This window comes from Acinetobacter variabilis (genome assembly GCF_000369625.1).
Taxonomy (GTDB): domain Bacteria; phylum Pseudomonadota; class Gammaproteobacteria; order Pseudomonadales; family Moraxellaceae; genus Acinetobacter; species Acinetobacter variabilis.
Window position 1 is genome coordinate 35,194 of record NZ_KB850112.1, and the last position, 57,671, is coordinate 92,864.

Sequence of the window (57,671 nt, forward strand, 5' to 3'; positions counted from 1 at the left end):
ATAATTTGGTTTTGATGAACATCAAATTCAGCACTCAATTCAGCAAGTGTTTTTTCTGCTTTAATCGCAGCAAGTGCTACCTTAGCTTTAAAATCATTTGAATGATTTCTTCTTGGTCTACGTGCCATAAAATACTCCATATATTGATGTTTATAACATCATTTGAGGAGCAGAATATCACTTATAGGAGTTGTTCAAATTTACGGATCCATCTCTCAACATTGTCTGGATGTTCATAAACATCACAAGTTTCAAAAAATTTAGCTAATATTATTTCAGCTACTAATTTATAAGCAATTAAATTTTGTCCACTCATAGATCTACTTCTAATAGAAAGAGGCAAAATTTCGTCTATCATCCATATATATCTTAAATCTGCACACTGTGGATCAGTATCAGGTATTAAATCGAGGCTTCTCTTATAGATTGAGTTAATCTCAATTGCTAAATCTTGCTTTAAATGATCTCCTGTACGTTCAATAAAATCATCTACTTCATAGGCACGATAAGAATTTTGTCTTAGTCGCATAGCAATACCAGGTGATAATTTATTTAAAAGTAATTTATCTTCAAAATTAGGTACTTCAAAAAATGAACTAGAGCAATCTAAATAATTGGTATGTACTCTTTCAATTAAATTATTAACTAATTCAGATAACATTCCATAATCTATATCTTCTGGTAAGTCACCTAAAGGACAAGTGTTAAGGATTTCTTCTTGAATATCTTCATTTAACTTTAAAAATGCATCTAGTAAATGCCTACTAGCAAATGGCTCACAGTTTGTTAATTTTTTTTCCTTTTTAAAATTAAATAGTTTATTTTGGACAAGTGCTGAAACACCTTCAAACCTATCATTAATCACAAAATAATATTTTTCTACCGTTCCCCATTTTTGTTCTAATTTATCAAAATCTGTAAAAGCCTTTTCCACTTCACTTACAGGGTTAGAATTAGTAGTGGGTTTAGGACCATATACTTGAAAATAACATTTTTCCGCTTCCACCCAACCATCATTCCCACCATCGCCCCAACGTCCAGCTGGAGTTACAGCTTGAAATCCTTGAACTGAATGGTGCATAACATTAGAAAAAAGCTTTTGAAAACTTTCTCCGCTTGATTCATATACTTTTAATTTAAACATCAATAGACTTCCTTCATAAATCATTTTTCAACCAATTTAATTGTTTATCTTTCACCCAATCTAAATTGTATATGCCAGCAAGTAAATTAAACCGCAGGTTTAATCGTTTACGACGATTTCTATATACACAAGATAAAATCTTAAAACATTTCATCCTTCCAAATACATGCTCTACTTGAATTCGTCTACGACCAATCTCTTTATTTAACTTTTTTAATTCAGAATCTAGTTGTTCAGTTTTCTTTGCTTTAGATGGCATGAGGCATCCAAAACCCAATTTCTTTATCCCTAAATACCCCTTATCAACGATAAAAAAGGGCTTAAATTTTAATTTCCTCATGCTTTTTTTGAATATTTTAAAATCATGCATGCTTCCATGACTTCCACATACACTCAGTATTTCACCTGTTGTATAGTGCATAGATAGCTGAAATTTAAAGGTATGTCGCTTTTTTTTACCGCTATACCATTTCTTCTGTTTTTTTTGGACGTTGAACTAATATTTCAGTTGCATCAATCACAACAACTTCCCAATCCACTTCATCTCGATTAGGAAGTTGTTTTGGCAAGTTAAATTTTCCAGAACGGATTAAGGTATCTTCAATAACACGTGTGATACGAATTGCACTCGTTTCAGATACACCGTAACTCATACCAAGATGAAAAAATGTTCGATATTCTCTCCAATATTCTATACATAAGAGCAAACGATCTTCCAACGGTAATTTATGCGGTCGTCCTTTACCAATATGACAAGGTAAATGCTTATTTAGCTCGGCCAACATGAGGTTAAATGTAGCCCAGCTAACACCGGTAAGCCTACGAAATTTAACGTCTGATAATTTTTGAATATCTTTGAATTTCATCCAAGAATTATCCCTTGAATTAAATAATTTTGCTGATTAATTTAAGATCAAATAAATTGTACGTTTTTTGATTTATGACGGAAGTCTAATCTATAAAAGAATTTTTTAGACATATTAACCAATTTTTTATTATCGATAACTTGCGATATTTTTATAGTTAATAAGATCCTTTGTAAAGTTATAAAAGCTTATAACTTTTTAATTATTAAATTATATTACTGCTAATTAAATAGAGAGAAAAATCTAAAAATCATGAAACCATTTCAATTTTTACCATTACTATCAATTTTATTTCCCACAATAACTCAAGCTGAAAACTTATCAGTTATACCTTATTTCCAAGGATATGGAACATATGAGTTTGGGGTTATTGTGAAAAAGCTAATGCCTAAAGAACAGCATGTATGGTGGGATTACTTATCAAATGAAAAAAATATTAAATGGTTAACAAGTGGATCTAAAGAAATTATTAACTATGACGGCTCTATAGAATCTTCTAGACAAGGTTTGGTCCGTATTAATGTTTTAGGTAGTACCCCAACAATTCTCAAAGATCGTAAGTATGAACTCCCTTGGACAATAACCTATAAGGGGGGACAGGCAAGATTTGGAGTTACGAAAGTATTGTTAGAACCTGGAGATATAACTAATGGCTGTTTTGGTTATCCAACAAGTAATTGTTCATTTGAACATATTCCATCTTTAAAAAAGCAGGGGATTATTACTAAAAAGATTTGTTTAGATAAAACAAAAAATTCACTTGTATATGAAGCTTATCAACTATCTGCTGCTGGAAAAAAAACCACTTATCTTTACAAGGTAAACAGTATTGGATCTGGTGGAGATTCTACAAGTTTTGAACTTTACTACTCATCAAATGCACAAGAATTTTGTTCTCAAATTGATGTTTTTTAATTAAAGGGCTTATTTTTATAACTTATTGATGTAACTTTTTGCCAATTTTACCTTATAAAAAAAATACTTGACTATTTCCTTCATGGGGTTGTTTCCTTAAATAGCTAAAACAACCCTATTTTTAAAAAAAATTAACCATAAGTTATTGTTTTATATTAGAAATATTTTAAAAAAGAATCAAAATTATTTTTTTTGGTAGCTTATGCTAATAAATAAAGTAGTTTTACCTCACTCAACTAAATCTCTTTGAGTTTTGTTCTTTAATTTAACGAGTGTTGTAAAAAGATTCAGGACATTGCCCTTTTATAGAATGTAAATTTTTATTATTTAGACTAAGTATTAAAAGACCCACTGAAGTGGGTCTTATTTTAATTTCTTTTTTAACCTAAGCCTATTACGACTTGAGCTCCCTGAAAAGTATTACCTGAAAAACTTGATCCACCAATACTAAGGCTTTCTTGATTTCCAGTAATATTTAAGCCAATTGGCCTTAGATCCAATTTGGAAATAACTGCAGAATCACTCCCTGTCTTTTTAATTCTCAAAATTTTTGTAGTTCCAATAAAAATCTCAATTACCCCTTCTTCAGGTTTAGTGACCTCAACACCTTTTACAGTTGGAACATTTCTATCAACTAACAATATTAATTCTTTCGTTGATGAATTTTGCACAGCTTGAAGCCAAATTACAGGACCTGGGCCATTTCCGACTAGCAATGGTAATTCACTACCTAAAGAAAATGGAAAACCACCACCTAAAACCTTATTGCTACATAAATTAAGCGTTTGGAATGCTTTGTAGTCTGTTGGAAGATTATGAAGACTATACATTACTTATCCTTCGCCTTAACAGTTGATCGTGATGGAGGGTTACTTTTGAAATGTTCATCTATACGCTTTAGAAGTTCTTTTTTAGGATTTGGAACTATATAAAGACCAATAAAATAACCAATACATGCAATACCTACTGCCACAAAACCTGTAACCACCTCATATGGTTCTAACTTTGTTGCATAACCAAGTTGTTGAGCTATAAATCTTCCCACACTTGTAAGAAGTAATCCAAAACCTATAAAGAACACACTGCTTGAATGAACCGTACCGGGTTTGTCGGAGAGTCAATATTCTGAGAGACTACCCCGATGACAAAATTAAAATATACCCCTGAAATCAGAGAAAGAGCGGTTCAATTATTGATTGAATCTGAAAAAGATTATCCTTCTACTTGGGCTGCAATCACAGCAATTGCGCCTAAGATTGGTTGTACTCCTGAAACACTTCGTGCCTGGCATCAAAAGCATTTAGATCAGCAAAATCCTATTAAAGTACAACAGATATCTGATCAAGAAAAAATGAAGCAAATGGAACGTGAAATTAAAGAATTAAAGCGTGCCAATGAAATTCTACGTAAAGCAGCCGCTTTTTTCGCCCAGGCGGAGCTCGACCGCCCACACAAATAATGGTGGATTTCATCCATAACAATAAAGATCGATATGGTGTTGATGCGATTTGTAGGATTTTACCGATCGCAGCTTCAACCTATTACCGAACTTTAGATCTCGCGGACAATCCAGAACATCGAGCGAAACGAGATCTACATGATGAGCATCATGCTGAACAAATTCAACGAATTTGGAAAGAAAGTTCAGGTCGATATGGTGTGCGTAAGGTCTGGCAACAATTGAAACGTGAAGGTTATGTTATCGCACGTTGTACAGTTGCTCGATTGATGCAGAAGCTAGGTATACAAGGTGTTTGGCGTGGTAAGAATAAACAAACCACCCGTAGCCGAGATGATCAAAAAAGAGCAGATGATTTAGTGAAACGTAATTTTAATGCTGATCATCCTGACCAACTGTGGGTGAGTGACTTTACGTATATTCAAACTCATTCAGGCTGGGTCTATACCGCCTTTATTATTGATGTGTTCTCACGAGCAATTGTTGGTTGGAAAGTATCGACACGGATGAATACAGATATGGTGCTCGATGCATTAGAGCAAGCCTTGCACGATCGAGGCATGCCAAAGAATGTGATTCATCATTCCGATAGAGGTGTTCAATATCTTTCTATTCGCTATACCAATCGTTTAGAAGCTGCAAATTTACGAGCATCAGTCGGTACAACTGGTGATTCATACGATAATGCTCTGGCTGAAACGGTGAATGGCTTATACAAAACAGAGGTGATTGAATATTTAAAAGCAGATTGGCAAGGTTTAGCAGATGTACAACTTGCGACACTAAACTGGGTAGATTGGTTCAATAAAAAGCGTGTACACAGTGCACTGGGTTATGTATCGCCTTTTGAGTTTGAAGCAATGTACTATGATAAGATTAACCCGTTAGGTCAGGTGGCCTAACTTAAATAAAAAAGTCTCCGACAAACCCGGTACGGTTCATGAAAGCAAGTCAAATCGTCTTTGAGGGCTTTTAAGGTGATAAAAATCCACAATAGTGAGTGGGTAATCCATGTGAGAGGTTAAGCTAAATCCTGCTTCCATAACAGCATCTTCAACTTGAAGTGTTACCTCTACTGTTTGATTTTCTAATCCTTTATTTTGCACATCTGATTCACACAAATATGAGTTAATCCGATTATATGTATATTTATTAATTAATAAACTAGATATGTCTCATATTGCATTCACCTAGCCAGTTAATTTTTTAGCTTACGTTTACCTATTTCTTAAATCTCTTAAATTTTCACAGAAGATCTATTTTTCATGGGTAATATGGGTAACAGCCTTTCTATACAAGCATTTCACCCTGTTACCTTTATTTATTTATTTAGGTAACATGGGTAACGATTGAAGGCGGAATATAGACCTGTTACCTCTGTTGCCTGTTCCTACTTTCAATAGGTAATGCTTGAAAGTCTTTATTCATGCGGTTGTTACCTATGTTACCCATATTACCTTCATTTTATGCTTCCCAGCTAAAAATAGCCTCTTTGACGGCGTAAACCTTCACTGAATTTTTCCGTGATGGCAAACGAACAGTTTTTTGGCTTTTATTAGAATCATGATCTAGAAGGTTATAGGCTAGTAATACTCTTGCTACTTTTTTGCTGTCATATCCCTTACTAATTTCATTTTTGAACTGTTCAGGCAATACATAAAACAACTTTTCGCTATTCTCTATCTTCCAGTAGCCAACACGATTGTGAATGCGCTCGATATGGTTAGGGTCGGGTGTAATGGCCTCAAATCGACTTGATTCGTTCGCTTCAAAGAATGCCTTAACATGAGCCATGATTTCTCGATTCTCATAATCTCCGACCTGCTCAAAACTGCCCAGCCATTGATTAAAGACCTTTTGTACGGCGTTAAATGCTGTGCCTCTTTTCCAACCTGTAATATTGGCCTTAGTTGCAAGTTCTCCAGCTGTTGCCACCAATGCAAAGTAATTAGCTACCCGGACAATATGGCCTTGTGATTGGTTCATGGTTAAAGCTTGGCGATACTGCTCTAAAAGCTCTCTAGCTTCGTCCATGTGCTCACCTTTATTGCTGGTCAGGTACTCAAGCCATGCAATGCCAGCTACGCCGTAGCAGTCTGCCATGCGCTTACTAAGTTCAATAGCTTGTTTCGCTCCACTCTTTGCAAAGTCGATACAGTCAAAAATACCGTACTCTGACTGATCTATATCAATATCAGCTAGGCGTATTTCCTGTCCTAGCTTAATTTTTTGGCCTTGTTCGATCATAATATCTTTAAGGCTTTTTTCACCACTAGATAGGAAAATAACCTTCCATTGATGCGTAGTTCTTGCTGTTATTTGTTTAGTCATTCGTGACTTACCTGAACCATTAGCAAGCATGTAGATAATATTGCCTAGCTCTTTTGGATTTACTATCTCTCCAATTTCATCCAGCACCAAAAAGCCATCATTGTGCATATAAGCTGTATGTTCTAAGGCGTTCCCTGTGGCTTTCCATGTCCTATAGAATTGCTTTGGGTTACCCCATACAGAACTAGCAAGGTTTAACGCTGTGCTTTTCCCTTTAGAAGTGCCACCCTTAATATGAAAGCCTCCGCCTTGCTGGTTAAGAGGGTCCAATAACTGCCCAGCAAAGGCCGTACACAATGAAAAAACTAATAAGCTATGATTCTCTACCAATTGCGCTATATTGCTTTTCCATTGCTCTAATGTGCCTTTACTTTGGTAGCGATTATCTAGAGTATTATTTGATTGATAGACGATTAAATCGCCGTTACTACTCTGTCCGATCTGCTTATGAGGTAATACAAATACGTCATCATGCCAACCAACCCGATCCACACATAAGGCATATCGATCTGCCTGATAGCTCATTAGATAGCATTGAAGAAGATTTCTTGCTCGCTGGTCTGGTGCAATGGTTACACCTTGATAGGCTAGGGCTTTGCGTAGGTCTGCACCATCAGTCTGGAATAACTCCATAGATAGAGCCTGGATATGCTCTACCTCGTTATCATCTTTCCAATTAAGCAATACACCCCAGTTATTACTAGAATTATCTCTAGTCTTTGCAATGACCAATACAGGACTTGAAATAAAACGCTTTTGACTTATGCCGTTCTTATCTTCATCAACGAAGAACAGCCCATTCTCTGTGATGTGGAAATGTCCATTTTCCCATTTCATCGGTTTAGCCAAGTGGCCTTTAGGCAAAATACTTTTCGATGGTAAAGCCTCGATAGCTTCATCAATAAACGCCAGCACCTCACTTAAACTTTCATCTTGAGTAAATTCGATCTGAAATTCGCTTACACCAATTTTTAAATACTGGCATAGCAATCTAACAGCCGTATTTTTTTCCAGCTTTTGAAATGACTCAAGGCACATTTGTTCAATTCTGACAGGTAAATAAAGCTGCTTATAGCCTGCCTGTGAGAGCTGATTAATCACAAATTGGATTTGTTCAAAATCAAATGGCTTGAGTTCTGTTTGGTATTTGTTGCATAGGGTCGGCAATATAACCAATACAACGGCGTACCCAGTTTGGGCAATCTTAAAGAATGATTCTAGGCTATAAGTGATAATAACAGGTTGGTCATAATTAAAATGACCATATTTTGCAAAGCCTTTAGCAAGCCCATCTGGTATAACAGCTACACGCTGTTCATCTTGCATAACAGCACATTGTATAAGCTCCATGTACCCATTATAGATAGGCATAATTAAAGGTTGTTTATAATTAACACTATTTATATTTACATTGCTTTGGTCAACGTAGATTGGCTGTTCAGGACTGCCAAAACGTTTAATAAGGGAATACTTTTTATAACTTTCATCTTGAGAGTGCAGTATTGCGCAAGATTCTAATATCATCTTTGGATGATTAAGTTCAATAGTATTGAACATTTGGGATGATACTTTTTCCATACCCTAAATAACTCTGTAACCATCTAAGGATATTAGTTTTCATACCTATCGAAAGTACTATTAATATCCTTAAATAACTGATTAGAAAAAAATAACATGAGGATTCATGTCGAAATAATTTGTCTATTCCATTTAATTTTTACTAATACGCTCAAGAATCCATTTTTCTATATCTGATTCAATCCAAGCGACACGACGTGTAGAGAGTGTTATAGGTTTTGGAAATTCATCTTTTTTCATTAATGCATAAATTGAAGAAGCCCCTAAACCTGTTTTTTGCTGGACTTCTTTACGACGAATTAAGCGAATAGAAGAGATAATAGGTTGTTGATCTTTCATTGACATATCTAAATGAACTCACATAAGCATTCAGACACAAAATAAAGTACAGTAATAAAGTCTTATTTTAGAAAACAAAAGCCTAGGAACTTCCTTTAGTTTAAGAAAAGGAAATTCTCTTTTAAGCCGGATTAAAACCATTGCAAAAAAGGTGGTCTAAGCTATATTTATGTGAAAACACATTTGTGTTTTACTAATTTTTGACTGTTTACATTCTGTATTTCCAGTTTGTGCTTGTGATTGCAGTTAAAAATACTGGTAATGACTGGTAATCATTACCACCTGAATAGGGCTTCTTAGGTACTGGTAATACCTTTGTTAGCCCTTTTCTTTTGAAGTTAAATGAACTCCTTGGATAACACTGTATCAAATATCAAAGCTCTCGCAACTTTTCTTAAAGCATCTCCTTATGTAAGAATAATCAATTGATTTATATAAAAATATTAATTTATTTATATTTTTATATACCTCATTTATATCCATTTATATTTTCATGGGAATAAATTAAAAATTCGATGAAAATTGCTTTTTTTAGCTTGGAAATATAAATTCCATTTATATTTCATTGAATTAATTTGTTACATTTAGCCTATAGATGACTTTCTAGCTTGATTAAAAAAGATCAGATTGTCTTTAAAGATCAAGGAAAAAATAAAGTCACTCCACTTCTGCATCATCTTGATACGCTCATCAGCATATTCAGCTTTGTTATACACAGCACGCACACCAAATGATGAGTGATTTAGGCATTTTTCAATAGCATCCCGATTAAAGCCTTGTTCATTTAAATGCGTACTAGCTGTTCTACGTAAATCATGAATGGTGAAATCTGGAATATCTGTTAATGCTAATGCCGATTTTTGTGCGGTATTAAAAGCATTGTGGCTGATATGAGTTCCTGGTTTACGTCCTACAAAAACATATGGCTCATCACCAGCTATAGTTTTAAGTTCCTTAAGAATATCGATAATTTGATCAGACATATACACAATCATTTCCCGGCTATTACCAGTCTTACTATCTGCTTTTGTTTCTGGGATAAGCCAAACGCGCTTATCAAAATCTATATGTGACCATTGAGCTCTCAATAACTCAGACTTTCTTAATAGGGTGAGTAAAGATAGCAACAAGCCTAGCTTTCGAGGCTTATATATACGTGATGCCAAAAGAGTCGTATAAAACTTTTTGATTTCATCTGCACTTAGATATCTATTTCGTGGCCGACTTTTAAATACGTGTCGTGATGGAATAGATAACACTGGATTGAACTGTACCAATCGAAGCGTCATTGCATAATCAAACATGCGTTTGAGTAGACCTCGAACCTGATTAGCTGCTGCATCATAGCCTTGTTCTTTCTTACGCCATATCACACGATGTATATCATCTATAGAAATGTCTTTTAGAGGGATATGACCTATAAATGGATAGATATCATTCTTCAGACAGAGAATCATATTGTATGGATTCTTTCTATCTTTTCTGATGACTTCATTTAAATAGCGTTCGCCGTAGTCTTTCAACAGGATACTATTGGCTCTACCAGCCTTCTTATTATCTTTTTCCTGCTTTGGAGAAATTCCCTTTGCTGCCATAGAAGCAGATTCATCCCTAATTTGTCTGGCTTCCTTCAGAGATAGATCCGGATAGCGACCAATCACTAGTCTTTCCTGCTTACCCTCGAATGTATAACGATAGTGCCAGGACTTAATCCCCGATTCCTTTACCTCAATAAATAAACCGTTATTCAGCTTATCCTTCACTGAGTACCGTTTTTCTTGTGGCTTCAGATTTTGAATTTCCCTATCAGTAGAAAAAACCAATCCAGTAGTCTTTGGCATATCTTTAGTCACCCCCAGAAAAAATACATTTTTAAAGTCACACAACTAATAAGTGACTAAAAAAATCATAGCACTAGATGAATCCATAGAACATATTGGAATAATAAAAAGAAGTAAAAATAGCACTAAGTTGTTAAAACTTAATGCTATTTAGTTTAAATTAAATTTAATTAGAATTTCTTAGAATATAAATAGAATTTTAAATTACTTTCCAATACAGAATGATCCAAAGATCTTACCCAGCAAATCATCCGCACTAAAGTCACCCGTAATCTCACCCAGTGCATTCTGTGCCAAACGTAAAGACTCTGCGACCAGTTCACCTGCATTATAAACAACAAGTTGCTCACGAGCTTCAGCCAAATACATTTGAGTGCGCTTCATTGCGTCTAAATGACGGGTACGGGCAATAAAGGTATCTTCTTCTGGCTGGAAGCCTACATGCGCTGTAATCGCATCTATGAGCGATTGAACGCCAGTTTCCTGCTTGGCTGAGACAGTAATATGACGGAAGCCGCTAAAATCTCCCATGACAGCATCGGCACCGGTCAAATCCGCTTTGTTCCCGATCAGGACCAGACGTTTCGGCTCGAGATGTTCGGCAAAATATTCTTGAGCGAGTTGTAATGGGTCATCACCTTGGCTCAGGTCATAAACCAGCAACAGCAGATCGGCCTGTTCAATTTCTTTAATCGCGCGGCGAATGCCTTCTTTTTCCACGATATCGCCGGTTTCACGCAGACCAGCAGTATCGGTCAGGGTAATCGGCAGGCCATTCAATGTGATCTTTTCATGTAATACATCACGGGTGGTTCCGGCAATATCGGTCACAATCGCACGTTCATTACCTGCTAAGGCATTGAGCAGGGAAGATTTGCCTGCATTGGGTTTACCGGCAATCACCACTTGCAGACCTTCACGCAGTAACTGACCCTGACGTGCAGATTGCTGAACCTGAGTGACGGCATTCGCCACGCCATCCAGCAGATTTAAAATCTTGCCATCAGCCAGAAAGTCAATTTCCTCTTCCGGGAAATCGATCGCCGCTTCGACATGCAAACGCAAATGAATCAGCTGTTCCAATACCGTATTGACCTTGGTCGAGAATGCCCCTTGCAGCGAACGCACGGCAGACCGGGCAGCAGCTTGGGAGGTCGCATCAATCAGATCGGCAATCGCTTCTGCCTGCACCAGATCCAGCTTGCCATTTTCAAAGGCACGCATGGAGAATTCACCGGCTTTGGCTGCAGTGGCACCCAGTTCCAGCAAACGGCCCAACAGTGCATTCTGGATCACCGGGCCACCATGGCCTTGCAGTTCCACTACATCTTCACCGGTAAAGGAATTCGGATTCGGGAAGCAAATCACCAGACCTTCGTCCATTACTTCACCGGCTGCATCATAGAACTGGCGAAACCCAGCAAAACGCGCTTTGGGCAAATCTTTTTGGCTCAAAGCCTGGGCAATTTCATAAGACTGGGGACCCGACAGGCGAATGACACCTACACCGCCACGTCCTGGGGGAGTTGCAATCGCAGCAATCGTAGTTCGGTCGAGCATAACATTCACCTAGAAAAACTTAAAAGTACAGCAAAAAAAAATCCGCTCAAGATTACCATCTTAAGCGGATTTATTCAGCCCATCAGTACAACTTAGTTGACTGGTGTTGCCTCATCGCGTTTAGCACGGTCTTTGGCAACCGACTTGTTGATCAGTGTTTGCTGCAAGATCGTGATCAAGTTGTTCACAATCCAGTACAACACCAGACCTGCCGGGAAGAACAGCAAGAATACTGTAAAGATCACTGGCATAATCTTGAACACTTTCGCCTGCATTGGATCAGTTGGTTGCGGATTCAGCATCTGCTGAATATACATGGTCGCACCCATGATCAATGGCAGGATGAACCAAGGATCCATTGAAGATAAATCCTGGATCCAGAACATCCATGGTGCATGGCGCAGTTCTACAGATTCCATCAGTACCCAGTACAGTGCCAGGAAGATTGGCATTTGCAGTAACAATGGTAAACAACCGGCAAGTGGATTCACCTGCTCGCGTTTGTACAGTGCCATCATTTCCTGAGAGAAGCGCATACGGTCTTCACCGAACTCTTCTTTCATGCGTTGCATTTCAGGTGCAATCACACGCATTTTCGCCATAGAGCGGTAGCTCTTCGACGACAATGGCCACAGAATCAGTTTAACCAGTACAGTTAACAGAATGATCGCCCAGCCCCAGTTACCCACTAGACCGTGGAAGAACTCAAGACCAACAAACAGCAGTTTGGCAATTGGCCATAACCAGCCATAGTCTACAGTCTGGTTCAGACCAGTCGCCAGATCTTTCAGCTCTGATTGAACTTTTGGACCAGAGTAGAAGGTCGCATCGATTTCAGCTACGGTACCTGCAGGCACATTGAAAGTTGGAGAAGTAAAACCAATGATATTCATGTTATCAGTTGATTTACGTGATTCCAGCTTCGCGCTGTAAGCTTCACCATTAGCTTGAGTCAGCTTCAGGTTACCCGGCACCCAGGCACTCACAAAGTAGTGCTGAACCATCGCAACCCAGCCACCTTTGGCTTCGGTATTCAGTTTTTCTTCAACAAAGTTGTCAAATTTTAACTTGTTGTAGTTTTCATCCGGTGTACCCCAAGCGCCGCCCAGGAACGTTCCCAGTGTGAAGATTCCCTGATCAGATTTACCCGGGTCTTCAGAGTTGTCACGTTTGATCTGACCGAACATCTGACCTTGCCAGGTCTGGCCGCTGCGGTTGACCACTTTGTGATTCACAACTACCGGATATTCACCTTCAGTAAAGTTGAAGGTTTTAATGACTTCTACACCATCAGCCGTTTTAAAGACCATAGGTACAGAAAGTACTTTGACAGTTTCGCCATCTTTATTTTTAGCGGCTTTGGCATCTGCCAGTGTATAAGCCGTTTTTTCCAGCTCATAGGTTGGACGGCCATTACGGCTACTGTCCGGTCCATTCAGACCGATCAGGCCCGACTGAGCGACATACGTCCGTTTCGCATCGCTTTCCAGCATGACGAATGGTTCATCGCTGTCTTTATTCTTGTCATGATTGAGTAATTCAACACGAACAATATCACCACCTTTAGGATTGATCCAAAGATGATAAAGGTCAGTTTGTACTGAAATAAGCTGCTGACTTACAGGTGCGGTGGCATCCGTTGCTTGCTGCGCTGGCATATTTGCTTGTGGCAGATCAGAGGCGGTCGTCGCCGTCTGAGCATTTGGCAAATCTGCAGATACTTCATGTGAAACAACCGCAGCTTCTTGCTGTGGTTTGGTTTCAGCATTGCCATAATCTTTTTGCCACGCCAAAATGAGCAAATATGCGACAACAAACATGGCTCCGAGAATTGCAATCCTGGCCCATTGTTGCATATGTATTACCCCAAGTGGTTAGAGTGATTTTGGTTCAATAAACGATCACGAAAGGGTACAGCAACGTGAAGCGTTTGAGAATCTATTTGCTGAAATGAAATAAAACGAATCGCTTTCGGGGGAACCGGATCATATCCAGAGCCACCCCACGGATGACAACGGCAAATACGCTTAGTAGCCAGCCACACACCACGTACAGCTCCATGTGTATGGACTGCTTCCAAGGAATATTGAGAACATGTTGGAATATAACGACAGCGTGGTCCCAATAAAGGACTAATCGCAATCTGATAGAAACGTATTAACCAATGCAGTAAACGTACCATTGGCCATCTCTACTTTTGTGGGGAGGATGATGCTATTTTGGAATGCTTTTTGGCAAGACGGTTGAGTTTCTGCCAGGCAAATTGTAATTGCTGATACAACTCTGCGTTCGGTACCGCTTCTATACCTACTTTAGGCATAACCACAATATCCAAATCATCTAGTTGCTGTTGATGCAGGCGAAAACTTTCGCGAGCAAGTCGTTTTACTCGATTTCGTTCGTGCGCACGGCGCACTTTTTTCTTGGCAACAACTAAACCCAAACGGCTGTTTGGCAGTTCGGAATGTTTTGCAAGAAAAAGGAAATGGGGTTGATGCACTTTAAAAAGCGCACCATCAAAGACTCCTTTATAATCTGCAGCACAGCGTAAACGAAGCTCTGTACCAAAACTATAAAGTGTAGTCATAACACCCAAAATCGGCAAAGCCTAACTGATTAAACAGTTAAGCTGTGACGACCTTTTGCACGACGGCGAGCTAGAACTTGACGACCAGCTTTAGTAGCCATACGAGCACGGAAACCATGAACGCGTTTACGCTTTAATTCAGATGGTTGGAATGTACGTTTCATATTGAAACTCCAAAAATGATCTTTCTATAAAGGTCCGCGATTTTAGTGCTCATTGCTTGAGCTGTCAATGCAAAAGCCATTTTCTTTTCAAATAAGACTGGAATCAAAATGTAAATAGGGATTAAAAAAATTGTATTCAAATACCTATATATAAGTTAACCACAATATAACCATTTGTTTTAAAATCAAATATAAGTTATTAACACTTATATCAACATAGTTATCCACAACTTATGTGAAATCTAAATTTAACTCTTGAGTTTTGAATTTAAATTTAAACTTTTCTCAGTTATCCACAAAAGAACGAAATCTTATAAATAAATTCAAATTTATAAATTTAAATTTATTATTATTAGGGTGGACTTTTTCTGTGGAAAAGGTAATTTTGTATTAAATAAACAAAAACTTAGTTTGTGGATAAAACTGTTTTTATTAATTTTATACTTTGTGGATAACTTTGTGCTATATTTTATCCACAGCTTGCGGATAAACTTATCCACACCAGCTTTTTAAATTTAAATTTATCCACCATGACTACTTTTTGCGCAAAATCTGTGGAAATTGCCATGACAGATGTGGATAACTTGGTTAGAATGGCGACCCGCTTTGGTCGCGGTCAGCCTTTTTTGATTAACAATGGAATGAATAGGGGATTCACATGCTTTGGACAGACTGCTTAAATCGCTTGCGACAAGAGCTCTCTGGAAATGTCTTTACAATGTGGATTCGCCCATTGGTTGCAGAAGAGCTGGACGATACCCTGCGTCTTTATGCACCTAATCCGTATTGGACGCGCTACATTCAAGAGCATCATCTGGAACTGATTTCGATTTTGGCCGAACAGCTATCTGAAGGTCGCGTACGTAAAGTTGAAATTCTGGTGGATTCCCGCCCAGGTGCAATTTTATCTGCCAGTGAACAGCCAGCGACGACAACAGCGGCTTTGGAATCTGCACCTGTGGTTGCGCCAGCACCGCGTCCTAAGAAAGAAAAAGAAGATTCAGGCAAAAATAGCCGTAAACGTCAGCTGAATCCTTTATTTACCTTCTCGTTATTTGTTGAAGGCCGTTCTAACCAGATGGCGGCTGAAACCTGTCGTAAGGTGTTAACTCAACTCGGTGCTTCGCAGCATAACCCGCTATTTTTATATGGCCCGACTGGTCTGGGTAAAACCCACTTGATGCAGGCAGTCGGGAATGCATTATTACAGGCAAAACCCAATGCCCGCGTGATGTATATGACTGCAGAAAGCTTTGTACAGGATTTTGTCAGTTCCTTACAACAGGGCAAGGTTGAAGAGTTTAAGAAAAACTGCCGTTCACTGGATCTTTTGCTGGTCGATGATATTCATTTGCTCGCAGGTAAAGAAGCCAGTCTGGTGGAGTTCTTCTATACCTTTAACGCGCTATTGGATGAATCGAAGCAAATTATCCTCACCTCGGATCGTTACCCTAAAGAATTGACCGAACTGGATCCACGTCTGGTTTCACGTTTTTCCTGGGGACTTTCTGTAGGTGTGGAACCACCTGATATCGAAACCCGAATTGAAATCTTGCTGAAAAAAGCCGAAAACACCGGTGTAGATTTACCACGTAACTGTGCGCTATTTATCGCCCAACAAGTGGTGGCGAACGTCCGTGAACTTGAAGGTGCGCTAAACAAAGTGGTGGCGATCTCACGTTTTAAAGGAACGCCGATTGATCTGGATGTAGTACGTGAGTCTTTGAAAGATGTCCTCGCAATTCGTGCCCGGACCATCAGTACTGAAAATATCCAGCGTGTCGTGAGTGAATATTTTCGCATTCCGCTTAAAGAGCTGGTAGGTCCAAAACGTACCCGTATTTATGCTCGTCCACGTCAGCTTGCAATGGGTCTGGCACGTGAACTGACCGGAGATAGTTTCCCGGAAATTGGTATGGCTTTTGGTGGTCGAGATCACAGTACAGTCATGCATGCCTGCGAAAAAGTACAGAGCTTGCGTGAAGAAGATCCGATCTTCAATGAGGACTATAAAAACCTGCAACGCCTGTTGCAGAGTTGACCTAAAACGCTCAAATTCTGTTCTTGCTATGCGGCCTGTTTTGCCGCATAGTTAACTGCTAAAAATTCAACTTTTATCTTATTAATCTTCAGCTTTAGAGGAATGTACCGTGCGTTTAAAAATCGCGAAAGAAAGCTTACTGAATGTTCTCTCACATGTCGTAGGAGCGGTTGAACGTCGCCATACCTTAAATATTCTTTCAAACCTGAAAATCCAGGTGACTGCTGAAGCTTTGACCGTCACTGGTTCGGATCTTGAAGTAGAACTGGTGGCCAGCACACAGTTGGCTGAAGGTGCATGCTTGCAAGCGGGTGAAACCACTGTTCCAGCACGTAAGCTGATTGATATCTGTAAATCTCTGCCATCAGCAGCCCTGATTGATCTGCAAATTACCGATGACCAGCGTTGTATCCTGAAATCTGGAAATAGTCGTTTTGTGCTCGGTACTTTGCCTGCGGATGACTATCCATTATTGAATACTGAAAATACTCAAGGCACACAAGTCACTGTGACTCAGCGCGAATTAAAACGTCTGTTTGAAAAAACGGCTTTCGCCATGGCAGTGCAGGACGTACGTTTTTACCTGACTGGTACTTTACTTGAAATTGACGCTAATCAGCTTCGTGCGGTAACGACAGATGGTCATCGTCTGGCATTGTGTGAAACAGCAGCCCAATCGACAGCAACTCAACCGATTCAAGCCATTGTTCCACGTAAGGCAGTCGCTGAACTGCAACGTTTATTAAGCGTTGAAGATGAACAACTCTTGTTGTTGATTGGTCGTGAATTATTGAATGTAACCATTCGTATGGCCAGCCGTGATAAAGAACAGGCTGATATCACAGTTCGTTTCACCACGAAACTGATTGATGGTAAATTCCCGGACTACCGCCGTGTAATTCCACGTGGCGGCGACAAGAATGTGATTATTGCGCATGACGTGTTTAAGCAATCCTTACAACGTGTGGCTATTCTAAGTAATGAAAAACTGCGTGGCGTATTCCTGAACTTTAATGCCGGTTCATTACAACTTCGTGCCAATAACCCAGAACAGGATGAGGCGATTGAAGATCTGGCGATCCAGTATGCAGATGCACCACTGGAAATGTCATTCAATGCGCAATACCTGATTGAAGTGCTAGGTGTACTGGACGGTGAAGATGTATCCATGACCATGACTGAAGCGAATCAGTCTGTGCTGGTTCAGGATCCATCTCATACCGATCAGACCTATGTCGTGATGCCAATGCGTGTCTAAGCGACAGCTAAGCTAAGCCAACGCCATGCATATTACGCGTCTTCATATTGAACGTGTACGAAACTTAAAAACGGTTGCACTCCAGGGATTGCAACCGTTTAATGTTTTTTATGGCCAAAATGGTTCGGGCAAGACTTCAGTACTGGAAGCTATTCATTTACTGGCCACAGGACGTTCCTTTCGTACCCATATCCCGAAAAATTACATTCAGCATGGCGCCTCGGATGCGATTGTGTTCGCCCAATCGGAAACTGAAAAAGTCGGCATGCAAAAAATGGCCAGCGGGGAACAGCTGATCAAGGTCAATGGCGATGCGATTGCAACCCAAGGTCAGCTTGCCAAGATGTTACCCTTACAAATGCTTGATCCGCAGAGTACCGATATTATCGATCATGGTGCCAAACCACGTCGTCAGCTTTTGGACTGGTTAATGTTCCACGTGGAACCAGGGTTTTATCATGCCTGGCAATATTATTCACGAGCCCTAAAACAGCGGAACAGTCTGCTTAAATCCAAACGTTTTCTAAGTTTGTCTGATCTGGAAGCGTGGAACCAGATGCTGAGCGAATATGGTGAGATTTTGCACTCCCAACGTGTCGGCATCATGGAACAGTGGAAGCCATTTTTTGAGGATGAACTCAAACATCTATTACCGGATCTGGAGATTTCTCTGGAATACAGTCCCGGCTTTCACAGTGAACATGGCCTGCTAAATGACCTATCCAATCATCATGACAAAGATGTAGAACGGCGCTATACCGAATATGGTCCACATCGCGCAGATTTGCGTCTCAAGACCCCTTTGGGGGATGCCGATGTGATCTTATCTCGCGGACAAAAAAAGCTTTTAATGATGGCACTTAAACTGTCGCAAATCGCAATGCTGCATTCTTGTAATAAGGAAACTGTGGTATTATTAGATGATGTGACAGCAGAATTAGATTTAACCGCACAACAACGTTTAATTGAGCGATTGAGCCAGCTTGGTAGTCAAGTTTTTATTACCACTTTAGACCATGAATCAGTACAAAAGCACCTACATGATCTGTCTATCTCATATCAGTTATTCAATGTTGAAAACGGTACAGTTCAAGTTGTTGTGCAATAGTTTTTAAATTTTTACCTATCTTTGGATAAACCTATCTTTCACTAGGGAGAAACCATGAGTTCAGAAGATCAAGCTGCTTCTCAAACAGAACAAACCACTGAAAAAGCTTATGATTCCTCTAGCATCAAGGTATTACGTGGTTTAGACGCAGTACGTAAGCGTCCAGGCATGTACATTGGTGATACAGACGATGGTACCGGCTTACACCATATGGTCTTCGAGGTCGTAGATAACTCGATTGATGAGGCGCTGGCAGGTCACTGTGATGAAATTTTAGTGACTATTCATGAAGATGAATCAGTTTCAGTATCAGATAATGGCCGTGGTATTCCGACTGACATTCACCCTGAAGAAGGCGTGTCTGCTGCAGAAGTGATTTTAACCATTCTGCATGCGGGCGGTAAGTTTGATGATAACAGCTATAAAGTCTCTGGTGGTCTGCACGGTGTAGGTGTATCCGTAGTAAATGCGTTATCAGAAAAATTGGAACTAACCATTCATCGCGCCGGTAAAATCCATGAACAGGAATATCGTCATGGTGATCCACAATTCCCTTTAAAAATGGTGGGCGAGACCGATAAGACCGGTACTCGCGTGCGTTTCTGGCCAAGTGCTGAAACCTTTAGTCAGACCATTTTTAATGTCGACATCCTGGCCCGTCGTTTACGTGAACTGTCCTTCCTGAATGCAGGTGTACGAATCGTATTACGTGACGAACGTATCAATGCCGAATACATTTTTGATTATGAAGGCGGTTTGGCTGAGTTTGTTAAGTACATTAACCAAGGTAAAACCCACCTGAATGATATTTTTCATTTCACCACTCAGGCAGAAAATGGCATTGGTGTAGAAGTTGCACTGCAATGGAATGATTCTTATCAGGAAAATGTACGCTGCTTTACCAACAACATCCCGCAAAAGGATGGCGGTACTCACTTAGCCGGTTTCCGTGCAGCACTGACCCGTGGTTTAAATAACTACATGGACAGTGAAAATATCCTGAAAAAAGAAAAAGTTGTGGTTTCAGGGGATGATGCGCGTGAGGGTTTGACTGCCATTGTGTCAGTAAAAGTACCTGATCCGAAATTCTCTTCACAAACCAAAGAAAAACTGGTGTCCAGTGAAGTGAAATCTGCCGTTGAGCAGTCCATGAACAAGGCATTCTCTGAATATCTGTTAGAGAATCCACAAGCGGCTAAATCAATTGCTGGCAAGATCATTGATGCAGCGCGTGCCCGTGATGCAGCGCGTAAAGCACGTGAAATGACCCGTCGTAAGAGCGCACTCGATATCGCCGGCCTTCCAGGTAAACTGGCGGATTGCCAAGAGAAAGATCCAGCTTTATCTGAACTGTACCTGGTCGAAGGTGACTCTGCGGGCGGTTCTGCAAAACAGGGCCGTAACCGTAAGATGCAGGCAATTCTGCCGCTAAAAGGTAAGATCCTGAACGTGGAACGTGCCCGTTTTGACCGTATGATTTCTTCTGCAGAAGTGGGTACGCTGATTACGGCACTCGGCTGTGGTATTGGTCGTGAAGAATATAACCCGGACAAGCTGCGTTATCACAAAATCATCATCATGACCGATGCTGACGTGGATGGTTCACACATTCGTACATTGCTGCTGACTTTCTTCTTCCGTCAAATGCCGGAACTAGTGGAACGCGGTCATATTTATATTGCACAGCCGCCGCTGTACAAGCTGAAAAAAGGCAAACAGGAACAGTACATCAAGGACAATGATGCGCTGGAAACTTACCTGATTTCGAATGCGATTGATGAGCTGGAACTGCATATCAGTGCCGATGCCCCTGCGATTCGTGGGGAAGCTCTGGCCAATGTGATTACCGATTATCAAACTTCACAAAAGAGTTTGGCACGTTTAACTGTACGTTATCCTGCAAGCTTGCTGGATGCCTTGATTTCACTGGAAGCATTCAAGCTAGATCAGCTGGAAGATAAAGCTTATGTAGAAACTTGGGGTGAAGACCTGCGTGCTGCGATTGAAAAAATCCAGCCAAGTTTACGCCCTGAACTAAGTCTAGAACGTTTTGAAAAAGACGTTGATGGCCAGATCGTAGAAAGCTGGTTGCCACGGATTACGATTTATGTGCATAACCTGCCGCATCACTATCTGCTAGATGCCAGCCTGCTCAGCTCAAGTGAATATGCGCGTTTATTGAAAAACTCGAAAAGCTGGTTCACGTTGCTTGAAGAGGGTGCTTATTTACAGAAAGGTGAGCGCAAGATTCAGGTCAGCAGTTTCCATCAGGTTTGGCAGCACATTCTGCAAGACTCTCGCCGCGGCATGATGATCCAGCGTTATAAAGGTCTGGGTGAGATGAACGCAGACCAGCTGTGGGAAACCACGATGGATCCGGAAAACCGTAACATGCTACAAGTGACGGTGCAGGATGCAATTGAAGCAGACCGCATGTTCTCTTGTTTGATGGGAGATGATGTGGAACCACGTCGTGCCTTCATTGAAGAAAATGCCTTGAATGCCGATATTGATACCTGATCTATCGGAATAAATCGAAACGAAAAAGCGCCTTTTAAGGCGCTTTTTTTACGTAAATTTTCTATTAATATCAGATGAACTGTTTAGAATAATTTTAATCTAAGCAGTTTTTAGACCAATGATCCGCTGATATTAGGTTTCAAACAAGCCTGGTTCAGGAGAATCAAGTCTTATTTATAAAGAGGTTTATCCATGGATAGCCAGCTTGAAGAAATACGTGAGATCTGGGCAAATGCATTCTACAGTGGCGACTATGATCTGCTGCGCCACTATGAACATCAGGACTTTCAGGTGATTTTTGAACAGGAAGGCCGTGTAGAAGGAAGTTATCTGCGTTATGACCGGATTGCTCATGCGGTACAAAACGGCGTATGGAAACCGCTGAAGCCAGAAATAGAATATGAAGAATACGAGTACAATGAAGACCAGACCGAATGCCGGATCTTGATTGGACTGGAAAATAATAAACAGCGTCTTCAGGAGATCTGGAAGCTAGAGGATGAATGGAAAATTCTAGAACTTAGATTTTTGAAATCCTAAACTTTCGATGATTTATCAAGTTAATTCGAAATTTTTTAAAAATACTTGAATAGTGTTATTTTAAATCTTGCTTAAACCCTGATCAATTGTGTGGATAACTACAAAGTTATCCATATTTTTTATGTGAATAAGATAGTATTTATCCACAAGTCATATTGTGTTTCTTGTCTTTCATTTTTTAAATTCAAATTTACTTTCTATATCTTGTGGATAAGTATTTTTAAATTTAAAATAGGGTTTTGAATTTAAAAGACTAGCTGGAGCCATATCTTCTCTGTTTTTGAAATTGACCAGTTCAGGTGATTTTTTATCTGTTTTTAATGGAAAAATTATATAAATAACTTAAAAATTAATAGCTTATATTAGTGTTGTAGATTTAATTAACAATCAGCGTGGAACATATTTTAATTATAAAAATCTTCACTGTAGTTAAACTACATAATTAATTTAATAATCAAGTGAAATTTCATTTTTTTCAATGAATCATAGGGTTATAGATTTTTCTAACTTTTACTCCTATGGTTTAATGCTTTTTTAAGTTTAGTCATCACATGACCTAGAGCCAGTTTATTTAATAACCAGGCAATAGATCTGAACTTTTAAAACTAAAAATAGAAAAAATACGATTTATGAAATAAGTGTAAAAATAAAAAAAAGCGCCTAACGGCGCTTTCTATTTTTTTAATCATTCTATTTATGGGGTCAGAATAATCTTGCGGCAGTCTTCTTCACGTTTATCAAAAATACGGTAGCCTTCAGCAGCTTCTTCCAGTTTCATGCGATGGGTGATAATCACTTCTGGAGACAGCTGGCCATTTTCTACATATTCAAGTAATTGTGGCAGGAATTTATGCACATGGGTCTGCCCCATTTTAAAGGTCAGTCCTTTATCGAAGGCATCACCAAACAGGAAGCCATGAATTGGGCCAGCATATACACCTGGCACACTCACCACGCCACCACGGCGTACTGCCGCAATACATTGACGTAGGGCAAAGCCGCTCGAACCTTCAATTTTTAGATTCGTCATCACCGTTTCAAGTAAACTGCCTTTGGCCTCGAAACCAATCGCATCAATGACGGCATCAACACCACGATGACCGGCAGTATTCTGAATAATATATTCAGCTGCATCGACTTCATCAAAATTCACTGGAATTGCACCATAAGTCTGATGGGCGAAACGCAGGCGGTAAGAGTGGTGATCGACTATAAAGATTTGCTCTGCGCCCAGCATACGTGCGCAGGCAGCCGACAGTAAACCAACCGGGCCAGCACCATATATCGCAACACTGGAACCGCGAGTGACCTGGGCATTGGTTACAGCCTGCCATGCAGTAGGCAAGATATCGGTAAGGAACAGGACTTTTTCATCCGGTAATGACCCCGGTACTTTAAATGGGCCTACATTACCTTTGGGTACACGGACATATTCCGCCTGTCCACCTGGTACACCGCCATATAAATGGCTATAACCAAATAGAGCTGCACCTGGTGGAATCTGTTTTTTATTGATAATTGCACCACGGCCAGTATTGGTATTCTCACAGGCAGCCATCAGTTCATGTTCACAGAAAAAGCAGTGACCACATGCAATCACGAAAGGAATAATTACCCGGTCACCTTTTTTCACTTCTGTGACTTCAGGACCAACTTCTTCTACAATTCCCATAAATTCATGGCCAAAAATATCGCCATCTTCAGTGGCCGGAATTTTACCCCGGTATAGATGCAGATCTGAGCCACAGATGGCAGTCGCTGTCACCCTTAAAATGACGTCATCTGGTTCCTGAATCACTGGATCTGGAACGGATTCAACTCGTACATCCCGAGCACCATGATAGGTAAGAGCACGCATACGGATTTCCTCTCTCTAGTTCAACATTAAACAGACTCGTATCAAGGCTGCCAAAAATAAAAACACTTTTATTAGAGCCTTATGCACTAAGAAATCGCTGTAAATTAATGTATGAAATAAGACATCCGAGTGTTTAAAAAATAAACTTATATAGGATTTGCGTAATTCACTACAAAATATGTCAAAAATGGTTTCGATGAAGAAATCAGGGAAAAGATGGAGAGAGCAATATATAAAAAGTATAAAAAAAGAGATTAGCTCCAGTTGTAGCTAATCTCCAAGATTTGAATCAAGGTTTAAAACTTAACCTTCCTGAAAAGATTGCTCCAAACTTTCCAGCTCCATCATCAGTTCTAGCATTTGCTCTTCGGCAGTTTCCAGTTTCTGTTTCAGTTCAGTCTGCTCGTTCATGAGTTTCAGCAAGTCATCTTTACGTGCAGCTTCATATAAAGCGCTATCTGCCAGCAATTCTTCAATTTCTGCCAGACGTGGCTGTAGTTTGTCGATTTGAGCTTCACATTTTTCAATATTCTTGCGAATCGGACGAGTCTGCTCACGACGCTGGGCGGCCAGTTTACGCTGTGCTTCCTTATCTACTTTGGCTACAACTACAGGTTTAGTTTCTGTTTCTACTACCTGTCCTTTGGCTAAGGCATTCTGCGCATTAATCTGCTGTTGACGTGCTTCACGTAACCATTTGGCATAGTCCTGTAGATCTCCTTCAAATTCGGTACAACGTCCGGCATGCACTAACAGCAATTCATCACATACTGTCGCAATCAATTGACGTTCATGCGAAACCAGTACCACCGCACCTTCAAAATCCTGCAAAGCCATAGTCAGGGCATGGCGCATATCCAGGTCCAGATGGTTAGTCGGTTCATCGAGAATCAGTACATTTGGACGCTGCCAAACAATTAAAGCCAAAGCCAAACGTGCACGTTCCCCCCCAGAGAAACTCTCACATGGGGTATCCATGCGCTCACCGCTAAAACCGAAACTGCCGAGGAAAGAACGTAAAGAAGCTTCACTGATTTTTGGATCGGCGATGCGCGCCAGTTGTAGCGTTGGGCTGGCATTAGCGTCCAAAGCATCCATCTGGTGCTGAGCAAAATAGCCAATATTGAGTAATTCTGAGGCCTTGCGTTGACCATTTAATAACGGCAAATCTCCGACTAAGGTTTTGATCAGGGTTGATTTACCCGCACCATTCATCCCCAATAAACCGATGCGTGAATTTGGAGTGATTTGCAGATTAATTTTGCTGGCAATCGATTTATCGCCATAACCAATTTCCGCCTGTTCCAAGGCCAGAAGTGGTGAACTCATTTTGGTCGGTTCACGGAAACTGAAGGTAAAAGGTGTATCGACATGAGCAGGGGCGAGATCCTGCATGCGCTCCAGCATTTTAATCCGACTTTGGGCCTGACGTGCTTTGGTCGCTTTGGCTTTGAAACGGTCAATAAATTTTTGTAGATGTGCCCGGGCTTCCTGCTGTTTCTCAAAGGCCTGTTGCTGTTGCGCCAGACGTTCACTACGGGTCACTTCAAAAGTTGAATAATTGCCGGTATAGAGGGTGAGTTCCTGATTTTCGATATGCAGAATATGATCCGTCACGGCATCCAGAAAATCACGGTCATGCGAAATTAGCACTAAAGTGCCTTCATACGCCTTTAACCAATCTTCGAGCCACAAGATCGCATCCAGATCCAAGTGGTTGGTTGGCTCATCGAGTAATAGCAGGTCGGAACGGCTCATCAGGGTACGGGCCAAATTCAGTCGCATCCGCCAACCGCCTGAAAAACTGGAAACATCCAGGCGGATCTGATGATCCATAAAGCCCAGACCGGCCATTAACTGAGCTGCTTTTGATGGTGCAGAATAGCCATGAATCTCGTCGAAACGACCATGTAGCTGTGCCAGTTCTGCATCGGACAGCTGTTCTGGATGCGCAAGTTTGGCCTGTATATCCCAATACTCTTCATCGCCTGACAGAACAAAATCAATGGCCGGCATATCTAGTGCTTTAATTTCCTGAGCCATATGCGCTACGGTCCACACGGATGGACGGGTTAGTGAACCTTCATCTGCACTGAGCTCATCTAAAAGAGCCGCAAACAGGGTTGATTTTCCTGCGCCATTCACGCCGGTTAAACCAATTTTCCAGCCGGGATGAAGCTGCATGGAGGCTTTTTGAAATAACACTCGCCCACCACGGCGTAACGAAAGTTGGTCTAACTGAATCATTGAACTTACTAACAAGAGCAAAAGAGAATGCCGCTATTCTAATGGAAAGCCGGAAGAAAACAAAAAATCTTCGTTGCAGCTTATCCTGTTCAGGCTTTAAAAATTTATAGATTCATATATGATGAATTATATTTTGAGTAAATACTCTATTTTGTTTAAAAACCGAAAGATAGAGCCATCAAGGTTCATAATAATATTGAGTAGAATAAAAATGAAAAATAGATTTTTAATTTTATCCGCACTGGGCCTATGGGCTTCAAGTGCACATGCTGCCCCAGTCAATGTCTGTGTATTTGATTTACTGGGAAAATCGGGTGAATCCTTCAAGCTGCTGGAAGAGTGGGCATTGGCCAGCAAGCAGTGGGGGGCTACGGTTCAATTGATTGCTTATCAGGATGAAGCTAAAGTCGATCAGGATGCCAAAGCCGGAAAATGCGATGGCTTCTATATAACGTCCATGCGTGCGCGAGCTTATAACAAATTTGCCGGCTCCATTGATGCGATTGGCGGCGTTCCTAATAATGACATTGCCATGAAAGCGGTGAGTTATGTGCTGGATAAACGTAATACCAAGCGCATGACCACCCAGATTGGCAAGGAAAAATTTGAAGTAGCCGGTATTGGCCAGATTGGTCCTGCTTATATCTTTGTCCGTGATCGTAATATGGATAAGTTAGAACATATTAAAGGCAAGAAGTTTGCGGTTCTACATTATGACTATGCCCAAACGATTATGGTGAACCGGGTAGAAGCCGTACCGGTGAATTCGGAAATTTCCAATTTCATCCGTAAATTTAATCAGGGTGAAGTGGATATTGTGGCAGCGCCCGCTTATGCCTTTAAACCTCTTGAAGTAACTAAAGGGCTGGGGCAGAAAGGAGCCATGATCAACTTTCCGGTGGTAAATGTCACGGCAGATCTGATTATTCGACCGGATAAATTTCCGGAACAATTTGCAGCCAATTCCCGACAATGGTTTGTTAAGCAGTTACCCCGCAGCTTCGCGATGGTAAAACGGATGGAAGCAGAAATCCCACGTAAATATATTCTGAACCTGAGTCGTGAGGAACAGGTCAGTTATCAGAAAATTCTGCGTGAAGGACGCATGGATTTAACCAAACAGGGCATTTATGACGCTGGCATGATGACAGTATTAAAACGGGCACGTTGTACTGTGGAAAGAACTAATTTCGAATGCTCAATCAGTGGTGAATAGTTTTAAAATCATGTATATCTTTGTAACTACAGCGAATGAAATGTAATTCAAAGTAGCCAAGTTTAAATATTAAGAGACTGATATATTTATAAAAAAATCGGATAAAGGAAATTAAGAAAAGCTGATTTATCTTTATAGGCCAAAAAACGGCTTTTATCTGGAGTAAATGCTCTATTTTTTTGAAATAAATTTGCTTAATATTTGACGCGTGTACGGACACTCAGCTAACAACAAGATTTCAAAGGATAACTAAAATGAAAAAAACACTCTTATCATTGGCTGCATTTTCTGCATTTGGTTTTGCAGGTGTGGCACATGCAGAAAAGGTCGATATCTGTGTGTTTGACCTACTTGGTAAATCTGGCGAGTCTTTCCAGATGGCTCAGGAATGGGCGCTGGCAGCAAAAGGCTGGGGCGCAGATATCAATCTGATCGCCCGTCAGGATGAAGCCGTCGCTGACAATGACTTTAAGGCTGGCAAATGTGATGGTGTATTCATGACCGCCATGCGTGCCCGTCAATACAACAAGTTTGCCGGTTCAATCGATGCCTTAGGTGGTGCTCCAAGTAATGCCATTGCACAGCGTGCGATTAGCTTCGCTTTGGATAAGCGTAATGCCGCTAAAATGGTCACGACCATGGGCGGTAAAAAATATGAGGTGGCCGGGATTGCACCACTGGGTTCAGCTTTTATCTTTGTGCGTGACAAAAACATCAACTCCATTGAAAAAGCGGCAGGCAAGAAGTTTGCTGTTCTTGGCTATGATGATGCGCAAAAAATCATGGTTCAACGTGTAGGTGCTCAGGCTGTAGTGTCTGATGTATCTAACTTCGTAGCCAAGTTTAATAATGGTCAGGTCGATATGGTGGGTGCACCGGCATATGCGTACAAGCCACTCGAAATCTATAAAGGTTTGGGCAATAGCGGTGCGATGTTTAATTTCCCGGTACTGCATGTCACTTCTGACTTTGTGATTCGTCCGGAAAAATTCCCGGCTGGTTTCGGCCAGAAGTCTCGTGACTGGTTCATTAAAAACCTGCCTAAGAGCATGGCGATGATCAACCGTCTGGAAGCCGGTATTCCAGCGAAATATAAGCTGAATCTGAGTGCAGAAGATAAAACCAAGTACCAGAAGTTATTACGTGAAGGGCGTATGGATATGACCAAGCGTGGAATCTATGATGCCAGCATGATGTCGGTACTGAAACGTGCGCGTTGCTCTGTCGATAAAGCCAACTTTGAATGTTCACTTTCTGGCGAATAATTTGATTTTTAAGGAAAAAAGCTTAGATTTATCTAAGCTTTTTTTATATTAAACAAAGTCAGATCTGCCATTGCAGATCATAGCAAAGCAGTTAAGCTGATTAAAAATAATGCTTTCATGTTTGGTATAAAAAACAATAACATGTAGCACTTAAAGCAGATAACAAAAACAAGGCAATCAAGGAAAGCAAAATGATGCAGAGAGGATGGAAAGCCCTGGCTGTAGGTGCAGCACTCGCGGCAGTCTCAGGCCTGGCTCAGGCTAAACAGGTAGTATGTGTATTCGATCTGGTCGGCAAAAATGGCGACGTCTATGCTGTAATGAAAGACTATCAACTGGCCGCAAAAAACTGGGGTGCTGATATCGAGCTTAGGGTAAATACCAATGAAGCTGTCGTCGCAGAAGATTTTAAAGCTGGTAAATGTGATGGGATCAGTGTTACCGGTATGCGCGGCCGTCAGTTCAACCGCTTTACCGGTTCACTCGATGCGATTGGCGCGATTCCAGATTTGAACCTTGCAGTTAAAGTGATGCAAGGCCTGGCGAGTCCGACCTTTGCCAAGCTCATGGTTCAAGGCAAGTATGAAGTCGCAGGGGTGATTCCGGTAGGTGATGCCTTCCTGATGGTCAATGACCGGAGCATTAATACGGTTGCGAAAGCAGCAGGTAAAAAATTTGCTGTACTTGACTATGATGAAGCACAAAAAATAATGGTTCAGCAAGTGGGTGCACAGGCAGTCAGCGCCGATGTGACCAACTTTGGCTCTAAATTTAACAATGGTCAGGTCGATATTATTGGCGCGCCAGCTGCTGTATTTAAACCACTCGAGCTGCATAAAGGTTTGGGCAGTAAGGGCGCCATTGTGAATTATCCGGTGTTGCAGGTCACTGGTAATATCATTATTCGTCCGGATAAATTCCCGGTCGGATATGGACAAAAATCACGTGAATGGGTGAAAAGCCAGTTACCACGTGCTTTTGGAATTTTAGGTAAAATGAAGGCAGATATTCCCTCTAAATACTGGATGGATATTCCTGAGGCAGATAAACCGGGTTACCAAAAGCTGATGCGTGATTCGCGGATTGATCTGACCAAACGGGGTATTTATGACAAACGCATGATGAAGTTGCTCTGGCAATTCCGCTGCAAGCAGAATCCGAAAAACTTCGAATGTGCATTACAGGATGAGAACTATAAACAATCCTGATAAAATTACTCTGATTTGACTTTTAATCTGTACAGACTGACCATATATTGAGTGTGTTATACTCGAAATATGGTCTTTTCTTTTTAAAGACATTCCATTCAACAGAGGAATCCGCCATGAATGCTCAAGCGCTTGTGCTCACCGACAATGCCGCAAATAAAGTACGCCAGTTGCGTGACAGTGAAGGTAACCAAGACTTAATGCTCCGTGTGTATGTCACCGGTGGCGGCTGTTCAGGTTTCTCTTATGGCTTTAACTTTGCGGAAAGCCAAAATGAAGATGATGCAGAATTCGTCAATGGCGATGTCAAAATGCTGGTCGATTCTCTGAGCTATCAATATCTGGTTGGTTCAGTGGTTGACTATGTTGAAGGTCTGGAAGGTTCACGTTTTGTGGTACAAAACCCGAATGCTACGACGACCTGTGGTTGTGGATCTTCATTCTCGATCTAATACATATCAAGTTGAATAAAAAAGTCCTCGTATGAGGACTTTTTTATATCTGAAGAAAGCTTAGCTTTCTAATTTGACTGCTTCAAGCAGGTCAAAAATCACTGTAGTGACATCCTGACTCAGTTCGCGGTTATTAAATATCTCGTAGGCTGTAATAGTAATGTCCGTATCGCTCGGCAATAGACGCTGTTCCTCTTCAATCAAGTCATTGATCGGCAATAAGGTTTGTTTCACTTGCAGATGCAAAATATCCTTAAATTCAAGATTTTCATCATCTAGCTCGATCAGCTGTTCATTGAAATAAGGCAGCAAAATTGAATGAAGATAAGGTTGAATATCCTCGATATCAAAGATCTCGATATCACGGGTTTCATCAATCGTACTAATGTGGTCATTTACTTCAATTAAAATATGGTAGTAACTCACATGAATCTCCAAGAAAGTTGGCCTAAGACGTCCTACTGTTCTTCACAATAACATGAAATGAAACCGGGTTGTATTTTTACTAGCCTAAACACATAAATAATTTAGGGAGTTAAAACCTGAATTTTATCGGGTATATAACAGGGTCTTGTCTGCTGGACGCAGTTTGAAATCTTGCAGATTCTGTTCACCCAATACTGGATACATCAAGGCTTCCGGATCATTATGATGATAGAGACCCAAGGCATGGCCCAGCTCATGTGCCAAAGTTAAACGTAAATCATCTTTGGCATCAAACTGATAAATCTGGATCTTATCTCCCATAAAAATACCCTTATGAAACTGGCGTGGGGGAAAGCGCTGCTGGGCCTGCTGAATATTTCGCTGATGACTTTGCACACTGTTTTGATGAACAGAAACTTGCTGGTTAAATGAGGATAGCTGTTCCTGAAGATAGGCATATTCGCGTTTAAAATTTTCCAGTTTAGGCTTGAGCATTTCCATCTCATACTGAAGCTGTTCACGCTCGGTAGATGAGCTGGCCTGTTGACGGCGTTGCAATAGGGTTTGAAATTCAAATTCCAGCTGACTTTTTTGCTGAATCAGTCGTTGCTGCTGATCTTCTAGATTTTTCTGCGAAACTTGCAGATTGCTGACTTCACGCTGATATCTGGCTTCATCGGCAAGTAACTTTTTTTCGACCTTTTTAAAGGCTTCATAGTCCTGTTGGCGTTGATCATAGATCAGTTGAATAGCCAGCTGAGCATTCTCATCATAAACCATCAGATCATCACGATTGGTTCCTTCATGCCAGATCTGAATTGCTTCCTGACCTAATTGAATGACTTCATCACGGGTCAGGCCAAAACCCGGATCGACCTGATCAATCCGGAAACGTAGGCGCGTATCAAAAGGATGGGTTAAACGATCAGCCAGTGAATTAAATTTTAATTGTGGATGGGTCTTGGTTTGTAGATGCAAAAACAATGACACAATGAAAACGACAATCCCCAGAAAGCTTAAAAGACGCATAGTGTTTTTTAAAATATTGTTTGGCTCAATGTAGCTAAAAAAACAGCAAAATCCTAGCGTCAGAGCGATAAAGACCGTGCTTATGCACGGTTCTGCTCAGGTTAGATTATGATTTTTTACCTTTCCACTGCTCAACCTGTCTTGGCATATTGGAATGATAAATAAAACCAAGGCCTATACCATTCAATAAGAAGATCATAAATTCAATTAAATATTTCAGGTTATAGGAAATGTCTGGTTTGGTGATTAAAGGCATACAGCGTGATTTCAGATTTAAAGATCTGGAAAATAATATAGCTCAGAAGTCCAATACCTAAAATGATAAAACCTTTTCCGGAAGGATAGCGCTGAGGTACAGCCAGGATCAGCAACACAATGATGGCAATCAGAAAGCCTAAGGAAAAAGAAGCTTCAATTCCGAAGGTTTGCAGGTAATTAAAAGGCGCTAGTACCACATTCGGCGGTAAGATCAGAAGCAGATTACCCATCGGGTAGAGCAGCATGATCGCAAGCCCGGAAGCCAGAAGAAAAAGCTTAATAAAATTCTGCATACGTTTTTATTTTTAAGTTATTTATTTCATTATAGTTTAATTAAAAAAGATTCTATTGCCTATGCGTTGAGCAAAAAAAGACCGCATAAAATGCGGTCTTTTTCTCAAAGTGACAAATTATTTTTTGTCATCTTTTACTTCAGTGAATTCAGCATCAACTACGCCGTCATCTGCTTTTTGAGCTTGGTCTTCGCCGCCTTGGAATGCATTAGGATCGAAACCTTGTGCACCGCCTTGGCCTTGAGCTGATTCATAAGCACGCTGAGTGATCGGCATAATAATGTTTTGCAATGCTTCAGTTTTCGCTTTGATTGCTTCAACATCATTTTCTTTCGTAGACGCTTCTAACTCAGAAACCGCAGTTTCGATTGCAGTTTTTTCGTCAGCAGTCACTTGTTCACCAAGATCTTTTACTGCTTTTTGAGCAGAAGAAACTAGCGCATCCGCTTCGTTACGTGCTTTTGCAAGCTCTTCAAACTTACGGTCTTCTTCAGCATTCGCTTCAGCATCTTTGATCATTGCTTCGATTTCAGCATCAGACAAACCTGAGTTTGCTTTGATCTGGATAGATTGCTCTTTACCAGTGCTCTTATCTTTCGCAGATACTTTCAAGATACCATCCGCGTTGATATCGAATGATACTTCAATTTGTGGCACACCACGTGGAGCAGGTGGGATGTCGCCTAACTGGAAGTTACCCAACAATTTGTTTTGTTGAGCCATTTTACGTTCACCTTGGTAAACTGAAATGTCTACAGCAGGCTGGTTGTCCGCAGCAGTTGAGAACACTTGAGATTTCTTCGCAGGAATCGTCGTGTTTTTCTCAATGATTGGAGTCAATACGCCACCCATGGTTTCAATACCAAGAGTTAGTGGAGTTACGTCAAGAAGAAGTACGTCAGTTTTGTCACCAGACAATACTGCACCTTGGATCGCTGCACCCATTGCGACTGCTTCGTCCGGGTTCACGTCTTTACGTGGCTCACGACCGAAGAATTCTTGTACTTTTTGTTGTACAAGTGGCATACGAGACTGACCACCAACCAGAATCACGTCAGAGATGTCAGAAGTTGAAAGACCTGCATCTTTCAGCGCAATCTTACAAGGCTCGATGGTACGAGCTACAAGATCAGCAACCAAACCTTCAAGTTTTGCACGAGTCACGTTGATCACTAAGTGTTTAGGACCAGTCGCATCTGCAGTGATGTATGGAAGGTTGATTTCAGTTGCGTTAGAAGAAGAAAGCTCGATTTTTGCTTTTTCAGCTGCTTCTTTCAGACGTTGTAACGCAAGTGGATCGTTTTTCAAGTTCACGTTTTGTTCTTTCTTGAACTCTTCAACCAGGTAGTCAATCAATGCATTATCGAAGTCTTCACCACCAAGGAATGTATCACCGTTGGTAGATAACACTTCAATTTGCTGGTCGCCATCAAGGTCAGCGATTTCGATGATGGATACGTCGAAAGTACCACCACCCAAGTCGTATACAGCAACTTTACGGTCACCTTCTTTCTTGTCCATACCGAACGCAAGAGCAGCAGCAGTTGGTTCGTTGATGATACGTTTAACTTCTAGGCCTGCGATTTTACCTGCATCCTTAGTTGCTTGACGTTGTGCATCGTTGAAGTAAGCAGGAACAGTAATCACCGCTTCAGTCACTGTTTCACCCAGATAGTCTTCTGCAGTTTTCTTCATTTTTTTCAGAACTTCTGCAGAGATCTGTTGTGGTGCAAGTTTCTTATCGTTTACTTCAACCCAAGCATCGCCATTGTCTGCTTTGATGATTTTGTATGGCACCAGACCGATATCTTTTTGTACTGCCTGGTCTTCATAACGACGACCGATCAGACGTTTGATCGCGAATAATGTGTTTTTAGGGTTCGTTACCGCTTGGCGTTTAGCTGATTGACCGACCAGAATTTCACCATCTTTGTACGCAATAATAGATGGAGTTGTACGTGCGCCTTCAGCGTTTTCGATAACTTTAACTTTGTCGCCTTCAAGTACTGCAACACATGAGTTTGTAGTACCTAAGTCAATACCAATGATTTTAGCCATTTGGATGTTTCCTCAAAAATTTTTTTGTGATTTACACTTATTATCCGATATGAGAGCCGTTCAATTTTTTTCAAGTAAGTTTTTAGAAAAAATTTCACAAACTCCCGAATTTATTTAGCTTAAGCGCCAACCATAACCATTGCAGGACGTAATAAACGGCCGTTCAGGGCATAACCTTTTTGCAAGACTGTACCGATCTCATTGGCTTTGGCATCTGGTGCAATACCGACTGCCTGATGTAACTCGGCATTAAAACCATTCTCGGTATCAACTACGACCACACCAAATTTTTCTAATGTTGTCAGTAAACCTTTTAAGGTTAGTTCTACGCCTTCCCGTAACGGGCCTTGTTCTTCACCCGCAGCGAGAATTGCACGTTCCAGGTTATCTACAGTTTCTAACAGCTCTTTAGAGAACTTTTCCAAAACAGTATCTTTATGCTTTTCTGATTCGCGCTGAATGCGTTCTACACTTTTTTGTGCCTCATATACGGCATTTGCAGTACGTGCTTTTTCCAGTTTTAAATCGCCTTCAAGCTGTGCGATTTGTTCCTGTAAAGACTCAACGGTAACTTCAGCTTGTTCAGGTTCAGCTTGAGCTGTTTGTTGTTCCGTTTGCTCTTGCTCAAGTTCTTGAGCTTGATCGTTTTGCTCAGTCGCCATTGATTTACTCCGTTTAAATGGGTTCTTAAACATGTACAGTCCTTGGGCGTCAGAGTTAACTGCGTTAATACTGAACTGCCATGATTGAAATTTTTAATTATTTAAAGAAATCGGGGCAGGGGCAAAAAATTCAAGCACAAATACAGATTAATTTTAAGATTTATTTGGATTTAATGACTTTAATAAAAGCAGCATCGTATTTTTAGATAGGAATAATAATTTTTATCTGTTTTAAATATTTTTAAGACCGGTACATCATGGCGTCATTAACAGCGACCTTGTTCGGAGGAGAGAGCTGAACCAGGTTGCTGTTGCCTTATTTTTTAAACTGTTTTTCCAGTCGGATCCCTCACATATGGTCCGGCTTCTTTTTGTCCAGATTATTTTTTAGACATAAAAGCGATTAATAACTAAGCAATAAAGTATTACAAAAAAAATGAGCAACGCTATATTATTCATTTCAGATTCTATCGCTGTAGTTTCTTCTCTTTTTTAGAAATGTGTTTTCGTGGCTTATCTTTTCTCTAGATAAGCCTTTTTTTTGCCTGAAATTTGCTACGATTTTCGACTTATAAAATGGGATCATCTTCATCAAGACTATGCTGAGTGAAAACATTTCTTCTATTAAAAGAAAATGACTGGAATGAGATCAAAACTATAAAACTCAGTCCATAAAAAAGCCCTGATTTAAATCAGGGCCTCTCTTTTTATTTAATATTCTGCCTAATCACGACGATTATGTGGTCGCTGCTGTTCTTGTTTACGTCGCTGATCATTCCAGCGTGGATTATTAGAGCGGTTTTGCTGAACCCGTTTACGCTGCTGTTCTCCCACTTTCTTACGTTGTTCCAGCTGCTGGCGACGTTTACGTTCGGCCTGCGCCTGTTTCTGACGCTGATTACTCAGATTTTTGCGTTGCTGTTCCAGACGTTGTCGTTCCAGTTGAGTTTTACGCCGGTCCAGTTCTATTTGCCGACGCCGTTCCTGTTCCCAGTTACGCTGCTGAATATTTTTGCGACGTTCCAGTTCCAGTCTTTTACGCTGCTGTTCGTATTCCCAGCGTTGCCGGTCATAGCGACGGTCTTGATCATAACGATAATCATAACCTCGATCGTGACGGTCATAACGTCCGTCATAATAACCATCATCAGGAAAAGCCACACAGCCTACGGCTAAAAATGCAGTGGCTAAAGATACCGTTATTATTTTTATCGCCATAAGCTATCTCCTTTTATACAGACTTCTACATTAAAGTCGCAAAAGTGCTGTAAAAATCTCACTTAAACTCTCAATGACATCTGATTAAATTCAGGTTAGCGTATTTGGCAGATGATCTATGTACATTGATATTAAGTCTTATATAAGAATATGGTCACTAAAACCCTAATCATGTAGAAAAAATGAAGAATTATGGGAAAAGGATGAAAACTCATGGGTGCGAATAATCCGGTCACAAAATTTGTAATGGATAAGGGGCAGGGCACTGCAGCACGTTTGCTGGATTGCCTGCCGAGCTTTGCACAAGAACGTCTGGTAAAAGCATTGGATTATCCTTATGACTATCCTGATTTGGATCCTTATATAAAATGCTTGATGGCGACTCAGATCAAACAGGGACAGCACAGTTTTATTAGTGAAGATGCGGTGCAATCACGTCAACTGTTTGATGAACGCATGAAAGCTATTCAGGCAAAACCGACACCGGTCAAGGCAGTCGAGGATCTGCGTCTGCCATTGCAAAATGGCACTATCTTTGCCCGACATTATCATCCGGCACCACAGAAAAAATTGCCGATGGTCATTTTCTATCATGGCGGTGCATTTATAGTGGGTGGTCTGGATACACATGATGAGTTCTGCCGTTTATTGGCGGTGCATGCCAAGGTGCAAGTGCTCAGCGTGGCTTATCCGCTAACGCCAGAATACAGTCCTTTGCAGATGGTACAGGTCTGTGAAGATGCTCTGGCTTGGGTACATCAAAACATCAAGCAGCTGAAAATCTATAAAAACCAGATTGTAGTGGCAGGGGATAGTGCAGGTGGAAATCTGGCGGCAGTGGTTGCGCAGCGGAGTGCCAATAAAATCTATGCACCTCGCGCACAGTTATTGCTTTACCCGGCTGTCGATTTTAAAAGCCGCCATCCTTCTTTTTATGCCTATAATCAGGGCCTGGTACTTTCAGCTCAGGATATTGATCTGGTAACCAAGTTATATGCTGAAACACATCAAGTCGAACTGGATGATCCGCTGATTTCACCGACCTATGGTGAACTAAAGAATCTGTCACCTGCCTATGTGATTACCGCCCGTCATGATGTGCTGCATGATGAAGGTTCAATCTATGCTCTGAAGTTACGTGAGAATGGGGTGCGAGTGTATTATCAGGAATATACGGATCAGGCACACGGTTTTATCAATCTGACCCCAATTCATAAACGTTCTAAAAAGCAGGTCATTGAACTCAGCAAGAATTTCCGTAAATTCCTGGACAAAAAGATCTGATTCAAAAATAGATGTAATTAAGGTGTTTCACGTGAAACACCTTTTTTATTTTTTATGGATCTTGGCTTCTGGAAAGACTAAATTAAATTTAGGCACATAAAAGCTTTGTAAATATTTAGCTTTAGAAAAATCCGGGAATATATCCTGAGTATCTTGCCACTCTGTCTGAATAAGCTTGGATAAATAACCCCGAAATTGAGGGCTAAACTGATAATGCTGGGATTTCCAGGTTTGCCGGATTTTTAGCATGGAGCTTGGAAGATGATGACTATTTAAATAGAAAGAACGAGGAGATTTAGGTTTTTTAAGACTAAGCGTCATGCTTTGCACGATGAGTTATGCGACAAATCGTTTCCTGTCCTTGTTGTTGCCAATCAAACTCTGCATATTCTTTAGGAATGCCCCACAAGTGCTGACCATGCACAATAGATTCATGGGTAGAGACATAAATTTTCGGAATAGTCGAAAGACGCCGTCTGCTAATTAAAGGATGATCCATAATTAGCAATTCATCATAAGGACCCACAGGAGAATGATGATAGCGCACCAATAGAACCTGAACGACACGGCCGAGTGGAGATGGCGCAATCCGAAAACTCTGAAATTCACGAATAAAATGAGGGGTAATCCAGTAATTCAGAATAAAACCCTTCCCCTGCAAATGCCAAGGCGGAAATTGATGGACGCTTTTCTCCTGTAGTAATGCATGGCTCATTATTATTCTCTTGTCTTTAGTCGGCAGGTCACTGCATTATTAGTCATGAAAGATTAATATGTTGTGAATCCCAACCTTTCTTTATCAGTAGATGAGTTAAAAAATGTTAAAAAAATCATTGCCTGCTATCGCGTTGATCGCATTTAGCTTGCCAAGTTTTGCTGCCAATACCCTGATCGAGATGAAGACCTCATCCGGTAATATCGAAATTGAACTCTTTAATGACAAAGCACCGATTACGGTGAAAAACTTTGAAGAATATGTCAAAAGCAACTTCTATACAGGAACCATCTTCCATCGGGTCATTCCAGGCTTCATGATTCAGGGCGGAGGCTTTGATCTCAACATGCAGGAAAAAGCCAATAATAAAGCTTCAATCAAGAATGAATCAGATAATGGTTTGCAAAACAAACGTGGCACTTTGGCTATGGCACGTACTAATGATCCTAATTCGGCTAAAGCGCAGTTCTTTATTAACCTGGTAGATAACAGTTTTCTGGACCGTTCACCAAGAAATGCCGGATATGCAGTGTTTGGCCGGGTTACTAAAGGTATGGAAGTAGTCGATAAGATCGCTCAAGTGCCTACTCAGAACTATGGTATGCATCAGGACGTTCCGAAAACAGCTGTAAAAATCAACAGTGTGACCATTAAAACACCAATCGTGAAAAAGTAAGTGAAAAATAAAACATAAATGTTTTGTTAGTATTTTATTTGGAATATTATGAACTTATGTAACAATTAGTAGAAAAATGAACCAATTTGGTGCATAAAAATGAAACAGTCATGATTGGTGTGCGTTAAAAGCACTTGCTTGTGTAAGAAATTGCCCTATAATGAGCTCATACCGACGAGATAGACGGAAACGAGCGAAGCAGATTGCTGAGTTGTTAGGTTTATCGAAGTCCAGCTTCTGGCATTGACGAGATGTTAGAAAGATCATTAAGAGATTATGAAGAACAACTTGTGTGGATTTTTACTGGTTGATTGATCGAAATTATTTTCATTGATTGATTGGTTTGAATTACTCGAAGTTTATTTGAGCGAAATTTAAGTCAGGAAATTGATGAGCCAAGTTTAAGAATTTTACTTATAAAGCTCGAAATGATTTTAACTGAAGAGTTTGATCATGGCTCAGATTGAACGCTGGCGGCAGGCTTAACACATGCAAGTCGAGCGGGGATAGGGTGCTTGCACCTGATTCCTAGCGGCGGACGGGTGAGTAATGCTTAGGAATCTGCCTATTTAGTGGGGGACAACGTTCCGAAAGGGACGCTAATACCGCATACGTCCTACGGGAGAAAGCAGGGGATCTTCGGACCTTGCGCTAATAGATGAGCCTAAGTCGGATTAGCTAGTTGGTGGGGTAAAGGCCTACCAAGGCGACGATCTGTAGCGGGTCTGAGAGGATGATCCGCCACACTGGGACTGAGACACGGCCCAGACTCCTACGGGAGGCAGCAGTGGGGAATATTGGACAATGGGGGGAACCCTGATCCAGCCATGCCGCGTGTGTGAAGAAGGCCTTTTGGTTGTAAAGCACTTTAAGCGAGGAGGAGGCTTACCTGGTTAATACCTGGGATAAGTGGACGTTACTCGCAGAATAAGCACCGGCTAACTCTGTGCCAGCAGCCGCGGTAATACAGAGGGTGCAAGCGTTAATCGGATTTACTGGGCGTAAAGCGCGCGTAGGTGGCTAATTAAGTCAAATGTGAAATCCCCGAGCTTAACTTGGGAATTGCATTCGATACTGGTTAGCTAGAGTATGGGAGAGGATGGTAGAATTCCAGGTGTAGCGGTGAAATGCGTAGAGATCTGGAGGAATACCGATGGCGAAGGCAGCCATCTGGCCTAATACTGACACTGAGGTGCGAAAGCATGGGGAGCAAACAGGATTAGATACCCTGGTAGTCCATGCCGTAAACGATGTCTACTAGCCGTTGGGGCCCTTGAGGCTTTAGTGGCGCAGCTAACGCGATAAGTAGACCGCCTGGGGAGTACGGTCGCAAGACTAAAACTCAAATGAATTGACGGGGGCCCGCACAAGCGGTGGAGCATGTGGTTTAATTCGATGCAACGCGAAGAACCTTACCTGGCCTTGACATACAGAGAACTTTCCAGAGATGGATTGGTGCCTTCGGGAACTCTGATACAGGTGCTGCATGGCTGTCGTCAGCTCGTGTCGTGAGATGTTGGGTTAAGTCCCGCAACGAGCGCAACCCTTTTCCTTATTTGCCAGCACTTCGGGTGGGAACTTTAAGGATACTGCCAGTGACAAACTGGAGGAAGGCGGGGACGACGTCAAGTCATCATGGCCCTTACGGCCAGGGCTACACACGTGCTACAATGGTCGGTACAAAGGGTTGCTACTGCGCGAGCAGATGCTAATCTCAAAAAGCCGATCGTAGTCCGGATCGCAGTCTGCAACTCGACTGCGTGAAGTCGGAATCGCTAGTAATCGCGGATCAGAATGCCGCGGTGAATACGTTCCCGGGCCTTGTACACACCGCCCGTCACACCATGGGAGTTTGTTGCACCAGAAGTAGCTAGTCTAACCGCAAGGAGGACGCTTACCACGGTGTGGCCGATGACTGGGGTGAAGTCGTAACAAGGTAGCCGTAGGGGAACCTGCGGCTGGATCACCTCCTTAACGAAAGATTGACGATTGGTAAGAATCCACAACAAGTTGTTCTTCATGACGATGTATCTGAGGGTCTGTAGCTCAGTTGGTTAGAGCACACGCTTGATAAGCGTGGGGTCACAAGTTCAAGTCTTGTCAGACCCACCACTCCTGACGAAGCAAGTAATTGCAGAGTAAAGCAGAAAATCAGAACATTGAATCCTATATGATAAGCTGGGGACTTAGCTTAGTTGGTAGAGCGCCTGCTTTGCACGCAGGAGGTCAGGAGTTCGACTCTCCTAGTCTCCACCACGAATTCATTTGCAAAACACTGTTTTGAAAATGAATGAGGTGAATGCCTAAGTGGTAACCAGTTAGTTGACTAGATTATAGAATTTAGTAAGAAGTTAGCGTAGTATGCGCGTCTTATTAAATTCTGTGATTTATCACAGTAATGCAGTCCGACGAGGATGCATTAAATCATTAACAGAATATATTTGAGTTGAAATAATTTGTTCATACTCATGCAAGAGCGGAAACAGGAGATCGCAAGATTGACTGTTGAAGTGATTGAATGAGAACTAGCGAAATTAACTGAATCAAGCGTTTTGGTATATGAATCTAATTGAAGCTGTACAGTGATTAAGTTCACAAGATCGCAAACAACTACGTTGCTACACTGACTTGTAGGTGTAACGACTGTTTGGGGTTGTATAGTCAAGTAATTAAGTGCATGTGGTGGATGCCTTGGCAGTCAGAGGCGAAGAAAGACGTGATAGCCTGCGAAAAGCTCCGGGGAGGCGGCAAATATCCTGTGATCCGGAGATGTCTGAATGGGGAAACCCACCGGCTATAAGGTCGGTATCATAAACTGAATACATAGGTTTATGAGGCGAACGCGGAGAAGTGAAACATCTCAGTATCCGTAGGAAAAGAAATCAATTGAGATTCCCTCAGTAGCGGCGAGCGAAAGGGGAACAGCCCATTAAGTCATATCAGTTTTAGTGGAATGCTCTGGGAAGTGCAACCATAGTGGGTGATAGTCCTGTACACGAAAGGGCTGATATGATGATGTCGAGTAGGGCGAGGCACGTGAAACCTTGTCTGAATATAGGGGGACCATCCTCTAAGGCTAAATACTCCTGACTGACCGATAGTGAACCAGTACCGTGAGGGAAAGGCGAAAAGAACCCCTGTGAGGGGAGTGAAATAGATCCTGAAACCGCATGCATACAAGCAGTGGGAGCCACTTCGTGTGGTGACTGCGTACCTTTTGTATAATGGGTCAGCGACTTATATTCAGTAGCGAGGTTAACCGCATAGGGGAGCCGTAGAGAAATCGAGTCTTAATAGGGCGTATAGTTGCTGGGTATAGACCCGAAACCGGGTGATCTATCCATGAGCAGGTTGAAGGTTGGGTAACACTAACTGGAGGACCGAACCCACTGTCGTTGAAAAGCCAGGGGATGACTTGTGGATAGGGGTGAAAGGCTAATCAAACTCGGTGATAGCTGGTTCTCCCCGAAAGCTATTTAGGTAGCGCCTCGGACGAATACCATTGGGGGTAGAGCACTGTTTCGGCTAGGGGGTCATCCCGACTTACCAAACCGATGCAAACTCCGAATACCAATGAGTACTATCCGGGAGACAGACTGCGGGTGCTAACGTCCGTAGTCAAGAGGAAAACAATCCAGACCGCCAGCTAAGGTCCCTAAATCATAGTTAAGTGGGAAACGATGTGGGAAGGCATAGACAGCTAGGAGGTTGGCTTAGAAGCAGCCACCCTTTAAAGAAAGCGTAATAGCTCACTAGTCGAGTCGGCCTGCGCGGAAGATGTAACGGGGCTAAAACTATGTACCGAAGCTGCGGATTTGCAATTTATTGCAAGTGGTAGGGGAGCGTTCTGTAAGCCGATGAAGGTGGATTGAGAAGTCTGCTGGAGGTATCAGAAGTGCGAATGCTGACGTGAGTAACGACAAAACGGGTGAAAAACCCGTTCGCTGAAAGACCAAGGGTTCCAGTCCAACGTTAATCGGGGCTGGGTGAGTCGACCCCTAAGGCGAGGCCGAGAGGCGTAGTCGATGGGAAATTGGTTAATATTCCAATACTTCAGTGTAATGCGATGAGAGGACGGAGAAGGTTAAGTCAGCCTGGCGTTGGTTGTCCAGGTGGAAGACAGTAGGCATGCATCTTAGGCAAATCCGGGGTGCTCTATGCTGAGAGTTGATAGCAAGCCAGTTTACTGGTGAAGTGGCTGATACCATACTTCCAGGAAAAGTCTCTAAGCTTCAGTTACACTGGAATCGTACCCGAAACCGACACAGGTGGTCAGGTCGAGTAGACCAAAGCGCTTGAGAGAACTCTGCTGAAGGAACTAGGCAAAATGGTACCGTAACTTCGGGAGAAGGTACGCTGCCGGCGGTGATAGGACTTGCTCCTTGAGCTGTTGGCAGCCTCAGAAACCAGGCCGCTGCAACTGTTTATTAAAAACATAGCACTCTGCAAACACGAAAGTGGACGTATAGGGTGTGATGCCTGCCCGGTGCTGGAAGGTTAATTGATGGGGTTAGCGTAAGCGAAGCTCTTGATCGAAGCCCCAGTAAACGGCGGCCGTAACTATAACGGTCCTAAGGTAGCGAAATTCCTTGTCGGGTAAGTTCCGACCTGCACGAATGGCATAATGATGGCGGCGCTGTCTCCAGCAGAGGCTCAGTGAAATCGAATTCGCCGTGAAGATGCGGTGTACCCGCGGCTAGACGGAAAGACCCCGTGAACCTTTACTGCAGCTTGACATTGAACTTTGATCTTACTTGTGTAGGATAGGTGGGAGGCTTTGAAGTGGCGACGCTAGTTGCCATGGAGCCGTCCTTGAAATACCACCCTGGTAATATTGAGGTTCTAACTCTGCTCCCTGATCGGGAGCGAGGACCATGTCTGGTGGGTAGTTTGACTGGGGCGGTCTCCTCCTAAAGAGTAACGGAGGAGTACGAAGGTGCGCTCAGCGTGGTCGGAAATCACGCGTAGAGTATAAAGGCAAAAGCGCGCTTAACTGCGAGACCCACAAGTCGAGCAGGTACGAAAGTAGGTCTTAGTGATCCGGTGGTTCTGTATGGAAGGGCCATCGCTCAACGGATAAAAGGTACTCTGGGGATAACAGGCTGATACCGCCCAAGAGTTCATATCGACGGCGGTGTTTGGCACCTCGATGTCGGCTCATCTCATCCTGGGGCTGAAGCAGGTCCCAAGGGTATGGCTGTTCGCCATTTAAAGAGGTACGCGAGCTGGGTTTAGAACGTCGTGAGACAGTTCGGTCCCTATCTACCGTGGGCGCTGGAAATTTGAGAGGATCTGCTCCTAGTACGAGAGGACCAGAGTGGACGAACCTCTGGTGTACCGGTTGTGACGCCAGTCGCATCGCCGGGTAGCTATGTTCGGAAGGGATAACCGCTGAAAGCATCTAAGCGGGAAGCCTACCTCAAGATAAGATTTCCCCGAGACTTTATGTCTCCTAAAGAGCCGTTGAAGACTACGACGTTGATAGGTTGGATGTGGAAGCATAGCGATATGTGAAGCTGACCAATACTAATTGCTCGTGAGGCTTGACTATACAACACCCAAGCAGTTGTATATAAAGCATCAATTGATTCACAAATAATCGAAGCAACTTGATTTAGTTCAAAAGCTAGATACAATGAACACCTTAAATTAACTCAGATATACCTGTTAGTAACTCATTTGGAAAAAGCATTGGCATACACTGAAAAGTGAGACATAAGACCAAAGCAAGTATCCATAAACAGTTGTGCTGGCGACCATAGCAAGAGTGAACCACCTGATCCCTTCCCGAACTCAGAAGTGAAACCTCTTAGCGCTGATGGTAGTGTGGGGTCTCCCATGTGAGAGTAAGTCATCGCCAGCTCATTATTCCAAAAGCCCTCTGCTTACGTAGGGGGCTTTTTTTTATGCGTGGGGTTTCTAGAAAAACAAGTAAATAACCTCCTAATTGTACCTAGATAATAAAAATATAAATAACGTGAAAAGTATAATTAATTAACTTCGCCTTATTTTCTCATTGGTCTGTCTAAAAATTATTCAATTTACGACTTTAGCCTAAATTTTATTAAAAACATCTAACTTGGTAAGTTTTGCAGTAGACAAGGTTTAAAGAATCATCCATTTTATATACAAAAGTGAATGAACGTTCATTTTTTCATAGAATAAAAAAGCTCACAATTGGAGGTGAGAAAAAATGACAGCAACAACAGTGAATGTGAATGCTGTAGTGGATGAAGCAAAGTTTAAACCTTTTCATTTAAAGATCGTACTTTGGTGCGTATTTGTCGTTATTTTTGACGGTTATGATCTGGCAATCAACGGTGTTGCTTTACCTCTACTGATGCAAGAATGGAATATGACGGCAGTTCAGGCCGGAATGCTTGCGAGTACTGCTCTGGCGGGCATGATGTTTGGTGCCATGCTCTTCGGTATGCTGGCAGATAAAATTGGACGAAAAAATGTCATCCTGATTTGTGTGACCTTATTCAGTGGATTTACGTTCTGGGGCGGGTTTGCCTCTGGTCCGACTGAATTTGGCATCCTGCGTTTTATTGCCGGCTTAGGTATTGGCGGTGTTTTACCGAATCTGGTCGCATTAACTTCTGAATATGCACCACAAAAAATGCGCAGTACCTTAGTCACTACCATGTTTAGTGGCTATGCAGTCGGCGGGATTATGGCGGCGTTATTAGGTGCCTGGTTTACCCCAAGTTTTGGTTGGGAAATCATGTTCTATATCGCAGGTATTCCATTATTGATGCTGCCTATACTGTATTTGTATTTACCAGAATCTTTAACTTTCCTGGTAAAAAAACAGCAAAATGAAAAGGCTAGCAAAATTGTTCAACAGATCAGTCCTGAGCAAAATGTCACTGCAAGTACGCAGTTTGTACTGAATGAAGTGCATGCACCCGATGCTTCTATTGCCGCTTTATTTAAGCAGGGTCGTAGCATGAGTACCTTATTATTCTGGTGCTGCTTCTTTATGTGTCTGCTTATGGTCTACGCATTGGGTAGCTGGTTACCAAAACTGATGATGGCAGCGGGTTATTCTCTGGGTAACAGTTTAATGTTCCTGATGGCGATGAATATTGGTGCAGTGGTTGGAACCATTGGTGGTGGTATTCTGGCGGATCGTTTCCATCTGAAACCCGTCATTATTGGCATGTTCCTGCTAGGTGCTGTATCCCTAGTTGGATTAGGCTTTAATTCTCCACGGGCTGTGATCTATCTGTTAGTCGCTGCTGCGGGTGCTTCGGCAATTGGTAGTAGTATTCTGCTCTATAGTTTCGTGGCTCAGTACTATCCATTGGCAATCCGCTCTACTGGTATTGGTTGCGCGTCTGCAGTTGGTCGGGTAGGGGCAATCGTTGGTCCAATTATTATTGGATTCCTGTTGGGTATGGAGCTGCCACATAAAATGAACTTCTTGGCTGTTGCGATTCCAGCCATTATCGGCGCGATTTCAGTGGCGATGATTGTACGTAAAGATCTGAATGCAGAACGGAATGCTGAGACCTTACTGGCGAAACAGAAGCTGAATTCTATTAAAACCTAGTCACTTTTTGCCAATCCACTTGCTATAAATCTGAATTGAGTCAAAAGATCCCTTTCATAAGAAAGGGATCTTTTGTTTAAAGTATAAAAATCATTCATAAAAAATTGAATAAATCAAAAAATCATTGGTCTATAGACTATTTATATAAGCATTTTAATGAGAATAATAAATGTCTAATTATTCAATTATTTAGCTTTATAAAAATGTGATAAATCACACAAATAGCCGCTATTTTATGGCTGAAATTGCTCCATCATTTGGTCTTATTGTGCACTAAATCTCACTTGCGTATATTGCTGAAACTTGAATATTCCCCCCGGATATTCAAAAGGATTTTATGGACAAGTACTCATGGGAGATGAGAACGATGACAACGGAAACAGTAGATATAAATTCTGTAGTCGATAATGCGAAATTTACGCCTTTTCACTTCAATGTAGTTGCTTGGTGTTTACTCATTATCTTGTTTGACGGCTACGATTTAGCAATCAATGGTGTTGTTTTACCTTTATTAATGCAGGACTGGGGCCTAAGTGCCGTTCAAGCGGGAATGCTTGCCAGTACTGCGCTTGCCGGCATGATGTTTGGCGCGATGATCTTTGGTTCTCTGGCAGATAAAATTGGCCGTAAAAAAGTGATCATGATCTGTATCGTGTTATTCAGTGGCCTGACCTTTGCTGGTGGTTTTGCTTCAAACCCGACTGAGTTCGGTATTTTACGCTTCCTTGCCGGTCTGGGTATTGGTGGTGTAATGCCAAACCTGGTGGCACTGACCTCTGAATATGCACCACAAAAAATGCGTAGTACCTTGGTGACGACCATGTTCAGTGGTTATGCGGTAGGTGGTGTGATGGCTGCCTTATTGGGTTCATGGTTTACCCCAAGTTTTGGTTGGCAAATCATGTTCTTTATCGCAGGTATTCCATTATTCTTATTACCAGTGATCTGGAAGTTCTTGCCGGAATCTTTAGCCTTTATTGTCAAAGACAACAAACAGGAAAAAGCACGTCAAATTGTACGTCGTTTGGCTCCAAATCTAAGTGTTACAGAAACTACCATCTTTAAACTGCCACAGGAAAATGTACCTGAAGCAGCAAACGTGGTGAGCCTGTTCCGTCGTGGCCGTGCAGTAAATACGTTATTGTTCTGGGTCGCTTTCTTCACTTGCCTACTAACCATGTATGCGCTGAGCAGCTGGTTACCGAAGCTGATGATGGCAGCGGGTTACTCAATGGATAACAGCCTGATGTTCATGATGGCAATGAACGTAGGTGCAGTGGTTGGTATTGTGGGCGGTGGTATTTTGGCTGACCGTTTCCACCTGAAACCGGTATTGATGTTCCTCGGTATGATGGGTGCGATTGTGATGAGCTCAATGGGCTTTGCATCTAACCAGTTCCTGCTTTACATTCTGGTGTTTCTGGCTGGTGCAGCATCAATTGGTTCGCAAATGTTGCTATACAGCTATGTTGCACAATTCTACCCGTTGGCAGTACGTTCGACAGGTATTGGCTGGTCATCTGCGATTGGTCGTATGGGTGCGATTGTTGGCCCGATCCTGATCGGTGGCTTACTGGGTATGAACCTGCCTGCACACTTTAACTTTATGGCAGTCGGTTTACCGGTACTGATTACAGCTATTGCGGTTGCTCTCATCATGCATGAAGATGAATCTGAAAAGATTGGTTCAGCAGATACCGTTCCTGCAAAAGCTTAAAACCTAGCTTGAAATAAGAAGCCCCCGAAAGGGGGCTTTTTTATTTACTGTTCATCTAAAGCAATTTAGATTAAAAAATTATGAGTTTAAAAGTTATTAAAAAATGGACTATCGCGAGCAATGGGAAAACTTTTTAAATCCTGAAGTATTTAAAGATCGACTAATTAATATTTCGATGTACATAACTATTTATGAAATGTTGAAAGATTCAATTATTAATCGACTCAAAGACTTTTATGCTATGACTTTAATTGGTGCTAAGGATTTAGAAGGAGAGGAAGAATATAGAACAAAAGTTTTATCAAGACATAAAAATCACCTCTACGCTTCTATTTCTTGGTTAATAGAGAATGGAGTCATTAATAAAGAAGATAAAGAAAATATTGAGGCCTTAAAAAGTTATAGAAACTATTTAGCACATGAAATGAGTAATATAGTTTTTCAATGGTGAAATAAAAGACCTTATGCAAAACTTTCTATGTACATATCAATTGATTCATAAAATTGAAAACTGGTGGATTATTAATTTTGAAATGGCAATCAATCCAGATTTTGCCGATGCTAATCTGGAAGATATTGATGTTAATAATATCGAGTCAGGAAAAAAACTAATGATTGATATGGCCTTGTCAGTACTTTCAGGAAGCGAAGAGCTATTAAAAAAATTCAAAAGTAATTAATCAAAGATTTATATATGATGAACTTTCATGATGTTGGCTGAGTAAAATCAACCATTTCATAATTAAAAAATCAGGTAAACAGTTATGACTATTAAATCATTCTCCCCAATCCCTGAAGATGATGACGAGCTGCATCTTCCTGAACTGGTGTATTGGGCATCTTTAGGTGATATTGAACAGGTCGAACAAGCCTTGCAGGAAGGTTTGGATGTCAACTCTGCCGATGAAGAAGGCTATAGTGCCTTACATGCGGCAGCTGAAAATGATCATCTGGAAGTAGTGAAACTCTTGGTCAGCAAAGGTGCAGATGTCGATCATCGCAGTACCTATACCGCTTTAGAACTGGCAGAAATGGCCGGTAATAAAGATGTAGTGGCTTATCTAAAAAGCCTGAAAGGCGGTATTTAAATAAAATAAGATCAAGAAAATAAAAAAGCCTCCAGATGGAGGCTTTTTATGGTTTGAACTTAGGCCGCATCGCCCTCCAGTTCTTTTAAGATAGCGTCATTGAAAGCAGGAATGTCATCCGGATTACGTGAAGTAATCAGTACCCAGTCGCCAGTATTGCAACGGTGAACCTGTTCATCGACCCATTTACCACCGGCATTTTCCAGATCCAGTTTGAGGCTCTTGTATGAAGTCAGGTTTTTATCCTTAATTCGCTGTGCATCAATCAGAACCCATGGCGCATGACAGATTGCGGCAATTGGTTTTTGCTGATCAGCAAAATGCTGCACGATTTTCTGGGCAGATTCATTAATTCTTAAAGTATCTGCATTCACAGTGCCACCAGGAACAACCAAGAGATCATAATCATCCAGTGTGACATGATCAAAACCGGTATCAGGCGTATATGAGGTAGCAGCTTTAGTATCGCCTTTTACTGTTGCCACCTCTTCATTTTTTTCTGCCGCATGAATCACTTCAAATCCTTTGGATTTTAGAAAATTTAAAGGCTCGACCAGTTCATCATGTTCAACGCCTTGGTTTGAAGTAATAAAGAGGACCTTTTTTACCATGATTGCTGTTCCCAAAAAATGTGAGGATTTTCAGATTAACAACAAGGCGATTCTTACAATGTTGGATTTTTAGCTCGGAACTGTTAAACAATGCTAAGAGTTTATAGATAAAAAAGCCCCAACATCCTGTTGGGGCTTTTTTCGTATCTCGTGTCTAGGTATAACTCCTGTCGTACCTCACGTCCTGGTGCACTACTTTATTCTTCTTGTTTTTAGGTATTTGAGCTTGCTGCTCTGTATGTTTGTAGAATAGTCTGAACCTGAAAGCTGGCATAGACGTCGATGACATCTATCTTTGTACGTATGGGCTTACAGAGTGAAGGCCAATTTTCATAAGTCATTATATTCCTTAGAAGTGTATATCTAAGCCGATATAAGGGCCTTTAAATTCCAGTTCCAAATCTGGCGCATTATTTTGTTCGGCATCAATATTCATGATGCGATAGCCAACTTTAGCCCCTACATCGACCAGCAGGTTATCAATAAAGTCATATTGTAGTTCAGCCTGAACATCAGTCTTTTTAATATCGCTACCATGACTGTAAACCGCTTCAGCTTTAGCACTCATGCCAGTAAATGGCAGTTTTACCCCAGCTGTAGCATAGAGTAATGGACTGTATTCATCTAGATCGTACTGAGTCAGGGCACCTGCATTCAGATTTCTGACTGTACCATCCAGATTAGTCAGACCTGCACCGATATCAGCATGGGCAATGGTATCCAGCAGTTCGTAATACAGAATATAGTCGATATTATTGAGTTCGATATCGGCAGCACTCAGCGGGGTGCTTTGTTCGCTATTGCTGTCCAGATTCACATATTTGATTTTGGCATTTGGCAGTAGTGGTACTGGATGTTCAAATGCAACCGACAGTTGTGCTGTACCTTGGCGATCAAGGTCCTGTTTGTCGGCATTGGCAGACTGGCTATAACCGTCAAAATTCCAGTAGCTGGCATCTGCTTTAAGACCAATCACATCAGCATGGCCTATGCTGCTCAGTCCTAATCCTAGTAATAATGCAGTGAATAATTGTGTACGCATTTCTAATTTTCCTTACGCTTTCTTTAAATTGAGCGATTTTGTTACCTAAATACATCTTCTTAAACGTAATCAGTAAGTGCATGATATAGGTAATTTCTAAAATGTATATGCTAATGTGAAGGGCAGAATAATGGGATCAACAGCAGCACAATATCATCAAGACTATCCATTATATGTGGCAGGACAGCAGGTACAAACGGGTGAATGGCTGGAGGTCAAACATAAATATAGTCAGGAGCTTTATGCTCGTGTCGCGCTGGCAGATGCTGAAACTTTAGAAAAGGCAATTCAGTCTGCGACTCAGGCAGAAGCAGAAATGGCAGCATTGGAACCTTTCCAGAAACAGAAAATTCTGCTGCATTGTGTGAAGCGGTTTAATGAAATCCGTGAAGAACTGACTGAAATCCTGATTGCCGAAGGTGGCAAGCCACGTAAAGCAGCCGGTGCAGAAGTAGAGCGTTTGATCAATACTTTCCAGATTGCGGCAGATGCGGTCACCCAGATGGATCAGGGCCGTATTTTGCCTCTGGCAGTCACCGCTGCAGCTTCAGGCTATCAGGGCATGGTGAAACAGGTACCGATTGGTGCTGTATCCCTGATTAGTCCGTTTAACTTTCCATTAAATCTGACTGCACATAAAATTGCGCCGGCAATTGCTGCAGGTTGTCCATTCGTGTTGAAACCGGCGAGCCTGACTCCAGTTTCAGCCTTAAAAATTGCCGAGATTCTGGCAGAAACTGATTTACCGAAGAATGCCTTCTCAGTTCTGCCATGTCCACGTGATCTGGCGGATGTACTGGTTACAGATGACCGTTTTAAATTGCTAAGCTTTACCGGTTCCGATGTCGTGGGCTGGGATATGAAAGCTCGTGCCGGCCGCAAAAAAGTCACACTGGAACTCGGTGGCAATGCCGCAGTGATGATTGAGCCAGATACTGAACTTAGTGAACAGCTGATTGACCGTCTGATTGGTGGCGCTTATGGTCATGCAGGGCAGGTGTGTATCAGCGTGCAACGTATTCTGGTGCATCAGGATATTTTTGAAGAGCTGAAAGACAAGCTGGTTCAGAAACTGCAAAATCTGAAAGCCGGTGATCCGAATCTGGAAACGACTTTGCTGGGGCCAATGATCAAGGAAGCTGAAGCTAAACGTTTGCATCGCTGGATGGAAGATGCCGTAGCGCAAGGTGCCCATGTACTGACCGGTGGTGAAGTGAAAGGGGCGATGTTTGAACCGATTCTGTTGGAAAAGGTAGATCATCAACTTGAAATTTACCGTAATGAAGTTTTCGGTCCAGTCGCCATTATTGAAGCTTATAGCGATTTCGAATCAGGAATTGCCTGTATTAATAGCAGTCGCTTTGGTCTGCAAGCCGGTATCTATACTCAAAATCTGCAGAAGATGATGTATGCCTGGGATCATCTGCATGTGGGTGGTGTCATCATTAATGATATTCCGTCATTCCGTGTTGATAATATGCCTTATGGCGGTGTCAAAGATTCTGGTCTGGGCCGTGAAGGCATTCAGTCTGCGATTCGTGACATGCAGGAAGAACGTATGCTTGTCATCAAATGTTAAGCTGACCGAATCAATCAGTACTATTCCACAATCAGCATAAGGCAGGCCGGTTGTGGAATTTTGCTTTTTATTGCTCAAAAAGACAGCAGGCTAGGCAGAAAAGATAGGCTGAATAAATTAAGACACAGCTCTGTTTTTATTCAGAAGAAAATGAACAAAAAAGATTCAAAAACACTTTTTCAATTTCTATTTAATACTTGATGAGTTAAGAGCGAAAAATTGCTTGAAAACTGTAGTAAAACTTAAAAACAATATATTCCAAAAAGTTTGTATACATATAACTAATAAAATCAAGAGCTCAGCGTAGAATTATTGAGCATTTGATAAGAATAGATTATAAAAAAAGAATGTTTTAAGCAGAAATTACAGAAAAAATTTGAAAAAGTCAGTATTGTTGAACCATCTACAAGGTCGGCCTTCTGCTCAGACTTTAAGCAAGCTGTCCGGCTAGCTGACCTGTTTGTATATTAGAATTCGATGCCCAAAAGGTATAACTCTAATTCAAACACCCGAAATAATTGAAATGCTTCTTCAGTGCTCGCGACAAAACCATAACAAGCAGTATTGAATGAAGTTTAAAGTTTAGGTGTTCTATGACAGATACTCGAGAGAATTGGTCGGCACGATCAGGATTTATTATTGCAGCCATTGGCTCTGCCGTTGGTTTGGGGAATATTTGGCGCTTTCCATACGTTGCCTATGAAAACGGTGGCGGGGCATTCCTGATTCCTTATCTGATTGCGATTTTTGCAGCAGGTTTACCTCTATTATTTTTAGATTATGCAGTCGGACATAAGTTCCGCAAAGCACCACCGATGGCCTATAAAAAACTCATGAATGCAGAATCTCTGGGTTGGTGGCAGGTCATGGTGACCCTGATCATCGGGATTTATTATGCCAGCGTCCTGTCTTGGGCCGGCAGCTATATGATTTATTCCTTTGGGCAGCAATGGGGCACAGATACTCAAGCCTTTTTCTTCAATAGCTACCTGCAAAATGGTGAGGGCCTGACCTTCGGTTTCGTCCCTGTACTGTTCTTTGGTCTGGTGATCGTTTGGGCAGCCGTGATGCTGATTCTTTACGGTGGGGTACGCCGTGGGGTGGAACTGGCGAATAAAATCTTTATGCCTTTGCTGGTAATTTTATTCACGATTCTGGTGATTCAGGCGATACGTTTACCGGGTGCAGTCGATGGCTTAAATGCCTTCTTTACCCCAAACTGGGAAGCCATGACCAATTATAAAGTCTGGCTGGCTGCTTTTGGTCACATCTTCTTCTCACTCTCAGTGGGCTTCGGGATTATGTTGACCTATGCTTCTTACCTGAAACGTAAAACAAACCTGACCGGTTCAGGTGTCGTGGTGGCATTAGCTAACTCGTCGTTTGAAATCCTGGCAGGTATTGGGGTTTTTGCAGCACTTGGTTTTATGGCGTTCAGTTCAGGTGCGAAAGTTGAAGATGTGGTATCTGGTGGTATCGGTCTGGCCTTTATTGCCTTCCCGAAAATCATTTCCAGCTTAGGTGCAGGTGGTGATCTGTTTGGCTTCCTGTTCTTTGGTTCATTGACTGTAGCCGGTATTACTTCCATGGTGAGTATCCTGCAGGTGCCAATTGCGGCATTCCAAGACAAGCTGGGCTGGTCAAAGAACAAGTCAGTGACGATTATTGCGGGTGGTTCAGCAGTTGTATCCACCTTGATGTTCTCGACCCATAGTGCCATTACATTTGTCGACATTATTGACTACTTTGCCAATAACATCGGTATTGTGGGTGGTGGACTGTTCTCGATTATTTTATTGTCCTGGTTCCGTCGTCCATTGATGAAACAGCTGGAAACACATGTGAACGAGTTTGCCAGTCTGAAACTGGGTGCCAGCTGGAAGTTCATGCTGACAGTGATCACGCCTTTATCATTATTGCTGGCATTGGGTTTAACCCTGAAATCAATCATGGCAGAAGGCTATGGTGGTTATCCCGCAAGTACGCTATGGACGATTGGTGGGGGCACCCTTGCATTCTTTATTCTGGGCGCCATTCTGCTCAGTCTAGTTAAAGACCGTCATAGTTAGGAGAACCAATATGAATACATCTGCATTGATCATGATGATTTTCTCCATCGTTTTATTATGGGGTGGTCTGGTACTTTCTGTGATTCATCTGGCAAAAAATCCAGAAGAACCAGAAGACTAAAAATCTTCACATAAACACATTGTTGCTGTAAATGAAAGTCATTATCATCTTTGGTGATAATGACTTTTTTTATGGGCAGACTTATGGGAATTGCTCCCGTTACTGATGCACAAGTCTATACTGCTTTTGCAGTGACATTTTTAGCAGGTCTGGCAACCCTGGTGGGTGGGGGATTGGTGCTGTTCTTAAAAAAACCGAATTACCGGGTTTTAGCCTTCGGACTGGCCTTTGCTGCGGGAGCAATGATCTATGTCTCGCTCACAGAAATTTTAAATAAATCTATTAGTTCTTTTAGCCTGGCCTTTGATGAAAAATCCGGTTTTGCTTATGGCACCTTTGCTTTTTTATTGGGTGTGGTACTGGTCTTATTGCTGGATCGATTCGTTCCTAATCCGCATGAAACCATTGAGGCACAATCGAAACAGGATCTGAGTCAGCCGCAACTGCTAAGAACCGGCCTGCTGGCCTTATTCGCGATTAGTGCACATAACCTGCCAGAAGGATTGGCGACTTTTTTTGCGACGCTGGAAAGTCCTGCACTGGGTGCACCTTTGGCGGTTGCCATTGCAATTCATAATATCCCTGAAGGTGTCGCAATTGCATTACCGGTTTATGGTGCAACAGGCCGTAAAGACTATGCACTTGTGGCCAGTCTGGTTTCAGGTTTTGCTGAACCTCTGGGCGCTGCGCTGGGCTATTTCATTCTGGCACCATATATGAGCCATACTATTTATGGTATGGTGTTTGGGATCATTGGTGGGGTGATGGTTTATCTGGCACTAGACGAACTGTTGCCGACTGCAAAACGTTTTTCTAAAGGTCATGAAACCGTGTATGGTCTGGTCAGTGGGATGGCGGCACTGGCGACCAGTCTAGTGATTTTTAAATTTGTACAATAATAATCTCAAATCAAGACAATAAAAAAGGCAGCCGAAGCTACCTTTTCTTTTAGCAATATCATTTAAGCAGTCTTTTCAATCCGGCAATAGAAAAAGCCATCGCCTTGACCGGTTTTAGGTAGCAGCTGACGACCATGGATCTGTTCAATGCCCCAATCGGCCTCAATTTTAATTTCTTTAGCCTCGGGATGTTTGCTAAAGAATTCGACCATCTGCTGTTCATTTTCTGCTTTGAGAATTGAACAGGTGATATAGAGCAGGGTACCACCGACTTTGAGTTGCTGCCACATATTTTCTAGAATCTGCTTTTGCAGCTCTACCGTCTGGGTGATATCAGTTGAATGACGCAGTAAACGAATATCTGGATGGCGACGCATTACACCGATGGCTGAACATGGCGCATCCAGCACGATACAGTCCAGCTGTTCCGGTGCCTGCCAGGTAATGGCATCTGCAGCCTTAATTTCAACATGATCGCCTTCCAGTAACAGACGTTCAAGATTTTCAGTGACACGTGTTAAACGCTTGGCATCCTGATCCAGTGCAATCAGTTTACGCGGCTGATATTTTTCTAGAATATGCGCCGTTTTACCACCCGGTGCTGCACAGGCATCAATAACATACTTGTCATCCAGATTTGGCAATAAGGTAGCGCAGAGCTGGGCATGTTCATCCTGTACCGAAAAACCACCGATATCAAAACCAGGCAAATCAGGTACTTGTACATTGGCATCGAGAATAATCCCGACCTTAGAAATCGTACAGGCGTGAGCCGGAATTTCGTGCTCTTCCAGAATTTCCAGATAGTCCTCGCGGCTAACCTGACGTTCATTTACGCGCAAGGTCAGTGGAGCAATCTGCTTTAACTGATGACTTAGTTCAGTGAGCTGTTCTGGCCAGTCTTTTTTCAGGCGTTTAAAGAGCCAACTTGGCAGGCCATGAGCCTGATCCAGTGCTGCCTGAAATTCCGATGTTTCACGTGAAACACGGCGCAGGATGGCATTCACTACGCCACTTAAAGCCTGATAGCCAAGTTGCTTTACGGCAGTCACGGTTTCAGAAATGGCAGCATGTGGCGCGATTCGGGTTTCCAGTAACTGGTATAGGCCGACATAGAGACAGGTTTCGACCGTGTCATTATTTAAAGGCTTCACTAGCAGAGGCAAGGTAATACTTTTAAGTGCATACCATTGACGTAAAGTACCCAACACCAGTTCATGGAACAGGGCACGGTCACGGTCAGCCACTTTCTTTAAATGCAGCGGCAAAATGCTAGCCAGAGATTGTCCTTGCTGTACAGCAAGTAAGGTACGAATCACTTGGGCACGCAAGTTAAGGTGAGATGTGCCTGATTCAGAATGACTCATGCCAATAATTGTCCTACATGTAATTTTTGGGTCTGGTTAATTTGTACCGGATTGAGCGGTTTGCCGCCCGGCCATTGCAGTGAAGTGAGACACACTGCTTTTTCATCACCACAGGCTACATGCACACCCTGTTTATCAATCGCCAGAATCGTGCCAGCGGCATGACAGTGTGCATTTTTTTCTGAGAGTACCGAACCCCAAACCCGCAGGTTGTTATTTTCATCCAGAGGGATAAAAGCCACCGGCCAAGGATTAAAGGCACGGATATTACGGTCAATATTAGAGGCAGTACAGCTCCAGTCAATTCGGGCTTCTGCTTTAGATAGCTTATGAGCATAGACGGTAAGTTCTTCATCCTGCACTTCCCGTGCGGCTAAATACTGTTGTAATTTTTCTTCAGATTCCAGTACCGCTACAATCGCTTCTGCACCTTGGGTAGCCAGTTTATCGTGCAGGCTGGCTGAGGTATCTTCTGCAGTGATAGGACATAAGGTTTTATACATC

46 protein-coding genes, 2 tRNA genes, 3 rRNA genes, 2 pseudogenes and 1 other annotated feature (1 of these 54 running past the window's edge) are annotated in these 57,671 nt (G+C 41.8%); of the genes and pseudogenes, 27 read left to right on the top strand and 26 right to left on the bottom strand.

Annotated elements, in window-relative coordinates:
- The 4 genes and pseudogenes from F897_RS02760 to F897_RS02780 all read right to left on the bottom strand — a co-directional run.
- The coding region (locus F897_RS02760) for a hypothetical protein (protein WP_004755830.1) at positions 1-128 on the bottom strand (128 nt) is incomplete at its 3' end.
- A gap of 53 nt (positions 129-181) precedes the next feature.
- Positions 182-1,144, bottom strand: a complete 963-nt coding sequence (locus tag F897_RS02765; RefSeq protein WP_005233116.1) for an ABC-three component system protein — start codon at positions 1,142-1,144, stop codon at positions 182-184.
- A 13-nt stretch (positions 1,145-1,157) separates the two neighbouring features.
- Positions 1,158-1,568: pseudogene (locus F897_RS16880) on the bottom strand (transposase family protein); the annotation flags it as partial.
- 37 nt (positions 1,569-1,605) lie between these two features.
- Positions 1,606-2,010: a transposase family protein gene (locus F897_RS02780; protein ID WP_004783114.1), complete on the bottom strand. Its 405-nt coding sequence runs from the start codon at positions 2,008-2,010 to the stop codon at positions 1,606-1,608.
- Positions 2,011-2,262: 252 nt separating this feature from the next.
- Between F897_RS02780 and F897_RS02785 the strand changes: the two genes are divergently transcribed.
- Positions 2,263-2,925, top strand: coding sequence for a hypothetical protein (locus tag F897_RS02785; protein ID WP_005233117.1), 663 nt, complete (start codon positions 2,263-2,265; stop codon positions 2,923-2,925).
- A 380-nt stretch (positions 2,926-3,305) separates the two neighbouring features.
- Here the strand turns inward: F897_RS02785 and F897_RS02790 are convergent, their stop codons facing one another.
- Positions 3,306-3,755, bottom strand: a complete 450-nt coding sequence (locus tag F897_RS02790; RefSeq protein ID WP_005233118.1) for a hypothetical protein — start codon at positions 3,753-3,755, stop codon at positions 3,306-3,308.
- A 311-nt stretch (positions 3,756-4,066) separates the two neighbouring features.
- Between F897_RS02790 and F897_RS02805 the strand changes: the two genes are divergently transcribed.
- Positions 4,067-5,286 (top strand): IS3 family transposase gene (locus F897_RS02805; RefSeq protein ID WP_122959109.1). Its coding sequence is split into 2 segments (ribosomal slippage): positions 4,067-4,343 and positions 4,343-5,286, totalling 1,221 coding nucleotides; the frame shifts between segments, so codons are not numbered across the junction.
- Positions 4,342-4,458: a sequence feature (AL1L pseudoknot), on the top strand. It overlaps the preceding gene by 117 nt.
- Positions 5,287-5,848: 562 nt before the next feature.
- Here the strand turns inward: F897_RS02805 and F897_RS02810 are convergent.
- The 8 genes from F897_RS02810 to rpmH all read right to left on the bottom strand — a co-directional run bounded on the left by F897_RS02810 (position 5,849) and on the right by rpmH (position 14,784).
- Positions 5,849-8,293, bottom strand: a complete 2,445-nt coding sequence (locus F897_RS02810; RefSeq protein WP_005233120.1) for a DUF927 domain-containing protein — start codon at positions 8,291-8,293, stop codon at positions 5,849-5,851.
- Positions 8,294-8,425: 132 nt separating this feature from the next.
- Positions 8,426-8,638, bottom strand: a complete 213-nt coding sequence (locus F897_RS02815; RefSeq protein WP_005233122.1) for a helix-turn-helix transcriptional regulator — start codon at positions 8,636-8,638, stop codon at positions 8,426-8,428.
- Positions 8,639-9,216: 578 nt separating this feature from the next.
- The gene (locus tag F897_RS02820; RefSeq protein ID WP_005233123.1) at positions 9,217-10,473 is read right to left on the bottom strand and encodes a tyrosine-type recombinase/integrase; all 1,257 of its coding nucleotides are present in this window, start codon (positions 10,471-10,473) and stop codon (positions 9,217-9,219) included.
- A gap of 204 nt (positions 10,474-10,677) precedes the next feature.
- A complete protein-coding gene (mnmE, locus tag F897_RS02825) occupies positions 10,678-12,033 on the bottom strand; it encodes a tRNA uridine-5-carboxymethylaminomethyl(34) synthesis GTPase MnmE (protein WP_005233125.1) in 1,356 nt (451 codons plus the stop codon).
- A 92-nt stretch (positions 12,034-12,125) separates the two neighbouring features.
- Entirely contained in the window at positions 12,126-13,889 is a 1,764-nt protein-coding gene (gene yidC, locus F897_RS02830; RefSeq protein WP_005233126.1) for a membrane protein insertase YidC, read from the bottom strand.
- 5 nt (positions 13,890-13,894) lie between these two features.
- On the bottom strand, positions 13,895-14,215 hold the full coding sequence (gene yidD, locus F897_RS02835; protein ID WP_005233127.1) for a membrane protein insertion efficiency factor YidD: 321 nt from the start codon (positions 14,213-14,215) through the stop codon (positions 13,895-13,897).
- Between the two features lie 9 nt (positions 14,216-14,224).
- Complete coding sequence (rnpA, locus tag F897_RS02840) at positions 14,225-14,620, bottom strand: ribonuclease P protein component (RefSeq protein WP_005233129.1); 396 nt, start codon at positions 14,618-14,620, stop codon at positions 14,225-14,227.
- Positions 14,621-14,649: 29 nt separating this feature from the next.
- Positions 14,650-14,784, bottom strand: a complete 135-nt coding sequence (gene rpmH / locus F897_RS02845) for a 50S ribosomal protein L34 (protein ID WP_000831329.1) — start codon at positions 14,782-14,784, stop codon at positions 14,650-14,652.
- A 658-nt stretch (positions 14,785-15,442) separates the two neighbouring features.
- On the opposite strand from rpmH, the gene dnaA reads away from it, so the two are divergent.
- From dnaA to F897_RS02870, 5 genes are all read left to right on the top strand, one after another.
- Positions 15,443-16,825, top strand: a complete 1,383-nt coding sequence (gene dnaA / locus F897_RS02850) for a chromosomal replication initiator protein DnaA (protein ID WP_004780349.1) — start codon at positions 15,443-15,445, stop codon at positions 16,823-16,825.
- A gap of 109 nt (positions 16,826-16,934) precedes the next feature.
- Positions 16,935-18,083 (top strand): DNA polymerase III subunit beta, encoded by a 1,149-nt coding sequence (dnaN, locus tag F897_RS02855; RefSeq protein WP_005233130.1) that lies wholly within the window; start codon positions 16,935-16,937, stop codon positions 18,081-18,083.
- A 25-nt stretch (positions 18,084-18,108) separates the two neighbouring features.
- Positions 18,109-19,191 carry a DNA replication/repair protein RecF gene (gene recF / locus F897_RS02860; RefSeq protein ID WP_005233131.1) on the top strand — a complete coding sequence of 361 codons (1,083 nt, stop codon included), beginning with the start codon at positions 18,109-18,111 and terminating at the stop codon, positions 19,189-19,191.
- Positions 19,192-19,245: 54 nt separating this feature from the next.
- The gene (gyrB, locus tag F897_RS02865) at positions 19,246-21,711 is read left to right on the top strand and encodes a DNA topoisomerase (ATP-hydrolyzing) subunit B (RefSeq protein WP_005233132.1); all 2,466 of its coding nucleotides are present in this window, start codon (positions 19,246-19,248) and stop codon (positions 21,709-21,711) included.
- A 192-nt stretch (positions 21,712-21,903) separates the two neighbouring features.
- Positions 21,904-22,251 carry a hypothetical protein gene (locus F897_RS02870; RefSeq protein ID WP_004780355.1) on the top strand — a complete coding sequence of 116 codons (348 nt, stop codon included), beginning with the start codon at positions 21,904-21,906 and terminating at the stop codon, positions 22,249-22,251.
- 694 nt (positions 22,252-22,945) lie between these two features.
- On the opposite strand, the gene F897_RS02875 is transcribed toward F897_RS02870, so the two are convergent.
- Together F897_RS02875 and F897_RS02880 are read right to left on the bottom strand one after the other, a co-directional pair.
- Complete coding sequence (locus F897_RS02875; RefSeq protein ID WP_005233133.1) at positions 22,946-24,109, bottom strand: zinc-dependent alcohol dehydrogenase; 1,164 nt, start codon at positions 24,107-24,109, stop codon at positions 22,946-22,948.
- A 303-nt stretch (positions 24,110-24,412) separates the two neighbouring features.
- Positions 24,413-26,356 carry an ATP-binding cassette domain-containing protein gene (locus tag F897_RS02880; protein ID WP_005233135.1) on the bottom strand — a complete coding sequence of 648 codons (1,944 nt, stop codon included), beginning with the start codon at positions 26,354-26,356 and terminating at the stop codon, positions 24,413-24,415.
- Between the two features lie 211 nt (positions 26,357-26,567).
- Between F897_RS02880 and F897_RS02885 the strand changes: the two genes are divergently transcribed.
- From F897_RS02885 to erpA, 4 genes are all read left to right on the top strand, one after another.
- Complete coding sequence (locus tag F897_RS02885) at positions 26,568-27,572, top strand: putative solute-binding protein (protein WP_005233137.1); 1,005 nt, start codon at positions 26,568-26,570, stop codon at positions 27,570-27,572.
- 254 nt (positions 27,573-27,826) lie between these two features.
- Positions 27,827-28,837 (top strand): putative solute-binding protein, encoded by a 1,011-nt coding sequence (locus tag F897_RS02890; RefSeq protein ID WP_004780360.1) that lies wholly within the window; start codon positions 27,827-27,829, stop codon positions 28,835-28,837.
- Positions 28,838-29,031: 194 nt separating this feature from the next.
- Positions 29,032-30,045 (top strand): putative solute-binding protein, encoded by a 1,014-nt coding sequence (locus F897_RS02895; protein ID WP_034580736.1) that lies wholly within the window; start codon positions 29,032-29,034, stop codon positions 30,043-30,045.
- Positions 30,046-30,161: 116 nt separating this feature from the next.
- Complete coding sequence (gene erpA, locus F897_RS02900) at positions 30,162-30,497, top strand: iron-sulfur cluster insertion protein ErpA (RefSeq protein WP_004780362.1); 336 nt, start codon at positions 30,162-30,164, stop codon at positions 30,495-30,497.
- A gap of 60 nt (positions 30,498-30,557) precedes the next feature.
- Here erpA and F897_RS02905 read toward each other — a convergent pair whose 3' ends face one another.
- The 6 genes from F897_RS02905 to F897_RS02930 form a co-directional block, all read right to left on the bottom strand.
- The gene (locus tag F897_RS02905) at positions 30,558-30,935 is read right to left on the bottom strand and encodes a hypothetical protein (RefSeq protein WP_162835342.1); all 378 of its coding nucleotides are present in this window, start codon (positions 30,933-30,935) and stop codon (positions 30,558-30,560) included.
- A 111-nt stretch (positions 30,936-31,046) separates the two neighbouring features.
- Positions 31,047-31,952, bottom strand: a complete 906-nt coding sequence (locus F897_RS02910; protein ID WP_005233139.1) for a matrixin family metalloprotease — start codon at positions 31,950-31,952, stop codon at positions 31,047-31,049.
- 221 nt (positions 31,953-32,173) lie between these two features.
- Complete coding sequence (locus tag F897_RS02915; RefSeq protein WP_005233140.1) at positions 32,174-32,503, bottom strand: hypothetical protein; 330 nt, start codon at positions 32,501-32,503, stop codon at positions 32,174-32,176.
- A 117-nt stretch (positions 32,504-32,620) separates the two neighbouring features.
- Positions 32,621-34,561 carry a molecular chaperone DnaK gene (gene dnaK / locus F897_RS02920; protein WP_004780370.1) on the bottom strand — a complete coding sequence of 647 codons (1,941 nt, stop codon included), beginning with the start codon at positions 34,559-34,561 and terminating at the stop codon, positions 32,621-32,623.
- Between the two features lie 119 nt (positions 34,562-34,680).
- On the bottom strand, positions 34,681-35,223 hold the full coding sequence (gene grpE, locus F897_RS02925; RefSeq protein ID WP_004780371.1) for a nucleotide exchange factor GrpE: 543 nt from the start codon (positions 35,221-35,223) through the stop codon (positions 34,681-34,683).
- A gap of 723 nt (positions 35,224-35,946) precedes the next feature.
- Positions 35,947-36,441, bottom strand: coding sequence for a hypothetical protein (locus F897_RS02930; protein ID WP_004780373.1), 495 nt, complete (start codon positions 36,439-36,441; stop codon positions 35,947-35,949).
- Positions 36,442-36,654: 213 nt separating this feature from the next.
- On the opposite strand from F897_RS02930, the gene F897_RS02935 reads away from it, so the two are divergent.
- The gene (locus tag F897_RS02935) at positions 36,655-37,725 is read left to right on the top strand and encodes an alpha/beta hydrolase (RefSeq protein WP_004780375.1); all 1,071 of its coding nucleotides are present in this window, start codon (positions 36,655-36,657) and stop codon (positions 37,723-37,725) included.
- A 45-nt stretch (positions 37,726-37,770) separates the two neighbouring features.
- On the opposite strand, the pseudogene F897_RS16890 reads toward F897_RS02935, so the two are convergent.
- A pseudogene (locus F897_RS16890) lies at positions 37,771-38,440 on the bottom strand (acetoacetate decarboxylase family protein).
- A gap of 103 nt (positions 38,441-38,543) precedes the next feature.
- Here F897_RS16890 and F897_RS02950 point away from each other — a divergent pair.
- The 11 genes from F897_RS02950 (at position 38,544) to F897_RS02995 (ending at position 49,479) form a co-directional block, all read left to right on the top strand.
- The gene (locus tag F897_RS02950) at positions 38,544-39,116 is read left to right on the top strand and encodes a peptidylprolyl isomerase (RefSeq protein ID WP_005233152.1); all 573 of its coding nucleotides are present in this window, start codon (positions 38,544-38,546) and stop codon (positions 39,114-39,116) included.
- A 435-nt stretch (positions 39,117-39,551) separates the two neighbouring features.
- Positions 39,552-41,090, top strand: a 16S ribosomal RNA gene (locus F897_RS02955).
- Positions 41,091-41,151: 61 nt separating this feature from the next.
- Positions 41,152-41,228: transfer RNA gene (locus F897_RS02960), tRNA-Ile, on the top strand.
- 68 nt (positions 41,229-41,296) lie between these two features.
- Positions 41,297-41,372, top strand: a tRNA-Ala gene (locus F897_RS02965).
- 403 nt (positions 41,373-41,775) lie between these two features.
- Positions 41,776-44,667 (top strand): 23S ribosomal RNA (locus tag F897_RS02970).
- 197 nt (positions 44,668-44,864) lie between these two features.
- Positions 44,865-44,979: ribosomal RNA gene (gene rrf / locus F897_RS02975) — 5S ribosomal RNA — on the top strand.
- The 16S, 23S and 5S rRNA genes sit together here with 2 tRNA genes alongside, the layout of an rRNA operon.
- 330 nt (positions 44,980-45,309) lie before the next feature.
- A complete protein-coding gene (locus F897_RS02980) occupies positions 45,310-46,674 on the top strand; it encodes an MFS transporter (protein WP_005233153.1) in 1,365 nt (454 codons plus the stop codon).
- Between the two features lie 367 nt (positions 46,675-47,041).
- The gene (locus F897_RS02985) at positions 47,042-48,391 is read left to right on the top strand and encodes an aromatic acid/H+ symport family MFS transporter (protein WP_005233155.1); all 1,350 of its coding nucleotides are present in this window, start codon (positions 47,042-47,044) and stop codon (positions 48,389-48,391) included.
- 103 nt (positions 48,392-48,494) lie between these two features.
- A complete protein-coding gene (locus tag F897_RS17875) occupies positions 48,495-48,842 on the top strand; it encodes a DUF4145 domain-containing protein (protein ID WP_005233156.1) in 348 nt (115 codons plus the stop codon).
- A gap of 13 nt (positions 48,843-48,855) precedes the next feature.
- Positions 48,856-49,071, top strand: coding sequence for a hypothetical protein (locus F897_RS17880; RefSeq protein WP_005233158.1), 216 nt, complete (start codon positions 48,856-48,858; stop codon positions 49,069-49,071).
- An 84-nt stretch (positions 49,072-49,155) separates the two neighbouring features.
- Positions 49,156-49,479, top strand: a complete 324-nt coding sequence (locus F897_RS02995; protein ID WP_005233160.1) for an ankyrin repeat domain-containing protein — start codon at positions 49,156-49,158, stop codon at positions 49,477-49,479.
- A 59-nt stretch (positions 49,480-49,538) separates the two neighbouring features.
- Here the strand turns inward: F897_RS02995 and F897_RS03000 are convergent, their stop codons facing one another.
- Both F897_RS03000 and F897_RS03005 read right to left on the bottom strand, forming a co-directional pair.
- Positions 49,539-50,090, bottom strand: a complete 552-nt coding sequence (locus F897_RS03000; protein ID WP_005233163.1) for a type 1 glutamine amidotransferase domain-containing protein — start codon at positions 50,088-50,090, stop codon at positions 49,539-49,541.
- A 349-nt stretch (positions 50,091-50,439) separates the two neighbouring features.
- Entirely contained in the window at positions 50,440-51,132 is a 693-nt protein-coding gene (locus tag F897_RS03005; protein WP_005233165.1) for a TIGR04219 family outer membrane beta-barrel protein, read from the bottom strand.
- Positions 51,133-51,262: 130 nt separating this feature from the next.
- On the opposite strand from F897_RS03005, the gene F897_RS03010 reads away from it, so the two are divergent.
- The 4 genes from F897_RS03010 to zupT all read left to right on the top strand — a co-directional run bounded on the left by F897_RS03010 (position 51,263) and on the right by zupT (position 55,800).
- Positions 51,263-52,711, top strand: a complete 1,449-nt coding sequence (locus tag F897_RS03010; protein WP_005233167.1) for an aldehyde dehydrogenase family protein — start codon at positions 51,263-51,265, stop codon at positions 52,709-52,711.
- A gap of 593 nt (positions 52,712-53,304) precedes the next feature.
- Positions 53,305-54,780 (top strand): sodium-dependent transporter, encoded by a 1,476-nt coding sequence (locus F897_RS03015; RefSeq protein ID WP_005233168.1) that lies wholly within the window; start codon positions 53,305-53,307, stop codon positions 54,778-54,780.
- A 10-nt stretch (positions 54,781-54,790) separates the two neighbouring features.
- Positions 54,791-54,901 (top strand): methionine/alanine import family NSS transporter small subunit, encoded by a 111-nt coding sequence (locus tag F897_RS16895; RefSeq protein WP_004814066.1) that lies wholly within the window; start codon positions 54,791-54,793, stop codon positions 54,899-54,901.
- Positions 54,902-54,984: 83 nt separating this feature from the next.
- A complete protein-coding gene (gene zupT / locus F897_RS03020) occupies positions 54,985-55,800 on the top strand; it encodes a zinc transporter ZupT (protein WP_005233170.1) in 816 nt (271 codons plus the stop codon).
- Between the two features lie 62 nt (positions 55,801-55,862).
- Here the strand turns inward: zupT and rsmB are convergent, their stop codons facing one another.
- Together rsmB and fmt are read right to left on the bottom strand one after the other, a co-directional pair.
- Positions 55,863-57,167, bottom strand: coding sequence for a 16S rRNA (cytosine(967)-C(5))-methyltransferase RsmB (gene rsmB / locus F897_RS03025; RefSeq protein ID WP_005233171.1), 1,305 nt, complete (start codon positions 57,165-57,167; stop codon positions 55,863-55,865).
- Positions 57,164-57,671, bottom strand: the 3' portion of a protein-coding gene (gene fmt / locus F897_RS03030) for a methionyl-tRNA formyltransferase (protein ID WP_005233173.1). Its footprint extends 455 nt past the window's final position; the window shows 508 of its 963 coding nt (coding positions 456-963); the start codon falls outside the window, past its right edge; the stop codon is at positions 57,164-57,166. The genes rsmB and fmt overlap by 4 nt, the downstream gene beginning before the upstream one ends.

What these genes read in the sequence shown, in the direction of transcription:
- F897_RS02765 (WP_005233116.1), bottom strand. Translation starts at nt 1,144, where the DNA reads ATGTTTAAATTAAAAGTATATGAATCAAGCGGAGAAAGTTTTCAAAAG.
- F897_RS02780 (WP_004783114.1), bottom strand. Translation starts at nt 2,010, where the DNA reads ATGAAATTCAAAGATATTCAAAAATTATCAGACGTTAAATTTCGTAGG.
- F897_RS02785 (WP_005233117.1), top strand. Translation starts at nt 2,263, where the DNA reads ATGAAACCATTTCAATTTTTACCATTACTATCAATTTTATTTCCCACA.
- F897_RS02790 (WP_005233118.1), bottom strand. Translation starts at nt 3,755, where the DNA reads ATGTATAGTCTTCATAATCTTCCAACAGACTACAAAGCATTCCAAACG.
- F897_RS02810 (WP_005233120.1), bottom strand. Translation starts at nt 8,293, where the DNA reads ATGGAAAAAGTATCATCCCAAATGTTCAATACTATTGAACTTAATCAT.
- F897_RS02815 (WP_005233122.1), bottom strand. Translation starts at nt 8,638, where the DNA reads ATGTCAATGAAAGATCAACAACCTATTATCTCTTCTATTCGCTTAATT.
- F897_RS02820 (WP_005233123.1), bottom strand. Translation starts at nt 10,473, where the DNA reads ATGCCAAAGACTACTGGATTGGTTTTTTCTACTGATAGGGAAATTCAA.
- mnmE (WP_005233125.1), bottom strand. Translation starts at nt 12,033, where the DNA reads ATGCTCGACCGAACTACGATTGCTGCGATTGCAACTCCCCCAGGACGT.
- yidC (WP_005233126.1), bottom strand. Translation starts at nt 13,889, where the DNA reads ATGCAACAATGGGCCAGGATTGCAATTCTCGGAGCCATGTTTGTTGTC.
- yidD (WP_005233127.1), bottom strand. Translation starts at nt 14,215, where the DNA reads ATGGTACGTTTACTGCATTGGTTAATACGTTTCTATCAGATTGCGATT.
- rnpA (WP_005233129.1), bottom strand. Translation starts at nt 14,620, where the DNA reads ATGACTACACTTTATAGTTTTGGTACAGAGCTTCGTTTACGCTGTGCT.
- rpmH (WP_000831329.1), bottom strand. Translation starts at nt 14,784, where the DNA reads ATGAAACGTACATTCCAACCATCTGAATTAAAGCGTAAACGCGTTCAT.
- dnaA (WP_004780349.1), top strand. Translation starts at nt 15,443, where the DNA reads ATGCTTTGGACAGACTGCTTAAATCGCTTGCGACAAGAGCTCTCTGGA.
- recF (WP_005233131.1), top strand. Translation starts at nt 18,109, where the DNA reads ATGCATATTACGCGTCTTCATATTGAACGTGTACGAAACTTAAAAACG.
- gyrB (WP_005233132.1), top strand. Translation starts at nt 19,246, where the DNA reads ATGAGTTCAGAAGATCAAGCTGCTTCTCAAACAGAACAAACCACTGAA.
- F897_RS02870 (WP_004780355.1), top strand. Translation starts at nt 21,904, where the DNA reads ATGGATAGCCAGCTTGAAGAAATACGTGAGATCTGGGCAAATGCATTC.
- F897_RS02875 (WP_005233133.1), bottom strand. Translation starts at nt 24,109, where the DNA reads ATGCGTGCTCTTACCTATCATGGTGCTCGGGATGTACGAGTTGAATCC.
- F897_RS02880 (WP_005233135.1), bottom strand. Translation starts at nt 26,356, where the DNA reads ATGATTCAGTTAGACCAACTTTCGTTACGCCGTGGTGGGCGAGTGTTA.
- F897_RS02885 (WP_005233137.1), top strand. Translation starts at nt 26,568, where the DNA reads ATGAAAAATAGATTTTTAATTTTATCCGCACTGGGCCTATGGGCTTCA.
- F897_RS02890 (WP_004780360.1), top strand. Translation starts at nt 27,827, where the DNA reads ATGAAAAAAACACTCTTATCATTGGCTGCATTTTCTGCATTTGGTTTT.
- F897_RS02895 (WP_034580736.1), top strand. Translation starts at nt 29,032, where the DNA reads ATGCAGAGAGGATGGAAAGCCCTGGCTGTAGGTGCAGCACTCGCGGCA.
- erpA (WP_004780362.1), top strand. Translation starts at nt 30,162, where the DNA reads ATGAATGCTCAAGCGCTTGTGCTCACCGACAATGCCGCAAATAAAGTA.
- F897_RS02910 (WP_005233139.1), bottom strand. Translation starts at nt 31,952, where the DNA reads ATGCGTCTTTTAAGCTTTCTGGGGATTGTCGTTTTCATTGTGTCATTG.
- F897_RS02915 (WP_005233140.1), bottom strand. Translation starts at nt 32,503, where the DNA reads ATGCAGAATTTTATTAAGCTTTTTCTTCTGGCTTCCGGGCTTGCGATC.
- dnaK (WP_004780370.1), bottom strand. Translation starts at nt 34,561, where the DNA reads ATGGCTAAAATCATTGGTATTGACTTAGGTACTACAAACTCATGTGTT.
- grpE (WP_004780371.1), bottom strand. Translation starts at nt 35,223, where the DNA reads ATGGCGACTGAGCAAAACGATCAAGCTCAAGAACTTGAGCAAGAGCAA.
- F897_RS02930 (WP_004780373.1), bottom strand. Translation starts at nt 36,441, where the DNA reads ATGGCGATAAAAATAATAACGGTATCTTTAGCCACTGCATTTTTAGCC.
- F897_RS02935 (WP_004780375.1), top strand. Translation starts at nt 36,655, where the DNA reads ATGGGTGCGAATAATCCGGTCACAAAATTTGTAATGGATAAGGGGCAG.
- F897_RS02950 (WP_005233152.1), top strand. Translation starts at nt 38,544, where the DNA reads ATGTTAAAAAAATCATTGCCTGCTATCGCGTTGATCGCATTTAGCTTG.
- F897_RS02980 (WP_005233153.1), top strand. Translation starts at nt 45,310, where the DNA reads ATGACAGCAACAACAGTGAATGTGAATGCTGTAGTGGATGAAGCAAAG.
- F897_RS02985 (WP_005233155.1), top strand. Translation starts at nt 47,042, where the DNA reads ATGACAACGGAAACAGTAGATATAAATTCTGTAGTCGATAATGCGAAA.
- F897_RS17875 (WP_005233156.1), top strand. Translation starts at nt 48,495, where the DNA reads ATGGACTATCGCGAGCAATGGGAAAACTTTTTAAATCCTGAAGTATTT.
- F897_RS17880 (WP_005233158.1), top strand. Translation starts at nt 48,856, where the DNA reads ATGCAAAACTTTCTATGTACATATCAATTGATTCATAAAATTGAAAAC.
- F897_RS02995 (WP_005233160.1), top strand. Translation starts at nt 49,156, where the DNA reads ATGACTATTAAATCATTCTCCCCAATCCCTGAAGATGATGACGAGCTG.
- F897_RS03000 (WP_005233163.1), bottom strand. Translation starts at nt 50,090, where the DNA reads ATGGTAAAAAAGGTCCTCTTTATTACTTCAAACCAAGGCGTTGAACAT.
- F897_RS03005 (WP_005233165.1), bottom strand. Translation starts at nt 51,132, where the DNA reads ATGCGTACACAATTATTCACTGCATTATTACTAGGATTAGGACTGAGC.
- F897_RS03010 (WP_005233167.1), top strand. Translation starts at nt 51,263, where the DNA reads ATGGGATCAACAGCAGCACAATATCATCAAGACTATCCATTATATGTG.
- F897_RS03015 (WP_005233168.1), top strand. Translation starts at nt 53,305, where the DNA reads ATGACAGATACTCGAGAGAATTGGTCGGCACGATCAGGATTTATTATT.
- F897_RS16895 (WP_004814066.1), top strand. Translation starts at nt 54,791, where the DNA reads ATGAATACATCTGCATTGATCATGATGATTTTCTCCATCGTTTTATTA.
- zupT (WP_005233170.1), top strand. Translation starts at nt 54,985, where the DNA reads ATGGGAATTGCTCCCGTTACTGATGCACAAGTCTATACTGCTTTTGCA.
- rsmB (WP_005233171.1), bottom strand. Translation starts at nt 57,167, where the DNA reads ATGAGTCATTCTGAATCAGGCACATCTCACCTTAACTTGCGTGCCCAA.